Here is a 57,041-nt window from a genome sequence, read left to right on the forward strand (position 1 = left end):
TACTATTCCCAACTCGTGACCGGTAGACCGGCCGGATCACAGAAACCTGAGGGTGCATGAAACCCGGGACGGTTCACTCACCTGTCTCTGCTGCTGATTGGTGAAGGAAGCATGCAGCCCGACGCTTGGCAGATTCTTGGCTTGCCCCCCCACGGGGCAGCCGAACACGACCCGGCACCGGTCCGGTCCCCGGGTCGGTTCGGCGCCTGCGGCTAAACCAGTTCCGGCACCCGCAGGTGAGCGAAGGCCACGTCGAACTCGGCCTCGTCCAGCTCGGCCGCACCGGTTTCCTTCATGCGCATCTGCTTCATCGTGCGCGCGCCATCCCGGTTGCGCTCCATGGCTTCTCGGCTGTCGAACGTCGTGCAGGCCACGCCGCGTCCGGTGTTCCGATTGACCAGCAGGCTGGTGCTGCAGAAGCCCTCGAGCGCCTCACTGTCGGGGACGATGTTCATCTTGAAATGCTCGATGGCGGCGTCGGCGTGGGCCGGGTCGACATGTCCCCACGTAACCCGCGCGCACGCGCCCTCGGGCATCTGGCGAGCGCGGTGCAATATCGCGATGTCCCACTCGTCAACGGTCGGGGCGCCGCCACTGAACATCTGGGTCGCCTTTTCGCGAATCGGCCGAACCTGCTCGGCGACGGCGTTCATCGCGTCCTGGGACTCCCACGCGGTCACCACGATGCACCGGCCGGACTCCCGGTCGGTGAGCAGCGACATGCCGACGAACCCGTCGAGACCTTGGAGTTGGGGCATCACTTCATCGCGGAGGTGAGCCACTCCCGAGTCGATAGCCGAGGGTTGTGCGTTGATAGTGGTAGAGCGTGCGTACACGGCCCACCCCCTCTATATCGGGGCAGCGCCCCAGCGGCGCCGCCGGTCCACCGATATACGTTCCTCCGATGTTCGGCGGGTGGCAATAGCCGATCGACACGGGTCTCGATATTGACGAGTGAGGACAAATTCCGTTCTGCGAGAACAGGAATTGACGACTAGCTTCGTTTTACGCCGGGAAGCCGGTCGACGAGCCAGCCCAGCCGGGCCACCGTGGTATCGAGCGGCTCCACGACTTCGGCGAGCCGCTTCAGGCTCGGCAGGGTCGCCGCGATGGAGTTGGCACCGTGGGCGATCTTCTCGGCAGACGTGTCGATGCCGGCCGCGGCCTCGGTCAACGTGGTGATCTGGCTGGCGATCAGTTCCGCATGCCGGTCGATGCCCGCTGCGCTCTCGCTCAGGGCGGCGATGTTGTCGGCGATGAACTGCGCGGACTTCCGGAGTTCGGCGACATCGTCCATCAATGCGAACACCGCTTGGACGAGGGTCTTCGGCCCGCGCTTGCGTTTGCCGGAGGAAGCCTCAGCTCCGTCTGCCTGCGCCATGACTCACGCCTTCCGTTCGACAGGAGCCCCCTTGTCCTTGGCCTCCTGCTGGTACTGCCGCAGCTCGGCTCGCACCGCTTCATCTAACGCGCGGTCAAGGCTAGCGTGGGCAGAACGGCGGGATACACGGCGCATGGCATCGATCAGGTCGGCGGCCCAGGCAAGTTCGACGTCGTTGCTGGGGTACCAGCCCGTCCCCCGCTGCCGGACCACCTCGGTGTGCCCGGCCCGGGTCATGGCCCGGGCCGCTTCGTCGAGCTTCTTGTCGACCGCGGTGGTGGTCTTGAGGATCGCCGCCAACGGCATCCCGCGGGAGATGAGCCTGGCGAAGTCGTCGATAACCCGCCGGTCAGGTACCAGGTAGGCATCCTTGTCGTCCGTCGGCTCGATGATCCGGCCGGCGACGAGCCGTCGCAGCGTCGCGCCGTCGAGCCGGCCCAGCGCCATCTCCAGCTCTTGGCGCGTCATGGTCTGCGCCTCGGGGTTCGACCACGGCGAGATCACCAACTCCTCGAGCTCGGCGAGGTCCAGCACCTCGACGAGCCCCTCACCGCGCTGCAGGCCGGTGAGGAACTTCAGGATGTGCTTGACGGTGAAGCCCTCGCTGAGCAGCCGGACGATCGCCTGCAACTGGCTCAGGTGCCGATCGGTATAGATCGCGACCCGGCCCCGGCGCTGGGGCCGGGGCAGCAGGCCGTTCTCCTGGTAGACGCGGACGTTCCGGGTTGTCGTCCCCGCTTCGCGCGCGAGGTCGTCGATCCGGTACTCAGCCACCAGCGGATTCTATGCGGTCAGGACCGACGCACCGCTGGTCTGTTCAGCAGTGATCTTGAAGTCGTGCAGATTGACCGCCTTCAACTGGTTGACGTACTGGGTGGCGAACCCCGGGAACATCGTCGCGTTGAAGCCGTCCTCGGTGAGGTACCAGCTCTGGCAGCCTGAGTTCCACGTGGTGGACTGCAGCCGCTGCTGGATGTCCTCGTTGTAGCGTGCCTGCACCTCGGGACGCACGTCGAGCGACTTCCACCCGAACTGCAGCAGCTTGGATATCGCCTCGACGATGTAGTCGATCTGCGCCTCCATGTACACCAGCGCGGAGCTGTGTCCGGGGCCGGAGTTGGGTCCGAAGGTGAAATACAGGTTGGGGTAACCGGATACCGCGACGCTGCGGTAGGCGTACGCGCCCCGGCTCCATTCCGTGGCGAGCTCCCGGCCGTCGATGCCGATGACGGGGAACGGGGTGCCGGCCTTGGACACCTCGAAACCGGTGGCGAACACGATGGCGTCGAACTGGTGCTCGATGCCTTCGACGGTCCGGATTCCCTTGGGCGACAACCGGGCAATGGGCCAGGTGACGAGCTTGCAGTTGTCGGCCTGCAGCGCCGGGTAGTAGTCGGCGGTCATCAGCAGTCGCTTGCAGCCGGCTGAGAAGTCCGGGGTCAGCTGGCGGCGCAGCCACGGGTCCTTCACCTGCCGGCGCAGGTTCGCCAGGCTCAGGGCTTCGACCACCCGGGTGAACGGGCTGTCCCACACCACACCGAGCGCCACCGACTCATGGCCCCAGAACCACGCCGAACGCATCAGCTTCTCGGCGAGCGGCACGTCCTTGTAGATCCGCTTCATCCAGCCGCTGGTGGCTCCGTTTATCCGCGGGATCACCCAGCCCGGCGTGCGCTGGAACACCTTGACCGACTTGGCGACCTTGATAAGTTCCGGGACGATCTGCACGCCGCTGGCGCCGGTACCGATGACGGCGACCTTCTTGCCGGTGAAGTCGTAGTCGTGATCCCAACGGGCGCTGTGGATCTTGTGGCCTTCGTAGGTTTCGATGCCCTCGATCTTCGGGAAGCTGGCGTTCGCCAGCGGCCCCGAGGCGACGATGACGGTGCGTGCCTGCACCGGTTCACGACCCTCGAAGTTGACGGTCCACTCCCCCGCCACCTCGTCGTACTCCACACCGGTGACGTTGTGGCCGAACCGGATATGCGGTGCGATACCGAACGACTCGACCATGCTGTCGATGTACCCGAGGATCTCGTCGCTACCGGAGTAGGTGTGCGACCAGTCCGGGTTCGGCGCGAAGCTGTAGGAGTACAGGCGCGACGGAATGTCGCACGCCGCACCGGGATACGTGTTGTCACGCCAGGTGCCGCCGACGCGGGTGCCGCGTTCGAAGATCTCGAAATCGGTGATGCCCTGGTCTTTGAGCCGGATGGCGGCGCCGATGCCAGCGAAGCCGGCGCCGATGATGGCTGTTGAGATAGTCACGGTGATAGTTCCTCTTGCTTACGCGACCGGCTCATAGGTCAGCTCGTCCGACCACGTCGGCGTGTACTTCACCAGCGGCATCGGGATGGCGCCGGTGACCACCACCAGCGAATCGGCGAGCCAGTGGTACTTCGAGGTCCGGTCGATCACCTTCTTGGCATGCCACGAGATGAACCGGTACATGGGTACCCGGCGCACGAAAGCGCTTCGCTCACCGACACTTTGGAACCGGCGCATCGCCTGGTACAGACGTTCCTCGTTGACGCCCATGGCCACGATGTTGTCGCGCATCTTGTTGAGCAGGGGGAAGTAGCTCAGCGTGCCGACGATCAGCGCCGGGTTCATCCAGCTGCCGACGAAGTCGACGACCAGCTTGCGCATGTCGGCGTGGCCGAGGATGTCCATGACCTCGAAGTCGACCGCGAGGTGCCGGGATTCGTCGGAGTTGATGCGCTTGAAAACCTCCTGCGCCACCGGATCTTTGACCTCATCGGTGATGAATTTGATGAGTGCCCCGTCGAGCGCCACCTCCAGCATGGGGATGACGGTGCCAAGGATCGACAGCGACATGCCGTCGGAGAACTTGTCGAGCCAGGTGATCACCAGCTGCACATTGACGCTCGGCGGCGGGACCTCGTCGTTCTCGAGCATGCCCCAGCGCCGCATCAGGGCCAGCTCGGCATTGGCGTGCTTCTGCTCCTCGGCGTGGAAGTGCTCATAGATGCTCTTGAGCGTCGGGGTCGGGGCCTTCCGCGCCAGCGCGGCGAAGCCACGGGCGCCGACGTTCTCGATCCACATCAGATCGGTCATGAACGGCTTGAGCTTGGCCCACAGCTCGGGCTCGATCAGCTCGGCACCCGGTGCGTCCCAGTCGATGTCGGCCAGGGCCCACTGCTTGTCCTTGATGCGCTGCAGCATCTCGTCGAGATCCATTGCCATGATGGGTTCCTTTCAGTCCTTGGGAAGTACGCGTCCGAGTAGTCCGGCGCCGCGGACGTACAGGGCGGGGAAGTGTCGCTTGAGGTGCCAGATGACGGTGGCGTCGATCTGCGGCACCACGTAGAGCCGGCCGCCGTCGTGCGCGTCCAGGGTGCGGGCGGCGACGTTGTCGGCGGACAGGCCGGTCCAGCGAGCCAGCTGCTGGCTCAGGCTCATCGAGCTCGGGGTGATGCGGCCGTCGGTGAAGACGTTGGTCTTCACGAAGGTCGGGCACAGCACGGTGACGGCGATGTCGGTGCCGTCGAGTTCGGCGGCGAGGGTTTCCGACAGTGACATCACGCCGGCCTTGGACACGTTGTAAGCCGCCATCGACGGTGCGGCGGCGAACCCGGCGGCCGAGGCCACGTTGATGATGCCGCCCCGGCCGGCTTCGCGCAGCAGCGGCGTGAAGACCTCACAGCCGTACACCACGCCCCACAGGTTGATGCCGAGCGCCCAGTCCCAGTCTTCGAAACCGATGTCGCCCACGGGCTTTCCGCCGATGCCGACGCCCGCGTTGTTGATCACCAACGTCGGCGCGCCACCGAAGATCTCCTGCGCCTGCTTGGCCAGCAGCTCGATGGCGGTGCGATCGGCGACGTCGCACTGCACGGCGTGCCCTTTGCCGGTCGGCAGCTGGTCGATCAGCGCGACGGTCTCCTTCGCGCGCTCCAGGCTGATGTCCGCGCAGATGATCTCGCCGCCCCGGCGCGCGAGCTCGAGCGCGAACGACCGCCCGATGCCGCTGCCGGCGCCGGTGACCACCGCCTTCGCCTTGTCCGAGCGGCGCTGACCGCGAAAGACATTCAGGATCGTGTCAAGGCCGATCATCAGCACACCTCTTCGAGCTCGTTGGATCGCTTGTAGGCATCGGCGACGAAGGCCGCGGCACGGCGCAGTGCCGGGCCGGCCTCGGGTGCCAGATGCGGCAGGGCCTGGAAGACGTGCACCATGCCGGGCCAGACCTCGAGCGTGCTGGTGCCGCCGGCGCGGCGCAGTTCGGCGTCGAGGTAGCGGGCGTCGGCGCGCAGCATCTCGAATCCGCCGACCTGAATCAGTATGGGCGGCAATTGGTCTGCCTTGGCGAAGTCGAGGCGCAGCCGCGGATCGGCCAGGTTCTGCCCTTGGGTGTACAGCCCGACCATGCGCGCGGCCGCGGTGGCCGACATCGCGGGATCGCGGTACGTCGCCTTCTCCTGCTCGAGTGCGAGACCGAGCGTCACGTCGATCAGCGGCGAGAACAGCACCACGCCCGCGGGCCGGAAGTCCGCGTCACCGGCGTGCGCCAGCAGCATGTCGCAGGTCAGGTGACCGCCGGCGGAGTCGGCGCCCATCACGATGTCCGAGGCCGCATAGCCTTCCGACAACAGCCACCGGTACCCGGCTTCGACGTCCTCGGCCGCCGTCGGGAAGCGGTGCTCGGGTGCCAGCCGGTAGTCCACGACGAACATCGGCAGTCCGGTCGCCTCCGACAACCGGGCCACCAGCTTGCGGTGGGTGCGTGCCGAGCAGATGACGTAGGCGCTGCCGTGCACGTAGTAGCCGGCGCGGCGGCCGAACTCGACACCCGGGCCGAGAACCCACTCGCCCCGCAGGTGCGGCGTGCGGACCGGGACGATCCTGGTGCCGTCGGGCATCGAACCGAAGGTCTCCATGATGGTGGCGATCAGCCCGCGGCCGAACCAGACACCTGGGGTGTTCATCGGGATGACACTGGTCAGATTGCCCAGGGTCCAGCGGGTCACCGTGGCCGAGAGCGCGGCGCGCAACGTTGCGCGCGTGGGTACTTCGGGCAACGTTGCCCGATCAGTTTCCGTCACGGCAACTAGGTCATCATTAACTGTGCCATTTGTCAATGGCACAGTTAACGACGACAATCTGACCTGGTTCCACGACGGAAGGCATTTCCCCATGACCGCATCGACAGCGTCCAGGTCACACGAGTTGACCGTGGTCGAGGTGATCACCGAGACCCCCGACGCCGTATCGCTGGTCCTGACGGCCGCGCACGACGCGCGTGACCAGTTCACCTACCAGGCCGGCCAGTTCCTGACCCTGCGCATCCCGGCACACGGCGGCGCGGTCTCGCGGTGCTATTCCCTGTCGAGCAGTCCGGCCGCCGACGAGCACCTGAAGGTGACCGTGAAGCGCACCTCGGGCGGCCTCGCATCCAACTGGCTGTGCGACCATGTCGAGGCCGGAATGACGCTGGAATCTCTCACGCCCGCAGGCGCTTTCACGGTCCGCCCGGCAGACAGCGAGCTGATCTTCGTGGCCGCCGGCAGTGGCATCACCCCGGTCATCTCGATGATCCGCGCCGAACTGCTGCAGTCCGGCCGCCGGGTGACACTCGTCTACGCCAACCGCGACCGCGAGTCGGTCATCTTCGACGCCGAGTTGGCGGAACTGCTTGCGGCACATGCCGACCGGCTGACGGTCGCGCATTGGCTCGAGTCGGAATCCGGCCTGCCCACTCCGGCCGGCCTGCGCTCCTTGCTGCCCGCGACACCCTCAGCCGATACCGCCGCCTACCTGTGCGGCCCAGCGGCATTCATGGACGTGGCCGCGGCCGCCCTGCACGACGCCGGCGTCGCCCGTGAGCACGTGCACCGCGAGGTATTGGTGTCACTGACCACGGATGCTTTCGCCGCGCCGGAGCCGGTGACCGGTTCGGCCGCAACCTCCGACGCCGTGACCGCGACCGTCGAGATCGACGGCGACACCCATGAGATCAGCTGGCCCAAGAGCGAGGTGCTGCTCGACACCCTGCTGAGCCGAGGTATCGACGCACCCTACGCCTGCCGCGAAGGCAACTGCGGCGCCTGCGCGTACACGCTGCGCGAAGGCCAGGTGAGCATGCGGATCAACGACACCCTCGACGACTACGAACTCGGCATCGGCGTCCGGCTGGCGTGCCAGTCGATACCCGAATCCGACCATCTGACAGCGGTTTTCGACCGCTGACCGGCCGTCACGCCGCGTTGTCGGCGCCGGGCTCGGTGGCGTACGTACCGGGGTTGAACATCGACGCCACCGCACCCAGCAGCATCATGACCGCCGCCGCGCCAAACACCACGACGAGGCCGGAGTGGAACGGCTCGGTGATGAGCTGCGGGAAGAAGCTCTGACCCGTCAGGGTGGCGGCATCGACGCCCGGCTGTTGCAGCGTGTGGAACGGAGCCAGGAGCTCGCCCATCGGGTTGTAGCCGAGGAAGGCCGCGAACAGGCTCCCCACCGGCGGCAGTTCGGCCACCTGCTGCGCGACGTCGGCCGAAACCCCTTGCTGCTGCAGACCACTGGACAACGCGGTCGGCAAGGTGCCGGCCAGCCCGACGACCATGAGCGAGAAGAAGATACCGATCGACAGCGAGCTGCCGGCGTTGAAGAACGTCGACCGCACACCCGACGCCGCGCCGCGCTGCGCCGCCGGCACGCTCGACATGATGGCCGCGGTGTTCGGCGCGGTGAAGATGCCGCCGCCGACGCCGTTGAGGAACACCAGCAGGGCGAATTCCCAGTACGCGAAATTGACCGGAATCAGCAGCAGCGCAACGAAGGTCACCGCCATCAGCAGCATGCCGCCGACCGCCAGTGGCCGCGCGCCGAAGCGGTCGGACAGGCTGCCGGCGACGGGTGCCGCCACCAGGAAGCCGATGGTCGCCGGCAGCAGGTAGATGCCCGCCCACAGCGGCGTCGATTCGAAGTCGTAGCCGTGCAGCGGCAACCAGATGCCCTGCAGCCAGATGATGAGCATGAATTGGAGGCCACCGCGGCCCACCGACGACAGCAGCCCGGCCAGGTTGCCCATGCCGAAGGTCGCCGACTTGAACAGCCGCATGTCGACCATCGGCGACTCGACCTTGAGCTCGATGATGCAGAACACCACCAACAGCAGCAGACCCACACCGATGGAGCCGAGGACGGCGGGACTGCCCCAGCCCGTCGGCGAATTGCCGTACGGCTGAATGCCATACGTGATGCCGAGCAGCAGCACCGTCAGGCCCAAGCCGAATGTCACGGTGCCGGCCCAGTCCAGCTTGCCGGGCGACCGGGTACCCAGCTCACGCAGCGAGCGGTAGCTCCAGATGGCGCCGATCACGCCGATCGGGATGCCGACCCAGAACACGGCCTTCCACTCCCATTCCGAGAGGAACCCGCCGATCAGCAGACCGAGGAACGATCCGGCCACCGCGGCCACCATGTTCACGCCGAGTGCCATGCCGCGCTGGTTGGCCGGGAAGGCGTCGGTCAGGATCGCCGACGACGACGCCATCAGCATCGCGCCGCCGATGCCCTGGATCACCCGCCAGGCGATGAGCCAGATCGCACCGCCACCGAGGTGGAACGGATCGAACGACAGCGCGACGGCCGCCAGCGTGAAGATGACGAAACCCAGGTTGTAGATGCGGACCCGGCCGTACATGTCCCCGAGCCGGCCGAACGGCACCACGAGCACGGCCGTCACAACGAGGTAGCCCATCAGCATCCACAGCAGGTAGCTGACGTTGCTCGGCGCCAGCGGGTTCAGCCCGATACCCCGGAAGATCGCCGGCAGTGAGATCAGCACGATCGAGGCGTTGATCGTGGCCAGCAGTGTGCCCAGCGTGGTGTTGGCCAGCACGACCCACTTGTAGCGCGGGTGGTCGTGGTCCATCTGGACGCGTCGGCGCGCGGTTGCCGCGAGCGCGGTGTCGCGCTGCCCGGTGAGCTCGGTGTCAGTCGTCATCAGTCGGTCTTCGCTCCAATTTCAGAAAAACATATGTTAGCTATACAAACGACCTCATGACAATTCGATTCCCGGTCACCGAACGCCCGAAACGGGATCGCACGCACCCTTGCCTTCCCACGACGATCGACTACGGTGAACAACGTCCGCGCGGGAGCGCACACCCTGGTGCGCTGAGAGGACGGCTGAATGGCGCCGTCGACCGTATGAACCTGACCGGGTAATGCCGGCGTAGGGAGTAAGCAGATGACTGCAATTGCTGTATTCAACGACCTTTCCTGCGGCCCGATCCAGGGCAGCACCAAGGTTTACCGGGAGCTTCCCGACGGTGGAAAGGTCCCGTTCCGGCGGGTCAACCTGACCACCGGCGACCACCTCGACCTGTACGACACCTCGGGTCCGTACGCCGACGAGAACGCCACCATCGACCTGGAGAAGGGCCTGCCCGCCCGTCCCGGCGTCGTCAAGGACCGCGGCACCCAGCTGCAGCGCGCCCGGGGCGGCGAGATCACCGCCGAGATGGCGTTCATCGCCGAGCGCGAGGGCCTGTCCGCCGAGCTGGTGCGCGACGAGGTCGCCCGCGGCCGCGCCATCATCCCGGCCAACCACAACCACCCCGAGCTCGAGCCGATGATCATCGGCAAGGCCTTCGCCGTGAAGGTCAACGCCAACATCGGCAACTCGGCTGTCACGTCGTCCATCTCCGAAGAGGTCGACAAGATGGTGTGGGCCACCCGCTGGGGTGCCGACACCATCATGGATCTGTCCACCGGCAAGGACATCCACCAGACCCGCGAGTGGATCCTGCGCAACTCCCCCGTCCCCGTCGGCACCGTGCCGATCTACCAGGCGCTGGAGAAGGTCAACGGCGATCCCACCAAGCTGACCTGGGAGCTGTACCGCGACACCGTCATCGAGCAGTGCGAGCAGGGCGTCGACTACATGACGGTGCACGCCGGCGTGCTGCTGCGCTACATCCCGCTGACGGTCAAGCGCGTCACGGGCATCGTGTCGCGCGGCGGCTCGATCATGGCGGCGTGGTGCCTGGCGCACCACCAGGAGTCGTTCCTGTACACGCACTTCGAGGAGCTCTGCGAAATCCTGCAGCGCTACGACGTCACGTTCTCGCTCGGTGACGGCCTGCGTCCCGGCTCGATCGCCGACGCCAACGACGAAGCCCAGTTCGCCGAGCTGCGCACCCTGGGCGAGCTCACCAAGATCGCCAAATCCCATGGCGTGCAGGTGATGATCGAAGGCCCGGGCCACGTCCCGATGCACAAGATCGTCGAGAACGTCCGCCTGGAAGAAGAGCTGTGCGAAGAGGCGCCGTTCTACACCCTCGGCCCGCTGGCCACCGACATCGCACCGGCGTACGACCACATCACCTCGGCCATCGGCGCGGCGATCATCGCGCAGGCCGGTACCGCGATGCTGTGCTACGTCACCCCCAAGGAGCACCTGGGCTTGCCCAACCGCAAGGACGTCAAGGACGGGGTGATCGCCTACAAGATCGCCGCGCACGCCGCTGACCTGGCCAAGGGTCACCCCGGTGCGCAGGACCGCGACAACGCGCTGTCGCAGGCCCGCTTCGAGTTCCGCTGGCACGACCAGTTCGCGCTGTCGCTCGACCCGGACACGGCCCGCGAGTACCACGACGAGACGCTGCCCGCCGAGCCGGCCAAGACGGCACACTTCTGCTCGATGTGCGGCCCGAAGTTCTGCTCGATGCGCATCACGCAGGACATCCGCGACGCCTACCCGGACGGGGTCGCTCCCGATTACGCGGACGAGATCGCTCAGGGCATGGCGGAGAAATCCCAGGAGTTCGCCGACCACGGTAACCGGGTGTATCTACCCTTGGCTCCGTGAACTTCTTGCCCTTGACCCCGCCGGGCGAAACGCCGCTGCGGGTGATGACCATCGCCGGCTCGGATTCCGGCGGCGGCGCCGGAATCCAGGCCGACCTGCGTACCTTCGCGATGCTCGGCGTGCACGGGTGCGTCGCCGTCGCCGCGGTGACGGTGCAGAACTCGGTGGGGGTCAAGGGTTTTCACGAGCTGCCGCTCGACATCATCAGCGGGCAGATCACCGCGGTGGCCGACGACATCGGCATCCAGGCCGCCAAGACCGGCATGCTGGCCTCGGCCGAGATCATCGGTGCCGTCGCCGAGACGTGGCAGAGCCTCGACGGTGACATCCCGCTGGTCGTCGACCCGGTGTGTGCGTCGATGCACGGCGACCCGCTGCTGCACCCCAGCGCGCTGAATTCGGTTCGCACCCAGCTGTTTCCGATTGCCACGCTGGTTACCCCGAACCTCGATGAGGTCCGGCTGATCACCGGCATCGACGTGGTGGACGCCGCGACTCAACGTGATGCCGCCAAGGCCCTGCACGACCTGGGCCCGAAGTGGGCCCTGGTCAAGGGCGGCCACCTGCGGTCCAGCGATCACAGCCCGGACCTGCTGTACGACGGCAACGAGTTCCACGAATTCACCACCGAGCGCATCGACACCGGCCATGACCACGGCGCCGGCGACACCCTCGCCGCGTCCACGGCCTGCGCACTGGCGCATGGCTTTTCGGTGCCTGACGCGGTCGCGTTCGGCAAGAGGTGGGTCACCGAATGTCTGCGGGCGGCCTACCCGTTGGGCCACGGCCACGGTCCGGTCAACGCACTCTTCCGGTTGGCGGATGAGCGTTCGCGCGAAGACGATCGGACCTGAGCGTGAGCCTCGAGGACATCGCGGGTATCGCGCACGAACCCGACGGCACTCCGACGGGCGTCGTGCTGCTGACGCACGGCGCGGGCGGTAACCGCGACGCCCCACTGATCATCCGCATCTGCGACGAATGGGCCCGCCACGGCTGGCTCGCGATCCGCTACAACCTGCCCTACCGGCGGCGCCGCCCGAAGGGGCCGCCGTCCAATTCGGCGGCCTCGGACCAGCAGGGCATCGTCGAGGCGATCGAGCTGGCGCACACCCTGACCGACGGCCCGGTGATCGCCGGCGGCCATTCCTACGGTGGCCGGATGACGTCGATGGTGGCCGCCCAGGGCGCCGACCTGGCGGCCCTGACGCTGTTCTCCTATCCCCTGCACCCGCCCGGCAAGCCCGAGCGGGCCCGTACCGAGCACCTCGGCCAGATCGAGGTCCCGACGGTCTTCACCCACGGCACGGCCGACCCGTTCGGCAGCATCGCCGAGCTCACGGCCGCCGCCCAGCTGATCCCGGCACCCACTGAGCTCATCGAGATCACCGGGGCCCGCCATGACCTGGGATCCAAGACCCTGGACGTGCCCGCGCTGGCCGTCGCCGCGGCCCTTGTGTTCGTGGCCCGAAGCGGTACCTGAGGTACCGTCTGAATATGACGACGCAGCAGTTCGACGCGGTCATCGTCGGCGCGGGATTCGCCGGTATCGGTGCGGCCATCCAGCTCAAACGCCTCGGGATCGAGAACTTCACCATCCTGGAGCGCGAGGACGACCTCGGCGGCACCTGGTACGTCAACCACTATCCGGGGCTCGCGGTCGACGTGCCGACCACCACCTACTCGTACTTCTTCGAGCCCAACCCGAACTGGTCGCGCCTGTTCACCCCGGGCCCGGAGATCAAGCGGTACGCCGACGATGTCGCGGCCAAGTACGACGTGCGGCGGCACATCCGGTTCAATGTCGTCGTCAACGGCGCCCGCTGGGACGAGGAAGCCGCGCTGTGGCGCATCAACATCGCCGACGGTGACACCCTCAGCGCCCGCTACCTGATCACCGCCACCGGCTTCCTGTCGCAGCCGAACATCCCGGCGATTCCGGGTATCGAGACCTTCGCCGGCCGCGTCATCCACACCACCGACTGGGATGACGACTACGACCCGGCGGGCAAGCGCATCGCGGTCATCGGCACCGGTGCCACCGCGGTGCAGTTGATCCCCGAGCTGGCCAAGACCGCCGCCGACCTGACGGTGTTCCAGCGCACGCCCATCTGGGTGGTGCCCAAGATCGACCCGCGTTTCGGCGCCCGGGCGAAGAAGATGTTCGCCCGGTTCCCGTTGACGCAGCGCGTGCTTCGCTGGCTCACCGACTCGATCTACGAGGTCATGGTGTCCGTCGGCGTGCGGCACTACGGTACGTTCCGCGGCCGCTTCAACATCTCGGCCTCCGACCTGTCGAAGATGCACCGCTTCTTCGTCATCCGCGACAAGGAGCTACGGCGCCGGCTCACCCCGGACTACGACTTCGGTTGCAAGCGGCCGACTTTCAGCAACGGCTACTACCAGGCCTTCAACCGGCCCAACGTGCACCTGCAGGACGCCGGCATCGACCGGATCGAGGCCGACGGCATCGTCGGCAACGACGGGGCCAAGGTCGAGATCGACACCCTCGTGCTCGCAACGGGTTTCGATCTGTGGGAGGCCAACTTCCCGGCCATCGAGGTGATCGGCCGCGAGGGCCGCGATCTCGGAAAGTGGTGGCGCGAAACGCGTTTCCAGGCCTACCAGGGCGTGTCGATGCCGTACTTCCCGAACTACCTGAGCCTGGCCAGCCCGTACGCGTTCCTGGGATTGAACTTCTTCAACACCATGGAATACCAGATGCGGTTGATGGACCGGCTTTTCACCGAGGTCAAGAAGCGCGGTGCGACGACGTTCGAGGTCACCGAGGAAGCCAACACGGCGTTCCTCGACCGGATGACCGAACTGCTCGGCGACTCGCTGTTCACCCTCGGCAACTGCGCCAGCGCCCATTCGTACTATTTCAATCCCGCGGGTGAGCCCACGCTGCTGCGCCCGTCGTCGACCGAGACGGCGATCCGGGAAGCATCCGAATTTCCGTTGAGCGACTACAAGATTTCGTGATCAGAGAGGACCACAGGTGACCGACGCCGCTGAGAACACCGCTGGAAAGAAGGGCCTGCTGGCCGGGATCGGCCTGGCACTGGCCGGACTGGCGCACTTCGTCAAGCCCGACCTGTTCAAGGGCATCACCGCCACGGCGTTCCCGGACGACATCGACAAGCACCTCAAGGTCAACGGATCGATCGAGACGGCGCTCGGCGTCGGCCTCATCGTGCCGCAGACCCGCAAGCTCGCGACCGTCGGCGTGATCGGGTACGTCCTCTACCTGGCCGCCAACGTCGCCCGCAACCGCTAGGCGCGGGCCGGCAGGTGCTTGGACCAGCCGGCCGCACAGATCACCGTGCACACTGCCGCCAGTAGGCCGACCACGGTGAGCATCGCCGGGTAGCTGACGTAGTGGGCCAGCGCGGCGAGCACCGCCGGCAGCAGGAAGCCGACGTACGCCAGCGAGTAGTACACGCCGGACACCCCGGCCAGCTCGTGCGGTTTGGCGATGCGCTGAATCTCCAGCAGCCCGGACACGATGGCGATGCCGTACGCACTGCCCAGCAGCATGGCCACCAGCACCGCGACGGCCGGTGAGCGCGTGACGGCGGTGGCGACCGCGGCGAACACGCCCGCCGACATCAGCACCATCGACACCACCACGGCACGGGCGCTGGAGTGGTCGTCCAGCCGCCTGGCGATCGGCTGCACCAGCACGCCACAGGCCAGCGTCAGCACCGTCAGGCCGGCGGTGTACAGCAGCGCCCAGGAGCCCAGCCGGTCGGCGACCAGCGCCGGCACGATGGCGTACGCGATGGCCGCCGAGCCGAACACCCACGGCGCCATCGGAGCCACCACGCGGACGAAACGGCGGTGCGTCGCGGCGGGAACCCGCAACTGCGACAACAGGTCTCCGCTGACGCGAGCGCTCCGGGTCTCCACCGTCCGATACAGGACCAGCCACAGTGCGGGCGCACACAGCGCCGCCTGCACCAGGTACGTCAGGGTCAGCGGCAGCGGCGCGAACTGCGCCAACAGGCCCGAGCACAACGGGCCGATCGCCAGGCCCAGAGACAGCCAGATCGAGGCCCGGCGAGCGCCGGCGCCGGTCGCGGCCGAGTCATACGGCGGCGCGGACAGCTCCGCGATCCAGGTCGAGCCGACAGCCATCGCGACGCCCACACTGAGCCCACAGAGCAGCCGGCCCACGAAAAGTGCTGGGAATCCGCCCAATTCGCCGGTCGCGAGAATGAGGCTGCCCACCGCCGAACTGATCAGCCCGGCGATCATCAGCGGGCGCCGGCCGTAGCGGTTCGACATGGCCGCAGCGACCAGCAGCCCGGGGATCAGGCCGAGCACGTACGCGCCCAGCAGGACGTCGACGTCCACCCGGGAGTAGCCGGCGCGGTGCACGTACTCGATCAGCATCGGGGTGAACTGGTTTCCGCCCCAACCGATACAGAACACCCCGGCAGCGACGGCGAGCCACGGCTTCACACGGGTGCGGCTCATCGCAGCACCACCTCGTACGTCGACTCGAGGTGCGCCAGCAGGCGGGCGTCGAACGCCGTCGCATCACGCGTCCCGACGGCGTGCGCCAGTTCGGCGTGCTCGGCGATGAGCCGGTCGACGAGGGTCTGGTCGGCCTGCACAGCGTCGGCCATCATCCGGCGCTGGCGGTCCCCCAGCGAGCCGTAGAACCGTTGCGCGATGCAGTTCCCGGCAGCGTCGACGATGTGCCGGTGGAAGGCATCATCGAGTTCGGCGAAGCGCACCAGGTCGGCCGCCGCGCCGCGCTGCTGATCGATCAGACGGGCGAGCTCGGCCGCCGCCACCTGCGCGGTGGCCTCGGAGCGGCAGAGCCGGCGCACGGCGCTGCCCTCCAGCGCCAGGCGCATCTCGAGCAGGTCGGTGGCTTCACGCGGCGGGATCGGGACGACGACGGCGCCGCGCCGGGGCAGCAGGTCGAGCAGGTCCTCGGCGGCCAGACGCAGGAAGGCCTCGTGCACCGGGGTCCGGCTGACGCCGAGCTCCGCCGCGACTTCGACCTCGCTCAGCAGCTGCCCGCCCTTGACCGCGCCCACCAAAATCTTGGTCTTGGTGTCCCGGTAGGCGCGCTCGCTGGCAGGGGTCTGATCGATGGCCACCTCACGACGGTAGCAACTTGCATGCAAGCTTGCATACAAGCAGTGACGGACCTAACTCGACGCCTCGTCAGTGCTGCTGCGGCCCGAAGTTGTTGAAGCCGCCGCGCTCGCGCGGCTGCGGCTGGTAGACCGTGGAGGTCTGCACCGACGTGGACGTTTCCGTCGAGGTCTGCACCGACGTCGACGTCTCGGTCTGGGTCTCGGTCTGGGTGGCCGTCTCGGTGTTGGTCACCGTCTCCGGTGCAGGTGCCGGCGCCTGCTGACCACCGCCGTTGCCGCCGCCTCCGCTGTGGTGCGCCTTGGCCGCCGTCGTGGTGGTCGTGGTGCTCGACGGGGTGACCGTGACGGTGGCCGGGGCGTTGTTGCCCTGCGAGCCGCAGGCGACGGTCAGCCCGCCCATGGCCACGACAGTCACGATGCCGGCAGCGGCCGACCAACGGCGAGTAGTGCTTTTCATGGGCACCATTACTAACGCGGCAACCTGGCAACCGGACTCACAGAAAGGGCGATTCCGGTTATGCAGTAGCTGTGAAACCTGGCTACTTGCCTGCTTGCCGGTGTCGTTCGTCGCGCAACGGGACGCCGTTGGGACCGGTGAGCGACTGGGCGTACGTGCCGACCGCAAACGCGACGGCCGGCCCGGTCACGGCGAGTGCGGCCCGGTTCAGTTGCTCGACGGTATCGCCCTTCGGCCCGTAACCGGGATCGAAGGCGGCGCCCACCTGCCCGCCCCACAAGCGCGCCTGGATCGGCGACTTCCGCTGCGACGTCCCCGTCGAGATGCCGCCGACCGGAATCCCGGCGGTGAGGAACGGGCCGTAGCCACTGCCCAGATCCATGGTCATGTCGGCAGGCCGTTTCCCGGCCAGGTACAGATATCCGGCCAGGGTGCGCTCGAGACCGGCCGACCCGGCCGGCACCGCGTCGAGTGGAATCTCGGGGTTCGCCTGACCGGACTGGTCGCCGTCGAACGTGAAGAACCCGGCGTTGGGCGAACCCAGGATGTCGAAATCCAGATACAGCGCAATGTCATTCAGCGGTTCGGCAGCCAACCCGCGCACGTACTTGGTGGCGCCTTCCTGGCCCACCGCGCCCGAGCCCCAGAAGGTGAACCGCACCGCGTTCTCGATCTTCGGTGAGCCGCCCAGCGCGGCAGCGGTCTCCAGCAGTGCCGACACCCCGGTTGCCGCGTCGTTGATGCCCGCGCTCGTCGGCGCGCTGTCGAGGTGCGCGCCCGCCAGCACGACGCTGTGCTGGTCACCGGTCTTGGTTTGGGCCAAGACGTTTCGCGATTTCACACCGGTGTTCTTGGCGTCGAGGGTGAGCTTCACCGGGGTGTTGGTTTTCAGCAGCACGGCATCGGCGTCCTTGCCGATGATGCCGACCGGCGTGTTGAGGTGTTCGTAGTAGCCGGGGCTGAACAGCCCGCGCGGGGCACCGTTCGCGCTTGGCGGGCTGACCACCAGCACCGCGACCGCGCCGCGGGCCACCGCCGCGTTCTGCTTGTCGACCACCGAACACACCGCGTCGTCGACCACCGCGATGGCGCCGCGCAGGTTCAGCGTGCCGTAATCGTCCGGCGCACAGCCGGCCGGCTTGACCGGATGCAACGTCGGCGCCGTCAGGCCGCCGGGCGCCGTGGACGTCAGCAGCGAGGCCTGCACGACCCCCCACCGGCGGCCGCCGACGTCGAGTACCGGATTGCCGGGCGCACCGCGTTCGACGCGCACATACTCGGGGGTCTGAACGTCGAACCCTTTGTCCCGCAGCAGGTTCGCCACGTAGTCGACGCTGGCCTGGTAGCCGGGCGTGCCGTCGGCGCGGGTGCCATTGTTCGCCGCCGCGATGGCCGCGAACTTGTTCAGATGGGTGTAGATGCCGTCGGTGCCCACCCTGCCTGCCAGATCGCGCGCGAGGTCCGGGGCAGGCGGTGGCGGCGGGGCCGGTGCCTGCGGCGGTGGTGCGCACGACGCGAGGACCGCGGCCAGCAGACCGGCGGCCAGTACCCGTCTCATGATGCCGAGACCACGTGCCGGGTCCGGTCATCGCGGACCGGAACGCCGTTGCGGCCACCCAAATCCTGGGCGTACCGACCCACCCCGAAAGCCACTCCACGGCCCATGATGTCCATTGCCGTGCGGTTGATGTGCGCCAAGTCGTCCGTCTTCTTGTGGTAGTTGGAGTCGAAAGGTTTTCCGGCGGTACCGCCCCAGAGCCGAGCCTGCTCTTCGTTCATGTTTTCCTCGTCGCCGGTGCCCAGCCCGCCCGCCGGGATACCGGCCTTGGTGAAGGCGGCGTAGTCCGACCGTCCGTTGAAGGGGTAGTCCTGCGGCTTCTTCCCCGCATCGGACAGATACGCCGTGAAGGTGCGATCGATACCGGCCGAGCCCTCGGGGATGCGCGGCACCAAGTCGTCGGACAGCGGCGGGCCGGACAGGTTGCCGTCATAGCTGAAGTAACCGGCGTTCTCCGAGGCGATCATGTCGAAATTCAGATACAGCGCAATGTCTTTGAGCGCCTCGACGCCGAGGGATTCGATGTACCGATCGGAGCCGATCGTGCCCTCCTCCTCGGCACCCCAGAACGCGAACCGCACCGCGTTCGCGATGTTCGGGGCACTGCCCAACTGCAGTGCCGTCTCCAGGACCGCGGCCACGCCCGACCCGTTGTCGTTGATCCCGGGCCCATCCTTGACGCTGTCCAGATGCGCGCCGACCATCACCACGTCATGTCCGGAACCCGTCTTCGTCTGGGCCATCACGTTGCGGGTGTGCTCAACCCGCACACCGGCATCGAGCTTCAGGGTCACCGGCCCCGGGACGGCCCGCAGTCGAGCCCCGGCCGCCTTCGGGATCAGCACCACGGGAATCTTCACCGTGGCCTTGGCGCCCAGCGTGCCGCCGCGTGCGGGGACGCCCGTGTCGTCGACATCGTCCTTGTTGTCGGCTACCACGAGTGCGACCGCGCCGTGGATCGCCGCGGTCGCTTCCTTCATCGCGAAGGGGCACGTGCCACGGTCCACCAGCGCGATCGCACCCTTGATCGGCAGGCCGTCGTAATCGGCGCTGTTGCAGCCTGATCCGGGACCAGCCTTGACCGGCACCAGCGGTGCGGTGAGACCGGGGGTGCCGACCGAATACTCCAGCGCCCGCGCCGGTATCCGGGTGCCGGCGACCGTCAGTTCGGGCGTGTTGTTGTACGCCACCTTGACTTCCATATCTGGAGTGATGACTTCGAAACCCTTGTCGCGCAACGCATTCGCGACGTAGTCCACGCTCGCGTCGTAACCAGGTGTGCCGAACGCCCGGTTCCCACCGTGAGCGTCGGCGATGGCCTGCAGCTTGGCCAGGTGACCGGTCGTCGCTTCGACGGTCACGCTCTTGGAGAGCTCTCCGGCGAAGTCGCCGGCCGCGGGCTCCGTTCGCCCGCACCCCGAGATCCCGACCGCCAATACGAGCGCGAGCGCGACAGAGGTACGGGCCATGGGCACCACCGTAGCGTGAAGGCTCACCGAAAACGGCGCGCCTGGCCAGACGGCCGAGTTGGTGGCCGTTCCCGAACGCCCGCAGTGGATGAGCTGAACCGTTTCGGTGGAAGCGCAGCAAACATCAGCCGAAATCGGGTATACGGATTCAGTGGACAATCCACCGGGGCCGACCATCTGCCTCAACATGATCGTGCGCAACGAAGCACACATCGTCACCGAGGTGCTCGATGCGGTCGCGCCCTATATCAGCTACTGGGTGATCGTGGATACCGGCTCCACCGATGGCACCCAGGAGACGATCCGAAATCACATGGTGCATCTCGGAGTCCCCGGGGAGGTCCACAAACGCAGATGGCGCAATTTCGGCGAAAACCGTTCCGAAGCACTGCAGCTCGCCCGAGGCCACTGTGACTACATCTGGGTCATGGACGCCGACGACACCGTCCGCGGCCGGCCCGACTTCACGCACCTCTCCGCCGATGTCTACTCCATGCGGATCAGTGACGGGCTGCTGTACTGGCGACGCCAGCTATTTCGCGATGGACTCCCGTGGCGATACGTCGGCGTGGTGCACGAATACGCCGACTGCACTGAGCCATTCCACGAGGAGCGACTCGAGGGCGACTACTTCATCGAGTCCCGCCGTCTCGGTGCCCGCAACAACGATCCGAAAAAGTACGAACGGGACCGCGACCTGTTGTTGGCGGAGGTACAGCACGACCCGACCAACGAACGTTCGGCGTTCTACCTCGCCGAAAGCTATTTCAACCTGGGCGATTTCGCCAACGCCCGGATCTGGGCGGCTCGGCGCGCCGAGATGGGCGGCTGGGACGAGGAAGTCTATTACGCGCTGTCTCAAGTGGCCCGGTCGATGTTTCATCTGGGCGAGCCATGGCCGATGGTGCTGGACGCGTACCTGAAGGCCTGGGAGTTCCGACCGACCCGCGCCGAGACGCTGCATGCCATCGCCGCCGAGTACCGCGCCCGGGGCAAGTACCAACTCGGCCACCTGTTTTCGCAACGCGCAGCGGCGATACCGCTTCCCGAGGAAGACATCCTGTTCGTCGACGCATCCGTCTACCAGTGGCGCGCCCGCGACGAACAGTCAGTGTGCGCATCATGGATCGGCCGACACGAAGAAGCGTTCAAATTGTGCCGCGAACTTCTGAATCGCTCCGATATCCCCGACAACGACCGCCGCAGAATTGCCGCCAACCGCGACCAGTCGGTCCCGGCCTTGATAGAGGCCGCGTCGTCATATCCAGAATCGTTGGTGCGCAATATCATCGGCCACGATACGAAGGCTGAGGTCAGCGTCAGCCTGGTTACCGGGACGCACGGCAGCATCGTGGAAACGGCAGTGGATTCATTCTTGAACTGCTGTCTCGACGTCGGGCGGGTCGGCCGGTTCGTGGCGCTCGACACCGGACTTCCGGTGGCGGATCGGCGGGCGTTGGAACGCAGGTACCCGTTCCTGGAATTCGTCGCCGGACCTCGGGACGAGGGCGTCGCCCAACTGCAGTACATCCAGGACCGGCTACACAGCCGGTACTGGTTGCACCTCGGTCAGGGCTGGCGGTTCTTCTCGCCGGAGGCCCTCATCGGCCGGTTGCAAGCAGTACTGACCGCGGAACCGCGTGTCGTCCAGGTCGGCGTCAACGTCGACGATGCCCACGTATTGGCGGGCGCATGCGCGGTCGCCGGCGCCGTCCGTAGCGCGGGCGACGGTACTCGGTACGTGCTCGTCGACACACCCGCCACAGGCCCGGCGATGTTCGACGTCGAGCGGCTCAATCAAGTCCTGGACGCCGGACCCATCACCGCTCAACTCGACGGGGTGTTCAGCGTCCAGCGCCTATAGCGCGTCAGGCCAGAATTCGCGAAAGACCACCCCTGGCAGAGTATTTCGCCGCCAGGGGTGGTCGACCGTCATTTGTCGGTTGGCGGCTACGCGCCGCCGCCGGCACCACCTGCGCCGCCGGCACCACCACCGCCACCTGCGCCACCTGCGCCGCCGGCACCGCCGCCGGTCACGGCACCGAACGGACCAGCAACACCGATGGAGCCGTTGGTCCCCTTGCTGCCGGTACTGCCGGCCGAACCGGTGTGCCCTGCGCTACCGGTGTGGCCTGCAGTACCACCGGCGCCAGTCGCACCCGTGCTTCCCGTTGCACCCGTCTTTCCCGCAGTTCCGCTGGCCCCGGTGCCACCGGTCGCTCCAGTCGCGCCGGTAGCGCCCTTTGCGCCGGTAGCTCCTGTGCTGCCGGATGTACCGCCTGAGCCAATTCCCAAGCCGCCCAACAAACCGCCGCCGCCGCCGGCACCACCTTGGCCGCCGCCGCCACCAGCACCGGCCACGCCGCCGGTTCCACCGGTAGCGCCCGCTCCACCGGCGCCACCAGCGCCGGCTGCACCGCCGGTGCCACCCGTGCCACCGGTTCCACCGGTACCACCCGTGCCACCGGTGCCACCGTTACCGCCCTTGTACGGACTGAATGGAGGAACGATTGCATTGCCGCCGTTGCCACCCACGCCGCCGGTGCCGCCAGTTCCACCCGTTCCACCCGTTCCGCCGGTGCCACCAGTGCCGCCGGTACCGCCCGCGCCGCCGTTGCCACCGGCACCGCCGTCGCCGCCATTGCCACCTGTTCCACCCGTGCCACCTGAACCACCGGTGCCACCCGTGCCACCCGTGCCGCCAATGCCGCCGTCGCCACCCTGGCCGCCACCACCGAACAACGTCAGTAGGCCGGCGCTACCACCGCTACCGCCGGCTCCGGCCGCAGTGCCCTGCAGGCCCGTACCGCCGGCACCACCGCCGCCGCCGGACCCGCCCGGCGTACCCGCGCCACCGGTACCACCGGTGCCGCCCGTACCGCCGGTACCGCCGGTACCACCCGTGCCACCGACACCGCCGACACCACCGGCATTACCGGCACCACCGGCGCCACCGGCACTGCCATTCGCGCCTATAAAGGGCAGGCTTGTTCCGTTGGAGCCGGTAGCGCCAACGGTCCCTGCGGTGCCCGCGGTGCCCGCGGTGCCCGCGGTACCGGCCACGCCCGCAGCGCCCGTAGCACCTGTCGCTCCTGCCGTACCGGTCGCGCCGTTGGTACCCGCAACGCCGTCGCCACCCGCGCCACCGGTTACACCTGTGGCACCAACGCCGCCTGCGCCGCCATTACCGCCCTTACCGCCGGTACCGAACAGCCCGAGCAGACCCATGTTTCCGCCCTTGCCGCCGTTGCTGCCGGCCAGGACGTCGGTGCCGTCAGCACCGTTGCCGCCACGGCCACCGCTGCCGAACAGTAGGCCCGCAGCGCCACCGTCACCGCCGTCTACTCCGGCCTCGGTGCTGTCCCAACCTGCGCCGCCGTCGCCGAACAAGATGCCGCCAGCTTGCCCGTTCGGGTGCGCGGCTGTGCCTGCCGCGCCGTTACAGACCAGGCCGCATGGACTATCGAGCGGATCCGGCGCCGGCTGCATCAGCGGCATGATCATCTGTGGCGGGTTGTTCCCACCATTGCCGAACAATCCGGTCACCCACCACAGCGGGTTGTTCGGATCCGGAACTGGGGCCAGCGGGAAACTGAAATCCGTCAATTCAACGGCACGCACCGGTGGCGGCGATGCCGTAAGGGCGTCCATCGCCCCCGGCGGAACCGCCATCGCGATGCCGGCACTCGCGGCCGCGACACCCAAGGTGCCAGTCGCGAGATAATTGACGGATTTCAAGGTCCTGGGCGACTTTTGCTTGCGATGCTTGGACACGATCGAATCCTCCTTTGGATTCAAAGTGCTTTGTCGGCCCCGCGCACGACTGAAATGGAAATTACCACGTTTGCCTTATGACCAATAGATTCTGCGAAAAGTTTCCATCTTCGCTAGTCATTGGCCCACATTCTTCCACATTCGTTAATATTTCGAGTTTGCAGATAATGCAATATTTACAATTCAGACATAATATCGACGGTCCGCGACATTCAGCACAGAGAACCGGAATTACCAGACTGAACTGGCATTGATCCAATTACGTGGACTCCCTCTTTCTTGGGCGGAATGTGAGCTACCGCGGGCGACATCGGGCCGGCGATGACCAGCGCTCCTCACCTGCGGTCGTCCTCAGCGTGCGTTCAGGTCGTGGTCGATACCGTCTGGCAGTGTGACTGACAGTGCTGGAGAGATGCTCTTTCTCGATGATGTGTTGGTCCAGCATGCTGGTCGGCTACGGCAAAGCACTCGGTTGTCGATCCGAACCGACATGCGGCCGACCTACGTGGTGGGTGACGCTGCGACGCTGAACCGGGCGGTCGCTGCACTGGTCGACCATGCACGTTGCAATGCCGTATCGGCGATCGAGCTTGAGGTGTATCGCCGAGATGCCCAGGCAGTCATCATCATCCGCGACGACGGCCCCCAGATCTCGGTCGCCGACACCGGCCGGATGTCGTCAAAGTGCGACTCCGGTCTGGAGTTGGCCGCCCGGATCATTGCCACCCACGGCGGGACACTCACTGTCGCCGAAAGCCGTACGTGCGCAAATGCGGTGAGCGTGCGGTTGCCGTCCACGCGGCAATCTCTGCGCAATTCGCCTGCACCGATCTGGATTTCGGATGGGCGCTGACATCGTGCGCCACCGAGGGGACGCGCTGTGACAGCACTGTCGCCGGCGACAGTGAATGATGGTGCGATGTGGGTCGGTCGTGGCTGGGTCTCGCTGATGGGCCTGCAACGCCAGGGCGCCGAGTGAGCCGCCACGTGGCGCGGAGGGATTTCGCAGGCCGGTGGCGTGGCTGGTTCGGTGGCATTGCGGTCCGCTCAGCGCTGGTGGCTGCGGCGGTGGTGCTGGCCGGCCTCGTGATCGTGGGCTCTGCCTCGACGCTATTGCTGTACCGGATGATGTGCGCCGATGTGGACAACGCCGCGGAGGCCCGCGCCCAGGCGGTGGCCGATGTGCTGCGCAAGGAACCACCCGATGAGGTGGAATCGGTGTTGATGCACACCGATCACCGGATCGTGGCCGTGCAGATCGCCGACGCGGCCGGCACCGTGGTGGAGCGATCCGACAGCGCACCGCAGACCCCGCTGATTCCTGTGCCGCACGAAGGTGCCCAGGTCGGGGTGCTGGCAACCGATGATGACGACGTGCGCGTCAGCACAATCACGGTGACATCCCGTAAGGGGCGGCAGTACACGGTACTTGTGGGCGGGGGCATCGAGCCGATCGAGCAGATGATCGGCACCGCCGGGCAGATGCTGGCGATCACGGCGCCGGTTGTGGCTGTGGTGGCCGGAGTCGTCACATACCTGCTGGTGCGCCGGTCGTTGCGGTCGGTGGAGGCGATCCGGTCCCGAGTGTCGGCGATCAGTGCCTTCGATCTGGGCGAGCGGGTCCCCGTCGGTCGCAGGTCGGATGAGATTTCCGCGCTGGCGGTGACCATGAACGACATGCTGGCCCGCATCGAGGCCGGCCATGCCGCGCAACGACGGTTTGTCGGGGACGCGTCCCACGAGCTGCGGAGCCCGTTGGCAACGGTGGTGTCCGCATTGGAGATCGGAGCCACCCACCCCGACCTCCTCGACAGGACGCTGCTGACCAACGCATTGTTGCCGGAAGCGCGCCGGATGCAGACCCTGGTGGAGAACCTGCTCCTACTGGCGCGCGCCGACGAACGCGGCTTGCCGCTGCGTCGTGTCGAGACCGATCTCGATGATCTGGCGGCTGCGGAGGCGGCTCGACTCAAACGGGAAACGACCTTGCGGATAGTCTCCGATCTTTCGGCGGTCAAGGCCGCCGTCGATCCGGACGGGTTCGTGCGATTGTTGCGCAACCTGGCCGATAACGCGGCCCGCCATGCCACCAGCGAGGTGACCATCGTCGTGCGCGCCGAGGGTGACAACGCCGTCGTGCAGGTGATCGATGACGGCCCGGGAATCCCTGCCGCCGCACGGGACAAGGTTTTTGAGCGGTTCTTCCGGCTGGACGCCGACCGATCGCGGCGCGGTGGTGGTACCGGGTTGGGGTTGGCGATCGTCGCCGAGATTGTGGCCGCCCACGATGGCTCGGTCACCATCGATGAGCGCGATGCCGGCGGGGGAACCGTGGTGACGGTTCAGTTGCCGCTTGCCGGTTCGCCGGATTCGAGCCGGTAACCCGCGCCACGCAGCGTGGTGATCGCCTCCGAGCCAATCTTGCGTCTCAGATAGCCGACATAGACTTCCACCACGTTGTCGGGGCCGTCGTAGTGACTGTCCCAGACGTTGTGCAAGATCTGAGTCTTTGTGAGGACAGTGTCCTTGTGGCGCAACAGATATGCCAGCAGCGCGAATTCTCGCGGTGTCAGCGAGACCCCCTCGCCACCCCGGTGCACGGTCCGGCGCGCGGGGTCCAGTGAAATGTCGCCGGCAGTCAGCACGACGGGACGTTGTGGTGCGCCGCGGCGGATCAAGGCCCGCAAGCGCGCGGTGAGCACCATGAACGAAAAGGGTTTGGTCAGATAGTCGTCAGCGCCCAGATCGAAGGCGTCGGTCTGGTCGTAGTCGCCGTCCTTGGCCGTCAGCATCAGCACCGGCGTCCAACTGTTTGCGGCGCGCATCTTGCGCAAGACCTCGTAACCGTTGAGACCCGGCAGCATGATGTCGAGCACGACGACGTCGAACTGCTCCTGGGTGGCCTGCCAGAGACCCTCGGCACCATCGGCCACCGCGACCACGACGAACCCTTCGGCGCGCAGCCCAGCGGTGATCGTCTCGGCCAGCATGGGCTCGTCTTCGACAAGCAGCAGTCTCACCTGAGTAGCCTGGCACAGACTGAGGCGGCGGCCATCAATTGGCCGGCCACATACCCTCGACGAGTGCGCTGTCGTACTGCCCGCCGTTCGACAGAGCCGGTGCGTTCTGGGCGCGCTCCTGGGCCTCATGGACCGACATGGTCGCCGCCACCAGCATCAGGGCTCCGACCATCAGGTTGATCGCTTCTCGCCGGGCTGTCATGTCCATCAACACCTTTCACTGGTTTCCAGCTGATCGAAGCCGAGCAGCTGTCGGGTATGCCATCAGACTGACAGCGGGTTGCTGTGAGGACGCTGAGCCCGAACAGGGCACCTGGCTCGGCGGCGGTGATGAGCGGGCGCAGCCAAGTCTTGGCTCCGCCGACCACCAGCCGGCTCAGCCCCGGCCGGGCGAGGAGGTATCCGCAAACGCTCAAGGTCGCGCCCAGAGCGAGACCGGCAAGGACGTCCTGGGGATAATGCGCACCGACATAGACGCGAGCCAATGCCATGGCCACTGCCGCGATGGCGGCGATGACGCCGAGTCGTCGATTCACCAGCCAGACCCCGGCAGCGACGGCCCCGGCCATCATCGCGTGGTCACTGGGGAAGCCACCGTCGGTGTTGCAATGCAAGACCACGATGTGGGGCAGCGCATTACAGGGACGGGTGGCATTGATGGTATCGGCGATCGGCTGGTTGATGGCCACCGCGGCCAGCACACCCAAAGGCGCCCATACCGCCGCTGCCATCGCACGGGGGTTGTTGGATCTGCGGGCGATCCACCATCCAGCGAGGAGAAAGCCGGCGAACAGTACGACACCGTCTTCGGCGTATCCGGCCACGACCGGGTGCAGCCACGGGGTGTCCCGGGCGAAATTGTTGATGTAGTAGAAGATTCGGGTATCGAGGTCCATCGCGGCCTTGTCGTTCTGAGTTGCGAATGGCTGAAGAAATCAGCGCAGGCTGTTCAAAAGCGTTGTCAGAGATTGCTTTTCGTCGTCTACGCTTGGGCTGCTGGATCGGACGGACTTGAGTGCGGCGTCGATCTCCCGGTCCAGCGCCGTCCAGGTGCTGGAGTCGATGGCCTGTAGCCGCTCCTGGTCGTGGTCCCATGCGGTTTCGAGGTCGGTGATCCGCGCTCGGGCGCCGGATTGGTCTCCGGCATCCACCTTCGCCAGCGTGTCTTGAGTGACATTGCGGAAGTGCGCGATATCGGTCGCCGGGAAGGCCCCGACCTTGCCGGGCACCAGAGGCGCAGCCGCCGCGGTCGGCGCGGCCCCTTCCTCAATGTCGGTGCCGGGGCCATGCGGCTGCATCGAGGCCCATTGCAGCAGGGCGCCGGCTGCCAGGACCACGACGGCGTAGTAACCGACGGTGTTCACCACCGCTAGCGTGCGCTTCGGCGCGGGGGCCGCCGCCCGATCGTCGACCTCGATCACATCGATGCGGGTCCAGGTCAGGTAGCCGACAGCGGCGGCGATCGCGGCGAGGAAGATTCCACTGGTCAGGCCGTATCCGAGGCCGAGACCGTGTGCGCTCCGCGGTGTGGCAAGCCAGTCGCCGAGGTTCGCGCCCAGCGGACGGGTCAGGATGTAGGCCAGCCAGAACGACAGCACGGAGTTGATCCCGACGCGCCAGCCGATGGTGACCGCGGCGATTAGGGTGACCGGCAGCAGTACCGATACGCCGGCACTCCACCCGGTCAAGGCCAAGGTCCAGTCGCCGGCGGCGGTGCCGAGCGCGAAGGTGACCAGGACAGCAAGCCAGTAGAACAGCTCCCGCGGTCGCGTTGTGATGCTGTGGATCGACAGTGTCCGCTCCCGGGCGAACCACACCGCGAACACCACAGCCAGAGTGACGGTGAAGACGGCTGTGCTCGTGGCCAGCGGAACGGCAAGGGCGTCGGTGAGCAGGTCGGTGTAGAGGGTGCCGGTGACGCTGAGCACCACGACCGCCAGCCAGTAGACGACAGGGACGTAGTGCGGCAATCGCAGCTGGGCCCCCATGACCAGGGCCAGCACGGCGGTGAACAGCACCGTGGTGGCACCGAGACCCACACCGAGACCTTCGTTGATCCAGTCGGCGAAGCTTTCTCCGACCGTGGTGCACAGCACCTTGATCAGCCAGAACCAGATGGTGACTTCGGGAACCTTGCTCGCAGTCACGCGCTCTACGGTCGTCGATGGGCGGGCGGCACCGGTCATGCCTTGCGAAGGTAGTCACCGCTTGCTGAACTGACGCTGAGAACGAAGGGGCCTGTTGTCGGTCCTACAGGTGGACCGGCTGAGCTCACTTGCAGAGGCCGGCAATCTTCATGCTGACGGCTTCGCCGGCTTTCAGGCGACCGGCCTGCGCCGGATCGGCCCCGCCGATTCCGGCCTGTCCATACATCGAAATATCCTGCAGGTCAATGGCAAACTCGCGAATTGCGGCCGCGAGGTCCGCAGGCGTGGCCGGGTCCAGATGCGTCTGCAAGTACTGCGCGCCACTGCTCATGGCCAAACGCGAGACTGCTGTGACCGCCGTAACCGCAACCGGCTCAGGGCCGAGCTCGGTGTGCGTCTGCAGCGCCACCGCCGTGCGCACGGTGGTGAAGGCGGCACACGCGCGAGCCTTCGCATCATTAACTTGTTGCTCGGTGGGTTCTGGGACCGATGGCGACGACTGATGTGGTGGCGACACCAGCGCCCAGACCGCGACCCCTAGCGCGATGACCGCGATTCCGAGCGATGCGGGCGCCAACCACTTCGGTTGCAGATCTACCGCAACGGGCTGACGCGAGATTGACGGCGCTTCAGGGTCAGTCTCCGGCATACGCGCGATGGTAGAGCAACAACTGTCCGAATATCGGCGGTTGGACGAAGCCCAGGCAGGAACCGGTTCATTCGAGTCGAGGCCAGCATTCAGCTACCAGAGGGTGGCCGCAGTGACTGCGATCCATGCGGGCGGCGACTTGGTCGGAGTACAAGCCCGACCCAATCGCGGCGAAGTTGGAGCCATCGAAGTACCGAGCCATCTCCAGCAGAATCTCGCAACTCCGCCGGGAAGGCCCAGTGCGCCAAACCAATTCGGCCGTTGAGAGCAGACACCCATGCCCTACGGGTCGCGGCGGGTGACCACCACGAGCGCCAGCATGAACACCGCCGCCGCAACTGCGGCGAAGTAGAGGGCCGCGCCGGCCGGTCCCCACCACAACGAGAACGTCTGGAACCAGGGGGTCCTGGTGAAGGTGTACGCGTTCCCGAAGGGCAGCCACGGCCCCACTTGTGCGCCGACCTGAGGCAGCGCGCCGAGCACGGGCTCGATGACGAACGGCATCAACAACACCACCGCGACCACGGCCGCGGCATGCCGCAGCAAGCCACCGAGACCGATCGCCAGAACCGCTCCGAGCACGGCATACAGCGACATCGCCCCGATCGCGCGCCATACCTCGGCGCTCGTGAAGGACAACTCCGCGCTCTGTTCGGCGGTCACCAACGACGCCGCGAACGCGATCGAACCCGCCACCATGACGGCGGTGACGACGGCGGAAACCGCGCCCATCACAATCGCTTTCGCCGCCAAAGCCCACGCCCGGTTGGGGGTGGCCAGGAACGTCGTGCGGATCATGCCGGAGCGGTATTCACCGGTGACCGACATCGCGGACAGGATCATCAGCACCGGCACCCCGAAGACGCTGACGCCGATGGCGGCCCGCTCCGGCTTGAGCACCCCGTGGGGACCGAGCGCGGCTGCCTGTATCGCGGCGAAACCCAGTCCCAGCACCACCACCGCCAGGACGAGCCAGATGGGCGATCGCGTGGTCTGCAGCTTGATCCGTTCGGCGTTGATGGTCACGGCGCACCCACCGCCCGGTAGTCGACGGCGTCGTCGGTCAGTCGCATGTACGCCTCCTCCAACGAGGCCTGTTGAGCGGCCAGTTCGTGCAGCACGATGCCGTGGCCGGCAGCCAACTCCCCGACCTGCTCCGTCGAAATTCCGCGAACGAGCAGCACGCCGCTGGACAGTTGCGCAGCGGCGCCCTGCGCCGTCAACAGCTCCTGGAGACGCTCCAGCTGCGGGCTGCGCACGCGGATGGTGTCGCTCCCGGAGCTGGTCAGGAAGTCCGCCATGGTGCTCGAGCTGATCAACTGCCCTCGCCCGATCACCAGCAGCCGGTCCGCCGTGTTCGCCATCTCTGCCAGCAGGTGACTGGACACCAATACCGTCCGGCCCTCAGCTGCCAAGTCGCGCATGAGCGTCCGAATCCACCTGATGCCCTCGGGGTCCAGCCCGTTCACCGGTTCGTCGAACAGCAGCACCTCGGGATCCCCCAACAGCGCCACCGCAATGCCCAGCCGCTGCGACATCCCGAGCGAGAATGTGCCGGCCTGTTTACCCGCGACATCGGTCAATCCGACGATGTTCAGCACTTCGTCGACGCGGGACTTCGGCAGCTTGTCGCTGGCGGCCAGCCACCGCAGGTGGGCGCGGGCCGTGCGGTTGGGATGCACCTGACGGGCATCGAGCAGGGCGCCGACGCTGCGCAGGGGATGCTTGAGTTCGTGATAGGTCTTGCCGAGCACCGTCGCGGTGCCGGCGGTCGGTCTGTCCAGCCCGACGATCATGCGCATCGTGGTGGACTTGCCGGCGCCGTTCGGCCCGAGGAAACCGGTGACGAAACCGGGCTCGACGGAACAGGTCAAATCATCGACGGCACGCTTGCGCCCGAAAACCTTTGTCAATCCGGTCAGCTGGATCATCGCCGGACAACCCCCTTGCCTGATGGCATCGCCATCAGGCGCACGATACGCGTTCGATCACCATCTGCGCGACGGCGCGCATACCCGCGGCATTGGGATGTAGCGGCGCTACCCGGCCCGGCAGGGGTAGGTGAAACACCGTGGTCCAGGGATCGGCGGACCACGCATGGTGCTCACGGCTGGCGGCGGCGACCGGCACGAGTTCACATCCCGTGTCCGCGGCGGCCACAGCCGTCAACTCGGCCAGCCGAGCGGCGACGTGCCGGCCCAGATCGGCATCGGCCGCACCGATGGGTGACGCCGGCACACCGGCCGGCGGCAGCAGCGTCAGGTAATCGACGAACAGCACCCGGGCCCGGGGCGCACGTCGACGTACTTCTCGCCCAACAGTTTTCAGTGACTCACCCACGACGTCGAGAGCCTGGTCCCGCGCCGCGGCATCGAGCAGCCCGCGCAGCAGCCCACCGAAGATGGGCACCGACCGCAGGAACCGGGGCAGGCAGGCGGCCCCGAGCATCGGCACATAGCCGGCGTCGTTGCCGCCGATGGTGATGGTGACCAGCGACTCCGATCCGTCGAGCGCGTCCACCTGCGGCGGCTCGCCGAACTGCCGTTCGGTGAGCACGTGGGCGGTGGTGGCTCCCGAAAACGTCACGTCGACAAGGTCGTAACCGAGGCGGTCGGCGACCAGGTGCGGATAGTTGACCGCCGACCTGCCGGATCGCTTCGGCGCACCGGGAGCGCCCGGTGCGATGCCGGGCCCGGCAGCCATCGAGCTACCGAGTGCGACGTACCGTGCGGTCATAGCGCCGGGCTGGACGCCTGGGCCCAGAACCGCTTGGGCACGCGACCGGCCCGTGACGCCAGCCGGCCCGCGGTGACCGCGGCGGCCATGGCGGCGGCCATCATCGGCGGGTCCGCGGCCCGGGTCACCGCGGTCGCGAGAAGCACTGCGTCGCAACCCAGTTCCATGGCCAGAGCGGCATCGCTCGCCGTGCCGATGCCGGCGTCGAGGACCACCGGCACCCCGGCGGCCGCGACGATCATCTCGATGTTGTGCGGGTTGGAGATGCCCAGCCCGGTGCCGATCGGTGCGCCCAACGGCATCACCGCCGCGCAGCCGGTGTCCTCCAAACGCCGCGCCAGTACCGGGTCGTCGTTGGTGTAGGGCAGGACGACGAAGCCGTCGTCCACCAATTGCTCTGCGGCGCGGACCAATTCGATCGCGTCGGGCAGCAGAGTGCGCTCGTCGGCGATCACTTCGAGTTTCACCCAGTTGGTCTGCAACGCCTCGCGCGCCAGCTGCGCCGTCAGCACTGCTTCGGCCGCACCACGACAGCCGGCGGTGTTGGGCAATGCCGCGATGCCGAGTTTGTTCAGCAGATCGAGTACGCCGGTGCCGGTTTCGGCGTCGACGCGCCGCATCGCGACCGTGGTCAGCTCGGTGCCCGAGGCGACGAGCGCCTCCTCCAGGATCGACAGATTCGCCGCACCGCCGGTACCCATGATGAGCCGGGAACCGAATTCCCGGTCGGCGATGCGCAGGGCGTCGGCCGACGTACAGACCTCAGCCACCTTGCACCGCCGTCACGACCTCGATCTTGGCGCCCTCGGCCACGACGTCGTCCCACTCCGACCGCGGCAGCACCGTCCAGTCGACGGCGACGGCGATGCCCTTGTCCGGAAAGCCCAGTGTGCCAATCAATTCGGCTACCGTGGTGCCTTCGCGAATCTCCACGCTCTCGTTGTTGACCGTGATCAGCACAGTGCCACCTTCTCTCTCGCATCGCCGGCCAGCAGTTCCGAAACCCGTTGCGCGGTCCACGCGGACAGCAGAAAACCGTTGCGACCGTGACCGGTGGCCGCCAGGGTCCGGTCATCGAGCCAGCCCACGATCGGCAGCCCGTCCGGAGTCATCGGCCGCAGTCCCGCAGCGCATTCGGCCAGTTCGTATTCACCGAGCGCGGGTATCACCGCGCAGGCGTCATCAAGAATGTCCCGCACGCCGGTGACCGAAGGCGCGGTGTCGCGGCCGTGCTCGTACTGCGTGGCACCCGCGACCACACCGTCCGCACGAGGCACCAGATACACCTGCCGGCCGTGCACCCGGGCGCGAATCACCCGCTGCGGCACCGGCATACAGCCCTTGCGCCACCGCAGCCGCAGAATCTCGCCCTTCACCGGACGCACCGGCAACCCGGGCCATAGCGCCGGGGCGTCGATGCCGTTGGCCAGCACGGTGATGTCGGCGTCGCGCGTCTCGTCCAGTGACTCCACCGGGCCGGCCCACTGCACACCCAGGCGGTCGCAGTGCGCGATCAGACCCTCGACGACCAGCCGGTTGTCGACGGCCAGTTCGGTCTCCGCCCGGAAGCCGTGCCGAATCCCCTGCGCCAGCAACGGTTCGACGTCGCGCGCGGCGGTGGTCACCGTGACGGGATGCCCCTGCGCCGCCAGCCATTCGGCGACGGTACGCACGTCGGCGGCATCTGCCCGGTCGACCGCCACCACCAGCGAGTCGCGGGCCGTCACCACGTCGTCGGGCAGGCCGTCGAGGAAGCCGTCGTGCCACAACGCCAAGGAGTCCAGACCCAGCTGCAACTGGTCCTGCTCCCCCGGCCAGCCCTCGGAGTGCGGCGCGAGCATGCCGCCGGCCACCCACGACGCACCGGGGTCGTCGGTCCGGTGCACGCGCACCGACCAGCCGTCCAGCGCGGCGCGGCGCGCCACGGCCAGACCGATGACGCCGCCGCCGACGACAGCAAGCATGTCCCTTCCTCCCTTCGCCGGCATGATCCGGATCAGGTGTGACGGTAAGGGCAGGCGACCCCACTCTCAGCCCCCGGTCCCGGGACTCCCGTGTTGCGGCGTCCACGGTAGTCGTTACCGTCGCGCTGTGTCTAAAGCCACCCAGCGTCTGCAGTCCGCGTCCCTCTATCTGTGCACCGACGCCCGCCGGGAGCGCGGTGACCTGGCCGAGTTCGCCGACGCGGCACTCGCCGGCGGCGTGGACATCATCCAGTTGCGCGACAAGGGCTCGGCCGGTGAGGCGCGGTTCGGCCCGCTCGAGGCCAAGCAGGAACTGGAAGCGCTCGAGGTGCTCGCCGACGCCGCCCGCCGGCACGGCGCGCTGTTCGCGGTGAACGACCGCGCCGACATCGCCCGCGGCGCGCACGCCGACGTGCTGCACCTGGGCCAGGACGATCTGCCGCTGCAGCTGGCCCGCGACATCGTCGGGCCCGATCCGTTGTTCGGCCGCTCGACGCACGACGAGCAGCAGCTGGCCGTCTCGGTGACCGAGGACGTCGACTACTTCTGCGTCGGCCCGTGTTGGCCGACGCCGACCAAGCCGGGCCGCACCGCGCCGGGGCTGGATCTGGTCCGGGCTGCGGCCGCGACCGGGACCGAGAAACCCTGGTTCGCCATCGGCGGCATCGACCTGGCGCGGGTCCCCGAGGTGGTGGCCGCCGGTGCGCGGCGCATCGTGGTGGTCCGGGCGATCACCGCGGCCGAGGACCCGGCCGCGGCGGCCCGGGCACTCAAGCAGGCGCTGCCGCTCACGAACTGAGCGGGATACCCGCCGTCACACTGCGCAGCTGTTCCCAGCTGGCGGCGAATCCGGGATGCAGCGGCAACGACGCGACGTCGTCCTCGGAGACCCACCGCAGTTCGACGCTCTCGCGGTTGGGCACCGTCTCGAGTTGTTCGGGCGCGTCGGCGATCACCGTGGTGTAGGTCCACACCTCGCCGAGCGCGATCGCGGTGACGACCGTGGTCCGGACCGTCAGCTGCTCGGCCCGCAGGCCGGCCTCTTCATAGGCCTCGCGGACCGCGGCCTCCTCGACGGTCTCGTGGCTGTCGCGCGCGCCACCCGGCAGTGCCCAGGTGCCGCCCTGATGGCTCCACGGCGCGCGGTACTGCAGCAGCACCGCCGCTCCGCCACCCGGCTGCGGCGCCCGCAGCAGAAGTCCGGCCGCGCCGTGGCGACCCCAGAAGTGGGAGCCGTCAGCCGCGAGCACCCATCCGTCACCGTCGCCCTGCACGAATCCCACAATAAGGACTCCGCGGAAGATTTGGGCACCGGGCCGACCGGGAATCCACCCCCTACACGCCGCAAGCTCTTAGACTTCTATTAAACGAGTTCGGCAGGGTCAACGGCTCAGGAAAGTTGAGGTCGGCGCACACGTGACGGTGGAGTTGGCGCACCCTTCAACCGAGCCCGTGGTGTCTCGGACTCCCGGGACCCCCACGCCCACCCGATGGTGGTTCATGTGGACCACGCCCGGCCGCATCCTGCTGATCGGATTGATGCTCGCCAGCCTGGTCCTCGCCTGCGCGTTCGCCACCTCGACCACGATCCACGCCCGCCAGCAGGCCCTGACCACGGTGCTCGACCACACCGAGCCGCTGGCGTTCGCGGCCGGCCAGCTCTACACCACACTGTCGATCGCCGACGCCGCCGCCGCCACGGCCTTCATCGCGGGCTCGGAGCCGGTGGATCTCCGGCAGCGCTACGAGCAGGCGATCACCGACGCCGCGGTCGCGGTCACCGCCGCGTCCAGCGGCCTGACCGACGAGCCCATGGTGAAGGTGCTCGGCCACATCAATGCCGAGCTGGCGGTCTACACCGGCCTCGTGGAGACGGCCCGGACCAACAACCGCGCAGGCAACCCGGTGGGTTCGTCGTACCTGTCGGAAGCGTCGTGGCTGATGCAGACGCAGATCCTGCCCGATGCCCAGCGGCTCTACGAGAACACGTCGGCGCGCGTGAACTCAGAGACCAGCGGCTCGTCGCAGGTGCCCGCGCCGGTGATCCTGGTGGTCGCCGCGACGCTGATGTTCGGCTTCTTCTCGAACCGCTGGCTGGCCCAGCACACCCGCCGGCGCGTCAACATCGGGTTCGTCGCCGGCGGCATGGCGGTGCTGATCATGATCATCTGGATCGGCGCGACCCTCATCATCTCGACCACGGACACCCGCCACGCCCGCAACGCGGCGGCATCGCTGCAAACCGTGACGAGCATGGCCATCACGGCGCAGCAGGCACGGGCGGACGAGACGCTGTCGCTGATCCGTCGCGGTGACGAGAGCGTCCGCAAGCAGTCCTACTACCGCCGCATCGACGGCCTCCAGCAGCAGCTGGCGGATTACCTGCGCCGCCCTGATGCGATCGGTAAGAAGGACCTGGAGGGCGCCGATCAGCTGATCCGCCGCTGGCGCGCCGCCGACGACCGGATCAACGCCTACATCTCCACCGGCAATTACCAGTCCGCCACCCAGGTGGCCCTGGGAACCAGCGAAGATGATTCGACACCGGCCTTCGACAAGCTCGACGAGGCGCTCTCCAAGGCCATCGACGAAAGCCGCAAGCAGCTGCGCAGCGACATCCTGAACGGACGCCAGGCCCTGTCCGGCGCGACGGTCGGCGCGGCGGCATTGAGCTTCGCCGCGGCACTCGCGGTGGCGCTCGGGCTGTGGCCGAGGTTGAGTGAATACCGATGAGTTTCACGATGCGTTCCCGGTTGGTCCCGGCGATGGTCGCGGTGTTGGTGGCGGCCGGCTGCGGCGAGGCCCCGCCCCCTGTCGCGCCGCAGAGCATCACCATCGCGCCGCCGACACCCGCGGGCATGCAGGTGCAGACGGCCGTTCCGGACCTCGGCCCGGAGGACAAGTCCGACTGCACCGCGAGCCTGCGGCCGTTCCCGACGCCCGAGGCCGCGGCGGCTGCCGTCACCAACATCAAGGACCGCGGCCGGCTGATAGTCGGGCTCGACATCGGCAGCAACCTGTTCGCGTTCCGCGATCCGATCACGGGGCAGATCACCGGATTCGACGTCGACATCGCCGGGGAGGTGGCACGCGACATCTTCGGCACGCCGTCACAGGTCGAGTACCGCATCCTGTCGGACAACGACCGCATCTCGGCACTGCAGCACAACCTCGTCGACATCGTCGTCAAGACCATGAGCATCACCTGCGAGCGCCGCAAGCTCGTCAACTTCTCGGCCGAGTACTTCTCCGCCAAGCAACGCATCCTCGCCACCCGCGGCTCCGACGTCCGCCGGCCCGCGGACCTGTCGGGCAAGCGGGTGTGCGTCGTGAAGGCCACCACCTCGAAGGCACGCCTGGAGCGCCTCACTCCGCCGCCGATCCTCGTGGAAGCGGTCACGTGGGCGGACTGCCTGGTGGCGTTGCAGCAGCGGCAGGCCGATGCCGTGTCGACCGATGACGCGATCCTGGCCGGTCTCGTGGCGCAGGATCCCTACCTGCACATCGTCGGCCCCAACATGGCCGAGGAGCCGTACGGCATCGGCATCAATCTCAACAACACCGGGCTGGTGCGGTTCGTCAACGGGACGTTGGAGCGCATTCGCCGCGACGGCACGTGGAACACGTTGTACCGCAAGTGGTTGACCGTGCTGGGCTCGACGCCGAATCCGCCCGTACCGAGGTACAGCGACTGATGTCCGACAGCGAAGCGACGACAGGCCCCGTCGATGAGGGCCCGGTGGACGCGGGCCCCGACACCGACCCCGGCACCCAGGCCGTCGAGGTGACGTGGGATTCGCTGGCCACGATGCGCCCCATGGGTACCCAGGCGGTTTTCCGGCCACTGTTCGACGACTCGACGAGCATCCCGGTGCCTGCTCCGCCCGAACGGGATTCGGCGCCGGCCAATGTCGCCACCGCGACCACCCGGGTCTCCCCCGTCCGGCGCCTGGGTGGCGGCCTGGTCGAGGTGCCGCGCGTGGTGGACCAGGACCCGCTCGCCGCGTTGATGACCGATCCCGTGGTGGCCGAGGCCAAACGGTTCTGCTGGTCCTGCGGCAAGCCGGTCGGCCGCTCCGAGAACGGCGAACCCGGCAAGTCGGAAGGCTCGTGCCCGCACTGCGGCGCCGCGTATTCGTTTCTGCCGCAACTGACCCCGGGCACCATGGTGGCCGACCAGTACGAGGTCAAGGGCTGCATCGCCCACGGCGGACTGGGCTGGATCTACCTGGCGCTCGACACCAACGTCAACAACCGGCCGGTGGTGCTCAAAGGCCTGGTGCACTCCGGCGATGCCGAGGCGCAGGCCATCGCCATGGCCGAGCGGCAGTTCCTGGCCGAGGTCACCCATCCGGCGATCGTGAAGATCTTCAACTTCGTCGAACACGCCGACAAGCACGGTGACCCGGTGGGTTACATCGTGATGGAGTACGTCGGCGGCACCTCGCTGAAGCAGGCCAAAGGCGCCAAACTGCCGGTGGCCCAGGCCATTGCGTACATGCTCGAGATCCTGCCGGCACTGGGCTACCTGCATTCGATCGGACTCGTCTACAACGACCTCAAACCCGAGAACATCATGCTGACCGAGGAGCAGCTCAAGCTCATCGACCTCGGTGCGGTGTCGCGCATCAACTCGTTCGGATTCCTCTACGGCACACCGGGTTACCAGGCGCCGGAGATCGTCCGCACCGGCCCGACGGTCGTCACCGACATCTACACCGTCGGCCGCACCCTCGCGGCCCTGACGCTGAACCTCAAGACCGAAAAGGGCCGCTACGTCGACGGGCTGCCCGAGGACGATCCGCTTCTTCTCCAATACGATTCGTTCGCCCGGTTGCTGCGCCGCGCGATCGACCCGGACCCACGCCGCCGGTTCGGCAGTGCCGAGGAGATGTCGGGGCAGCTGCTCGGCGTGCTGCGCGAGGTCGTCGCCCAGGACACCGGGACGCCGCGGCCGGGTCTGTCGTCGGTGTTCAGCCCGTCGCGCTCGACGTTCGGGGTCAACATGCTGGTGGCCCACACCGACGTCTACATCGACGGACAAGCGCATACCGAAAAGATCACGGCACCGGAGATTGTCCGGGCGCTGCAGGTGCCCCTCGTCGACCCGGCGGACGTCGGTGCCGCCGTGCTGTCGGCCAGCCTGCTGAGTCAGCCGGTGCAGACCCTGGATTCGCTGCGCGCGGCGCGCGAGGGCTCCCTCGACTCGGAGGGTGTGGACCTGTCCACGTCCGTCGAGCTGCCCCTGATGGAGGTGCGCGCACTGCTCGACCTCGGCGATGTGGCCAAGGCCAACCGGAAGCTGGAGAACCTGGCCGACCGGATCGGCTGGCACTGGCGGCTGGTGTGGTTCCGCGCGGTGGGCGAACTGCTGTCCGGCAACTACGAAGCCGCGACAAAGGATTTCACCGAGGTACTCAACACGTTGCCGGGCGAACTGGCCCCGAAAGTGGCATTGGCCGCCACCGCCGAACTGTCCGGACAGGAGGCCGAGCGGCCTTTCTATCGGACGGTGTGGAACACCGACAACGGCATCATCTCAGCCGGTTTCGGTCAGGCCCGGGCACAGGCGCTGGCCGGCGACCGGGAGGCCGCGGTGCACACTCTCGATGAAGTTCCGGCCACTTCAAGGCATTTCACGACGGCGCGACTGACCAGCGCCGTCACCCTGCTGTCGGCGCCGACCACCGCCGAGATCACCGAACGCCAAATCCGTGACGCCGCACGGCGAGTGGAGGCGTTGCCGGAAACCGAACCGCGTGTGCTGCAGATCCGGACACTGGTCCTCGGCACGGCTCTGGACTGGCTGGCCGACCACACCGCCAGTACCAATCACATCCTGGGTTTCCCGTTCACCGAACACGGTCTCCGTCTGGGTGTGGAGGCCTCCCTGCGCGGGCTGGCCCGCGTGGCGCCGACCAAGGCGCACCGCTACGCGCTGGTGGATCTGGCCAACAACGTGCGGCCGATCAGTACGTTCTAGGTTGGCGTTGCACAGCAGCGTGATCGGGCGCCGGGTCAGCGGTAACGGTCACGCAGCTGCGGATCGTTCTGCCACCAGAGTCCGCTCGACGGCGCCTCGAGTTCTGGCTCGGGAGCGTCCAATTCGGCATCGACCTCAGCCGCCTTGCGTCGTTCGTCAGAGCCCAGGGCGCGCATCAGCAGCAGGATGAACGGCACGCCGACGACGTCGCCCAGAATCCACAGGATTCCGGCACCGTAGCTCTGGTCCTGGCGGATGGTCGGTCCGAAGTCGCGGTGCAGGCCGGCGTAGTAGTCGTGGGCGATCACCGGGCCCAGCCACAACACCAGTCCGAGAATGCCGTCACCGAGCCCTTCGGCCACGCTGATCCCGATGGACAGCAGCGGCGGGTAGCGCCGCGGCACCGGGTCGACCTGCAGGCGGGCGTAGAAGTAGCCGAACCCGATGCCCAGCAGGACAATTCGCGTCAGCGACGCGAGCGGACCGGTCATCGAGGCGACGTACCACGGCGTCAGATACAGCAGCCACGGCGTCACCAGCATCAGCACCGAGGTCACCGGCGGTGACAGGAGTACGCGCGCGACAACGGAATTCAGCACCGGGTCGAGTACTGCGCCCACCGTCGACACCGGCCGGCTCAGCGCCAGGAAGAACGGCACCACGTACAGCAGGAGCAGGACCTGCAGCGCGCGTACCCAGAACAGCAACGGCGCATAGACCGCGACGGCGCCGAGGGTCGCCACCGCCCAGACCGCGATGGCGATGCCGAAGCACCACCGCTGGGCCCGCGACATGCGTCGGCGCAGCCGCACCAGCGCACCGACGCCGAGCAGCATCAGCACCACGGCTACGGGGTCGAACGTCCCGGTCAGTAAGGGCACGAGCGCAAGCTACGCCCCCACCCTGGCAGGTTCCTTCAGTCCACCTGGCAGACGTCGGCGCAGGCCCGAGCGATGGCCAGTTCTTCATTGGTGGGAATGACCAGCACACTCACCGGCGAGGTGTCGGAGGAGATCCGCCGGGCGCCGCGGTTCGGGGAGAGGTTGCGCTCCTCGTCGACCTCGATACCGAGTGCCAACAACCCGGCCAGCGCATCGCGGCGGACCGCGGCGTCGTTCTCCCCCACCCCGGCGGTGAAGGTGATGACGTCGGCTCCACCCAGCAGCGCCAGGTATCCGCCGATGTACTTGCGCAGCCGGTGGATGTAGACGTCGTACGCCAGCTGGGCCGCACCGTCACCCGCATCCATCCGCTTGTGCAGCTCGCGGAAATCGGTGGCGCCACCCAACCCCGATACGCCCGAGTGGCGGTTCAGCAAGACGTCGATGTCCTCGACCGACATCCCGGCGGTGCGGGACAGGTACATGATGATGCCGGGGTCGACGTCGCCGGAGCGCGTCCCCATCACCAGACCCTCCATCGGCGTCATCCCCATCGAGGTGTCGATCGGCCGGCCACCGGCGATCGCCGACGCCGACGCGCCGTTACCCAGGTGCAGGACAATCTGATTCACCGATTCGAGGGGCAGGCCCAGGAACTGCGCGGCCTGCTCACTGACGTACTGATGCGACGTGCCGTGGAAGCCGTACCGGCGGATGTGCCACTTCTCGGCCACCTCCCGGTCGATCGCGTACTCGGCGGCGGCCGCGGGCAGGTCGTGGAAGAACGCCGTGTCGAACACCGCGACGTGCGGGACGTCGGGCAGCAGCTTGCGGGCCGCGTTGATGCCCAGCAGCCCCGGCGGATTGTGCAGCGGCGCCAGCGGGGCCAGCTCTTCGAGTTCGGCGACCAGCTCGTCGCCGATCAGGGTCGGCCGGTAGAACCGCCGGCCACCATGCACAACGCGGTGTCCGACGGCTGCGACCTCGTCAACCGAAACCCCGGCCGCGCTCACCGCATCGAAGACCTCCTGCAAGGCCTTCGGGTAGTCGTCCACCCGCTCGATCACGCCGTCGGCCAGCGACTCACCCGAAGCCGGTTGCACCAACCGGTATTTCACCGACGACGAGCCGCAGTTGAGTACCAGTACCGGCCCGCTCATTTCGCTCCTTGAGCCTGAATCGCCGTGATGGCAACGGTATTGACGATGTCCTCGACCAGCGCACCACGGGACAGGTCGTTCACCGGCTTGTTGAGCCCCTGCAGCACGGGGCCGATCGCGATGGCCCCGGCGCTGCGCTGCACGGCCTTGTAGGTGTTGTTGCCGGTGTTCAGGTCCGGGAAGATCAGCACCGTGGCACGGCCGGCGACCGGTGAATCCGGCATCTTGGTCGCGGCCACCGACGGCTCGACGGCGGCGTCGTACTGGATCGGCCCTTCGACCAACAGCTCCGGCGCCCGCGTGCGGACCAATTCCGTTGCCGCCCTGACCTTGTCGACGTCGGCGCCGGTCCCCGAATCGCCGGTCGAGTAGGACAGCATGGCCACACGCGGCTCGATGCCGAACTGCGCGGCGGTCTGCGCCGAGCTGATCGCGATGTCGGCCAGCTGCTCGGACGTCGGGTCCGGCACGATCGCGCAGTCGCCGTAGGCCAGCACCCGGTCGGCCAGGCACATCAGGAAGATGCTCGACACCGTCGAGATGTCCGGCGCGGTACGGATGATCTCGAATGCCGGCCGGACGGTGTGTGCGGTGGTGTGCGCCGCCCCGGACACCATGCCGTCGACCATGTTGTTGTGCACCAGCATGGTGCCGAAATACGAGACGTCGTGGATGATTTCGCGAGCCTGCTCGAGGGTCACGCCCTTCTTCTTGCGCAGCTCGGCGTACTGGGCCGCGAACTGGTCGCACAGCTCGCTGGTACGCGGATCGAGCACCACGGCGGCCGAGAGGTCCAGGCCCAGCTCGGCAGCCCGCGCCCGCACCGTCGGCTCGTCGCCGAGGATGGTCAGGTCGGCGACCGAGCGCGCGAGCAGCCGGCTCGCCGCCCGCAGAATCCGGTCGTCGTCGCCTTCGGGCAGCACGATGCGCCTGCGGTCCGCCCGGGCCCGATCCTGCAGCTGGTGCGTGAACATCTGCGGCGTGACGACCGACGGGATCGGGACCGCAAGCTGAGCAAGCAGATCCGCCACGTCGACATGCTCGTCCATGAGGGCCAGCGCGGTGTCGACCTTGCGCAGCGACGTGGCCGTCACCCGGCCCTTCGCCGTCGACGCGGCGCGGGCGGTGTCATACGTGCCCAGCTCGGTGGCCACGATGGGCAACCGCAGCCCCAGGCCCGCAACCAGTTTGGCGATCGATGGGTGCAACGGCAGGCCGCCGTTGAGGATGAGGCACGAGATCGACGGAAAGCCTTCCGCGGCATGGGCACTGGCGATGGCCAGCACCACATCGGAGCGGTCGCCCGGGGTGATGACGGCCATGGACTCGCGCAGCCGCTCCAGGCAGTGTTCGGCCGTCATGCCGGCGACCATCATTCCCATGACCTCGCGCGTCAGCAGCTCCTCGTCGCCGCTGATCAACGTGCCACCCACCGCGTCCCGCAGCTCCGCCACCGTCGGCGCCGCCAGCAGCGGCTCCTCGGGCAGCACATAGCTTTTCGGTGTGAACCGCTGCAGTGCGGTGGCCACGTCGGCGAGTTCGTCAGGGGCGCACCGGTTCGCGACGACCGCGGCGGTGTGCGCGTGCTGGGCCGCGAGCTCGGCCAGGCACAGCTCGACCACATGGGCCACCTCGCCGGGTGTGCGATCAGCGGCGCGTACCGAGAGCAACACGGGCGCACCGAGATTCACCGCGATGCGGGCATTCATCGACAACTCGCTGGGCGAGGCGACATCGGTGTAGTCGCTACCGACGATCACCACCGCACCGCACTTGTCCGCGACGCGGTGATAGCGATCGACGATGTCGGCGATCGCCGCATCGGGATCGTCGTGCAACTGCTGATAGGTGACCCCGGCGCAGTCGTCGTAGTCCAGGCCCGCGGTGCTGTGCGCGAGCAACAAATCGAGGATGTAGTCGCGGCCGGTCCCCGCACGCACGATCGGGCGGAACACCCCGACATTGGCGACCGTGGCCGCCAGCCGGTGCAACAGCCCCAGCGCAATGGTCGACTTGCCGGTGTCGCCTTCAGGTGAGGCGATGTAGATCGCGGTGGCGTCGGGCACGGCGATAAGCCTACCGAGCCCGGCCTTCCGTCACGCCAGCTTGCGCAGGCGAGGCTCAAGGTCGGTCTTGAACAGCTCCAGGAAGCGGCACTGGTCCTGCCGGGGGTCGTGGAACACCAGGTGGTTCAGGCCCCAGTCGACGTACTGCTTGACCTTCTCGACGGCCTCGTCCGGGTCGGACGCCACGATCCAGCGCTTGGCGACCTGCTCGATGGGCAGCGCGTCGGCGGCCGCTTCCATCTCGATCGGGTCGTCGATGGAGTGCTTCTGCTCGGCCGTCAGCGACAACGGCGCCCAGAACCGGGTGTTCTCCAGAGCCAGTTCGGGATCCGGGTCGTACGAGATCTTGATCTCGATCATCCGGTCGACGTCGTCGGGGTTCTTGCCCGCGGCCTCGGCGCCCTCGCGCATGGCGGGGATGAGCTTGTCCTTGTACAGCTCCTCGCCCTTGCCCGAGGTGCAGATGAACCCGTCGCCGGCACGGCCGGCGTACTTGGCCACCTGCGGCCCGCCCGCGGCGATGTAGATCGGGATACCACCCTCGGGCACGTCGTAGATCGAGGCACCCTTGGTCTTGTAGTACTCGCCCTCGAAGTCGACGCGGTCGCCGAGCCACAGCTCACGCATCAGGCGCACCGACTCACGCAGGCGCGCGTAGCGCTCCTTGAACTCGGGCCATTCGCCTTCATAGCCGGTGGCGATCTCGTTGAGCGCCTCACCGGTGCCGATGCCCAGGAAGATGCGGTCGGGGTACAGGCAGCCCATCGTGGCGAACGCCTGCGCGATGACGGCCGGGTTGTAACGGAACGTCGGGGTCAGCACCGAGGTGCCCAGGACCAGCCGCTCGGTGCGCTCGCCCACCGCGGTCATCCAGGCCAGGGAGAACGGTGCGTGGCCGCCGGTATGGCGCCACGGCTGGAAGTGATCACTGACGGTGGCGCTGTCCATGCCCGCCGCCTCGGCGGCCACCGCCAGCTCGACGAGTTCACGCGGCGCGAACTGCTCCGCCGACGCCTTGTATCCCAGCCTGAGTTCAGCCATGAGTCCCGTTCCTGTTCGTCGCCTCTGCAGTTCCTTTTCTACTCTGCCTACACTCGCCACATGGCGGCAGCCCTGAGCGCGATCACCGAAAATATTCACTTCGCCCAAACCGACCTGGTGAACTGGACCCTGGTCAGCGACGACAGCGGGGTGATCCTGATCGACGCGGGTTTTCCCGGCCAGCGCGATGACGTCCTGCGTTCACTGCGCGACCTGGGCTTCGAGGCCGGCGACGTACGGGCGATTCTGCTCACCCACGCGCACGTCGACCACCTCGGCGCAGCCATCTGGTTCGCCAAAACCCATGACACACCGGTGTTCTGCCACGGCGCCGAGGTCGGTCACGCCAAACGCGAATACCTGGAACAGGTTTCACCGGCCGACCTCCTGACGCGGGCCTGGAACCCGCGGTACCTGGCCTGGTCGATGCACATCGTCGGCAAGGGCGGGCTGGTGCGCGAGGGCATTCCGACCGCGCAGGCCCTCACCGAGGACGTCGCGGCGACGCTGCCGGGCAGTCCGCAGCTGATTCCCAGTCCAGGGCACACCGGCGGACACTGCTCCTACGTCTTCGGCGACGTGCTGGTGGCCGGCGACGCCGTCGTCACCGGTCACCCCCTCCTCACCAAGGGCGGCCCGCAGCTACTGCCTCACATCTTCAACCACGACGAGGCGGCGTGTGAACGCAGCCTGTCGGCGCTCGGTCTGCTGGACACCCAGGTGCTGCTGCCCGGCCACGGGCCCGCGTGGCGCGGCCCGGTGCGGGAGGCCGCTGAACTCGCTTTGCAGCGACGCTGACGCCGGTCGCCGTCACCCGCCGTGTTTGACCAGCTCCAGGAACAGCACGAACAACCCGGCCAGGAGCAGTCCGCCGGCCACGACGACCGCCGGCAGGAAGAGCATGTGATCGAGCTCTTCGTCGTCAAAAGTGTTGTTGCCCTGGGCGTCACGGTTGATCGGGCCGTAGAACACCTTGCCGAAAGTGGACCAGCGCACCGCGCGTGCGCGCCGACGATGCGGGTGATCCTGGGGCGTCCCGCCGATGTACGTGCGCGCCGCCATGCCGGCCCCCAACACCAGCACGGCGGCGACCAGCAGCAGACACCCGACGGCCCAACCGGTAAGCACAAATCAAGCGTATCCACCTGATCGGCGGAGCAACCCGGATTCCGCAGCGCTCGGTTGGGCAGCCGGCCCGATCCTGTCCCGCTCGGTACCAGGAAGATCGCGGCCTCCCACATGCCAATCCACCGAGGCAGGGTCGAGTGTGGACCGCCACCCGGCGGCCGCCGTCTTCAAAGGAGCACGCCATGTCCCTGCTGCACGAAGTCATCTCCGCATCCGGCGGCCAGGAGCGCTGGGAGCAGGTCAACCGCATCAAGATCCATCAGCTCATCGGCGGCGGACTGTGGGGACTCAAGGGCGTCGACGGCATTCTCGATGATTCGCGGGTGGAGATCAGTCCCAAGGACCAGCTCGCCTGGCACCACCCGCTGCCCGAGCCCGGGCTGCATTCCGCGTACAGCCCCGGCCGCGTCGTCATCGAAACCGATGGCGACTCGCCAAAGACTTTGGAAACATTGGATTCTCCTCGTGATTCCTTCGCCGGACACACCCTCGAGACGCCGTGGTCCACGCTGCAGCTGGCCTACTTCGCGGGCTACGCGATGTGGACGTACCTGTCCGAGCCGTCTTCGCTGACACTGCCCGGTGTCCACACCGAAGAGCTCGGCACGTGGCACGAGAACGGCCAGACGTGGCGCCGGCTCGGTGTGAAGTACCCCGATTCCATCGCCACCCACAGCACCCAGCAGACCCTCTACATCGATTCGGACGGCCTGATCCGGCGGCGCGACTACGACGTCGACATCGCCGGCGACTCCCCGGCCGCGCACTACTCGGACAACCACACCGAGTTCGACGGCATCGTGCTCCCGACCAAGCGCGTCGTCTACGTCCGCGACGCCGACGGGCAGCCCGTGCGCGACATGGTCACGGTGACCATCGACATCGACGACGTCACCGTCAGCTGACAGCGTCCGTCATGCCGAGTGGACGTCCGGGGTCCGCACGTGTTCGGGACGGAAACCGCGGCCGACGAGCAGCGGCGGAATGTATTGCAGCGGGCCCTTTCCCACGAATGACGGCACCTTGATCGGTGACAGGTCGCCGGCCAGGTTGGGTTCGATGAACTGGTTCTGCGCCAGCACCTGGCCGGCCTGGATGATGCGGGTCGGCAACTCGCGGCGGCGTTGCACCTTGGCCAGATCCGAGTCGGCGAGCAGGCCGTTACGCAGCGGACCGCACAGGATGTTGGCGGCGGCGACCGCGTCGGCCACCGCCAGGTTGATACCGACGCCGCCGGCCGGTGACATCGCGTGCGCGGCGTCGCCGATGCACAGCAGCCCCGACCGCCACCAGGTCTTGAGCCGGTCCACCCGCACATCGAGATGGCTGGTGTCGTCCCACGATTTGAGGTCCTCGACGTGCTCGCGCAGCTGCGGCCGTACAGACACGAGCCGGGCCTTGAAGTCGTCGAGTGAGCCGCCCTGCGGATTGGCGCCCTTCGGCATGAGGTACGCGACCTGCCAGTAGTCGCCGCGATAGATCATCGCCATCAACAGACCCTTGCGGATGATCCCGAACAGCTCCTGCGGATCGCCGGGGCGCCAGCCCAGCCGGAACCACAGCACATCCATGGGGCTGTGCGCGCTCGCCATGGGGAGCCCGGACGCGGCGCGCACCGCCGACTTACGGCCGTCGGCGGCCACCACCAGATCGGCGCGCACCTCCAGCTCGGGCGTGCGCACGCCGACGACGCGGCCGCCCTCGATGATCAGGTCGGTCACCTCCGCGTTGCGGATCAACCTGAATTCCGGGTAGGCGGAAGCCTTTTCCGCGAGGAAGTCCAGGAAGTCCCACTGTGGCATCAGCGCGATGTAGGGCTCGGGGAACCGCAGCGCCTTCAGGGCGCCGAAACTGCCGAACGTCCGCAGGGTGCCGTCGGCGTCCATGCAGACCCGGTTGATCTTGGTGTGCGGCAACTTCAGGAACTCGTCGATGAACCCCAGCTCGTGCATGATGCGCAACGTGGTGGGGTGGACGGTGTCGCCGCGAAAGTCGCGGAGGAAGTCGTTGTGCTTCTCCAGTACGACGACTTCGATGCCGGCGCGCGCCAGCAGCAGTGCATGCACCAGACCCGCAGGTCCACCACCGGCTACACAAACCTGAGTCCGCAGCGCGCGCGTCATGCCCCCGACAGTAGCCCGCCGGGTTGGCCAAATCAGGGCTTCATTTCAAAACTTGACACGTGTAAAGTTTGCGGCCATGGACAACATCCGCGGCAAGACCATCGCCATCACCGGAGCCGCACGAGGCATCGGTTACGCCACCGCCAAGGCCCTTCTCGCCCGCGGCGCGCGCGTCGTCATCGGCGACCGGGACGTCGCAGTACTCGAGTCGGCCGTCTCTGAGCTGGTCAAACTCGGTCCGGCCACCGGGTACCCGCTCGACGTCACCGACCGCGAGTCCTTCGAAGTGTTCCTGGACAAGGCCCGCAGCGACGGCGCCGGCCACCTCGACGTCCTGATCAACAACGCCGGCGTGATGCCGGTCGGCCCGTTCCTGAAGGAGACGGAACAGTCGATCCGGTCTTCCCTCGAAGTCAACGTCTACGGCGTCCTGACCGGCTGTCAGCTCGCGCTTCCCGAGATGGTCAGCCGCCGTAGCGGTCACATCATCAACATCGCCTCGCTCTCGGGCCTCATCCCGCTGCCCGGTCAGGTGGTTTACGTCGGGGCGAAGTACGCCGTCGTCGGCCTGTCCACGGCCCTGGCGGACGAGATGGCTCCCCACGGCGTCAACGTCTCGGTGATCATGCCGCCGTTCACCAACACAGAGCTGATCTCGGGCACCAAGTCCGGTGGCGCCATCAAGCCGGTGGAACCCGAGGACATCGCCGCCGCCATCATCAAGACCCTGGACAAGCCCAAGACCCACGTGTCGGTCCCGCCGCCGCTGCGCTTCACCGCGCAGCTGGCACAGCTGCTTCCGCCCAAGGGCCGCCGCGGGATGAACAAGGCGCTCGGGCTGGACACGGTCTTCCTGGAGTTCGACGCTGCCAAGCGCAAGAGCTACGAGGACCGGGCCCGGACCGCGCAGGGTGTCATCGAGAAGGACTGATCCGGCGTAGACCCGAGTTTCTCGCCCTGCTTCAGGGTGCGAAAACTTGTCGGACCCTTCTGCTTTGATGGTGTTATGTCCAGCACGGCAACGGCTTTCGAGGTTGAGGCGCCGTCGCCGTGTGAGCGTATGGATGCGTACTTCGCGGAGATCGGTGAGCTGACCGGTCAGCGCAACGCAATTGACGGCCGTCTGGTCGAGATCGTGGCCGAGATCGACCGCGACGGGCTGTGGGGCGCGACGGGCGCCCGGTCATTGCCGTCGTTGGTGGCGTGGAAAACCGGTGTGTCGCCGCGTAACGCGGAAGTGATGGTGGCGGTGGCGCACCGGATCGAGGAGTTCCCGCGGTGCGCTGAGGCGATGCGGGCGGGCCGGTTGTCGTTGGATCAGGTTGGGGTGGTCGCCGAGCATGCCGCCGACGGTTCGGATGAGCATTACGCCCAGTTTGCCGAGAGCGCCACGGTCACCCAGTTGCGGACTGCGGTGAAGTTGGAGCCGCGCCCCGAGCCCGAGCCGGAATCGGCGCCGGAGCCGGAGCGGTCGATCCGCAAGACCAGCCATGAGGACGGGTCGGCCACGTACAAGATCCGGCTGCCGAAGTTGGAGGCGGCGAAGTTCGATGCCGCGGTGGCGTCGCATCAGGATGCGTTGGTGGCGGACTGGAAACGCGACCACGAGAATTCAGAAACCGGTGACCCGGTGTCGGATGTGGTGCCGCCGTTCCCGAACCAGGTGGATGCGTTCATGAGCCTGATTGAGGCCGGCTGGGACAGCGATGTGGAACGTCGTCCGCATGGGCAGCACACCGCCGTGGTGGTGCACTTTGACCTCGAAAAGCGCGCGGCTGCATTGCATGTGGGGTCGGTGCTCACCGACGAGGAACGCCGGCTGTTGTTGTGCGATGCGACGTGCGAGGTGTGGCTGGAGCGCCATGGTCAGCCGATTGGCGCCGGGCGCAGCACCCGCACCATCAGCCGGCGGCTGCGCCGCGCGCTGGAACACCGCGACCGGTGCTGCCGGGTACCGGGGTGCGAGGCGACCCGCGGCTTGCACGCGCATCACATCATTCATTGGGAGAACGGCGGGGAAACCGAGCTGCACAACCTGGTGCTGGTGTGCCCGTATCACCACCGGTTGCATCACCAGCGGGTCATCACCATCACCGGCCCGGCTGATCGGCTGGTCGTCACCGATGCCGCGGGCCGCCAACTCGACGGCGGATCCCTGGCAAGGCCACCGACGACGCCCTTTCCTGATGTGCCGCCGTGCCCCGGACCGACCGGGGAACGCGCCCAATGGTGGTGGTACCAACCCTTCGAACCACCACCAACACCGCCGACCAACTGAGTGGTGCATCGAATTAACCTGGGCGCGAGTATCTTCCGTGTTTCCGCTGGCGACTATCGCCCCGGCAACCGCGTGGTGATCTCCTGCAGCACCCAACCGTTGCCGTCGGGATCCTCGAACGAGGCGTACGACGCGTAGCTGCGTCGCTCCGGGTCTGGACCGTCGACCCGGCCGGCCGTCCCGGCGCGGTGGAAGACACCACCCTCGTCGTGAAACACCTCGCTGACTGTGATGCCACGGCCAACGAGCTCAGCACGCGCCGCCACAACATCGTCGACCACCAGGTGCAGCCCGCCCACCGAGCCCGGCACCGCGTCAGAGACGCCGGTACCGAAGATGACCGAAGCACCGGAACCTGGTGGAGTCAATTGGATCACCCGGAAGTCCGCAGCGGTCTCGAAGTCGGCGTCCAGCCGCCAGCCCAACTTCTCGTAGAAGTCCTTGGCCCGGTCGACATCCGACACCGGCAGGACGGCGATCTCGAATTTCATATCCATGCCGGATCAAAGCACCCACCACCTCAGGAGAATTCCCGCCCACCCTGGGGCCACGGGGGCCAGGGTCGCCGGAATGAATACTGCGAACGTGGTGCTCACGTCAGCAGAACCCTGCGACAGGAGCAGTCATGCCAGAAACCACGACGCCCGGACCCACACTCAGTCTCGCCGAGCTCAACAACGGCAGCCCGTTCCTCACCGCGGCCGGGCTGCAAGTCACGGAGGCGACGGGCCGACTCGTCGTCGGCACCATCGAACTGGGCCCCGAGCACCACACGCCGTGGGGCGTCGTGCACGGCGGCGTCTACACGACCGCGGTGGAATCCGCGGCGAGCATCGGCGCCAGTGCGGCAGTGGCCGATCGCGGACAGTTCGCAGTCGGGGTACACAACAGCACAGACTTCGTGCGTTCCACCACCGGCGGGACGGCAACCGTCCGAGCCGTCCCGGTGCAGCAGGGCCGCACCCAGCAACTGTGGGACGTGACGATCACCGACGCGAACGGCAGCCTCCTCGCGCGCGGCAGCCTGCGCCTGCACAACCTCGACCTGCGGCGCTGACGCCTACAGATCCCGCAGCGCCTCAAGGGCTTTCGCGGAGTCGCTACCGGGGTCGGCACGGAATGTGATGACGTGCTGCCCACCCGAGTGCGGCAGGTTCAGTCGATTGCGATGCAAAAAGAGGTCACCGACCACCGGGTGGCGCATGTGGGTGACACCCGGCCGGTAACCGACGTCGGCCCGCCCCCAGAGCTCCCGGAATCGTGTACTGGCAGCAGACAATTCACCGACCATCCGCTGGAGATAGGGATCGTCGGGGTGATCACCCGTCACCTCGCGCAGACCACCTACCGCGATCTCCGTCGCCTCGTCCCAGTCGACGAAGAAATCCTGGGCCGCGGGATCCAGGAGCCGCCAGGCCAGGATGTTCTGTCCCGGCCGGAAACCGGGCGCCAGCGCACAGGCGAGATGGTTGGCGGCGAGCACCACCTGGTAGCGGTTGGCCACGAAAGCAGGCATCGGGAACTGATCGATCAGCTCGTCCAGCCCGTCGGCGGCCTGCTCCAATCCCGATTTCTCCCAACGGATTCCGGTGGGATTCGCCAGGCGGTACAGATATTCCGTGCCGTTGATGTCCAGCTGCAGCGCCCGCGCCAAGGCCTCGAGCACCTGCGGTGACGGATTCGTGTCGCGGCCCTGCTCGAGTCGCAGGTAGTAATCGGAGCTGATCCCGGCAAGCAGAGCCAGCTCTTCACGGCGCAGGCCGGCCACCCGGCGGCGGGAGCCGGCGATCAATCCGACATCCTCGGGGCGGATCTGTTCACGGCGAGACCGCAGGTAGTCGCCGAGCGCATTCCCCTTCACCATCGTCTGAGCCTAAACCTGGCCCTGCCAATACCAGGATCACCGCGGCGTTCCCACGGACCACGTTCCGGGCTGATCGTGGACATCAGCAGACGAGGAGCGTGGACCATGGAGCGACAGGACGTCGAATTCACCGCAGCCGACGGAGTGACGCTCCGCGGCTGGCTGTTCATTCCGGACGGCGCGGGACCGCACCCGGCGATCACGATGGCCCACGGCTTCGCCGGGGTGAAGGAACACGGGCTGACGCGGTTCGCCGAACTGTTCGCCGGCGCCGGGTTCGTCGTCCTGGTGCACGACCACCGCAGTTTCGGCGCCAGCGACGGGATGCCGCGCGGTGACGTCGACCCGTGGACGCAGGTCGCGGACTGGCGGCGCGCCATCTCGTTCCTGGAGAGCCACCCGTCGGTCGACCCGACGCGAATCGGCCTGTGGGGCACCAGTTATGCTGGTGGGCACGCCATCGTGCTGGGCGCCACCGACCGGCGGCTGCGGGCCGTCGTCGCGCAGGTCCCGACCATCAGCGGCTATCAGCAGAGCCTGCGGCGCGTCGCTCCCGAACACGTGGCGGCGCTGGAAGCCGCATTCATCGACGACGAGCGCCGCCAGTTCCGCGGCGAACCACCGGCTGTGCAGGCCGTCGTCGGTGCCGACCCGGCGGTGCCGGCCGCCTACCGGTCCGCGGAGGCCATCTCCTTCTACACCCAGCCGGTGCCGGACGGCGTGTGGGACAACACGATGACGGTGCGCTCGTCACGTGCGGCGCGCATGTACGAGCCGGGCACCTGGATCGCGCGCGTCTCGCCCACGCCGCTGCTCATGATCGTCGGACTGCGCGACACCGTCACCATGACCGATCTGGAACTCCACGCCTACGAGCAGGCGCTCGAACCCAAGAAGCTCGTCACCGTCGACGGCGGGCACTTCGCCGCCTACCTCGACCAGTTCCCGAAGGCCGGCGGCGCCGCCCGCGACTGGTTCACCGAACACCTCGCCTGAAAGGACCGCGTCATGACCACCCTGAATTACGACGTTCTGGTGCACGACGGACTGCGCCGCTACCGCGACCAGCGACTGCCCGACGGCAGCCCCATCGTGTCCTCCCCGGTGTCGTCCACGCTCATCTTCGGCGACCACGACGCCGTCCTCGTCGACCCGCCGTTCACCCACGAGCAGATCAGCCGCGTCGGCGACTGGATCGAGAACTCCGGCAGGCGGCTGACGGCGATCTACGCCACGCATGGCCACGGCGACCACTGGTTCGGCACCGATGTTCTGCTGCAACGCTTTCCCGGTGCCGTCGCCTACGCGACCGCCGGCACCATCGGCAAGATGCACGAGCAGGCCGTGGCGGGCCGCGCCCAGATGTGGGACGTCGACTTTCCCGGCATGATCCCACCGAGCCCCGTTGTCTACCAACAGGTTCCCCCCGACGGGTTCGAGTTGGAAGGTCAGCGCCTGGTGCCGATCGAGGTGGGCCACACCGATACCGACGACACCACCGTGCTGCACGTGCCGTCGATCGGCCTGGTCGTCGCCGGCGACGTCGCCTACAACGGCGTGCACCAGTACCTGCTGGAAAGCGATCACGGTGGCATCCGGTCGTGGTTGCAGGCCCTCAACCAGGTCGCCGCACTCCGGCCCCGCGCCGTGGTCGCAGGACACAAGAACAAGGACCTCCCCGACGATCCGGCGATCATCGACCAGACCCGCGACTACCTGCTCGACGCCCAGCGGCTGCTGGCCGGAAAGCCCAGTCCCCATGAGTTTTTCGACTACATGATCCGGCTGTATCCGGACCGGCTGAACATCGGGCCCGTCTGGTACAGCGCCCTGGCCCTCCTGTCCTGAAAGGCATTCCGTCATGGTCATCGACCCCACCGATCTCGATCCCACCTCGAGCTACAAACTGCTGATCGGCAGCGTCCTACCCCGGCCCATCGCCTGGGTCAGCACCGCCTCGACCGCAGGCGTCGGCAACATCGCGCCCATCTCGTTCTTCACCGTTGTCGGCCGCATGCCACCGATGCTGTCCATCAGCCTGCAGCCGCGGTCCGACGGCGTCACGCTGAAAGACACCTTCGTCAACATCCGCGACACAGGCGAGTTCGTCGTGAACATCGCGACGATCGACAATGCGGACACCGTGCATCGCTCGGCATTCGAATTCGACCATGACGTCGACGAATTCGAGGCGCTCGGTCTCCACAAGGCCGCGTCGGAGACCATCTCGGCACCGCGTATCGCCGAGGCCCCGATCTCGTTCGAGTGCGAGGTGAACCGCATCTTCGAGATGCCACCGCTGCCCGATCACGTCGTGTGGGGGCTGGTGAAGAAGATTCACATCCGCGACGAGCTCTACCTGCCGAACGGACGCATCGACGTCGGCGCGCTGGGCGCGTTCGGGCGCCTGGCCGCCGAATACTCGCTGATCGACAACATCTTCACGACGCCACTGCCCGACGACGTCGTCAAGACGCTCGGCACCCGGCGGGCCGGCCGCCTCGACGGCAGGCCGACCGACTTCTCCCCCATCGACACCGCCGCCTGGTCCGCCTCCGGAGCGACGAAATGAGCGGCTGGCAGGACGGTTTCGCACAGCTATCCCGGACCACGTTCGCCGCGGAATTCGCCGACGACATCGTGCTGGATGCCACCGCCCTGATGGCGCCCATCCGGGGCCGAGAACTCGTCGCCACGGTGATGGCCACTGCGAGTTCGATCTATGAGACGTTGGAGTTCACGGACTCCGCGCACGCCGGGTCGACCAGCTACCTGCAGTGGCGAGCAACGGCTTTCGGTGGCATGGAGATCCGCGGCGTCACCATCCTCGACCGCGATGGCGACGGGAAGGTGACCGGTGCGGCGATCCACCACCGGCCACTGCCGATGGTTTTGCGGTTCTCGGCCGAGCTGAGAGACCGGCTATCCGGTGTCCTCTCCGGCGAGCACTTCGTCGCGCCATGAGTCGCGTGTGAGGCAATTCCTCACAGCTGCAAGGAGACAGGTCGTGGCGGGTGACGCCGCCGCCCACGCACCATGAGGCATGCCCAAGTCCGCCTGGCTCTCGATCGCCCGCGCCGCGGCAGCCCTGGCCGCGGCGATGGGCATCGGCCGCTTCGCCTACACGCCGATCCTGCCGCTGATGACGGCCGACGCCGGCCTCACCGCGCAGACCGCAGGGCAGCTGGCCACCGCCAACTACGTCGGCTACCTGATCGGCGCGGTGGGCGCCGCGGCCTCGCCACGGCTGGCCCGCTCCGTGCTCGCGTGCCGGGTGTCGTTGGCGATCCTGGTCGCGACGCTCGCGGCAATGGCGCTCAGCACCAACGTCATCGAGTGGGGCGCCCTACGGCTGGTTGCCGGCATCGCCAGCGCACTGGTCTTCGTGATCGCCGTCAACACCCTGATGGATCACGGTCATCCGGCCCACCACGCCGGCTGGGCGTTCAGCGGCGTCGGTATCGGCATCGCGTTGTCCGCGGCCCTGCCCGCCACGAAAGACTGGCAGGTCGCCTGGTGGGCGGCGACGGCCTTGGCCGCACTGCTCAGCGCGTTCGCCTGGCACATGCGCCCCGGGACCTCCGGCGACACACCGAAAGTCCGTGCAGACCAACAGCGCAGCGCCCGTGGTCCGCTGGTGCTGCTGATGGCGAGCTACACACTCGAAGGCGTCGGCTACATCATCGCCGGCACGTTCCTGGTCGCCGCGGTTGCGCAGCAGTCACCGGGCGGGCTCGGCAGTGCGGTGTGGCTGTTGGTCGGCCTGGCCGCCGCACCGTCGGCTGCGTTGTGGGCGCGGTTCACCGGTCGCTTCCCCTATCCGGCGCTGCTCGTCGCGGCGTTGTTGCTGCAAGCTGCCGGAATCGCCTGGGCGGGAACGGGGAACAGCGTTGCCGCACTCGCCGGGGCGGTGCTGTTCGGCGGCACGTTCATCGGCATCAGCACCCTGGCGCTCGCCGCCGGCCGCGCGTTGCAGTTCCCGGGCGCCGTCGCACTGTTGACGACGGGATACTCCGTCGGCCAGATCGTCGGGCCCGTCGCGGTGGCACCCCTGCTGCACAACGGTTTTCAGCAGGCGTTGCTCGCCGGTGCCGCCGTCGTGCTACTGGCGGCCCTCGCCGCGCTGTTGATGTGGATCAGTGGGCGGCAACCACGCCGCGTCGTCGATCCCGACGGCGGCGTCCCGCGTGAGCGCGTCGACGACAGCGTGCACGGCAGGGTTGTCTTCTCCCCGCCGCCACACCAGTGACCAGGTCCACAGCGGAGTCGGTTGAATCACCGGACGGCGCACCAGGTCTCGCGGCAGGGCGTCGGTCTGCCCCCTGGGGTTGTTGAGCACCGGACGGCCCAGCTGGCGGACATGCTCGAAGAACGTCGGGCCTGTGACGCCGCCGTCGTCGGTGC

At 67.4% G+C, this 57,041-nt stretch carries 56 protein-coding genes, 1 pseudogene and 2 riboswitches (1 of these 59 running past the window's edge); of the genes and pseudogenes, 23 read left to right on the plus strand and 34 right to left on the minus strand.

From position 1 onward, the window contains the following. Positions 1–212: 212 nt before the first annotated feature. From ACJH6J_RS22895 to ACJH6J_RS22925, 7 genes are all read right to left on the minus strand, one after another. Positions 213–836 carry a hypothetical protein gene (locus tag ACJH6J_RS22895; RefSeq protein ID WP_061004476.1) on the minus strand — a complete coding sequence of 208 codons (624 nt, stop codon included), beginning with the start codon at positions 834–836 and terminating at the stop codon, positions 213–215. A gap of 158 nt (positions 837–994) precedes the next feature. Continuing rightward, positions 995–1,381, minus strand: coding sequence for a hypothetical protein (locus ACJH6J_RS22900; RefSeq protein ID WP_061004475.1), 387 nt, complete (start codon positions 1,379–1,381; stop codon positions 995–997). A gap of 3 nt (positions 1,382–1,384) precedes the next feature. After that, positions 1,385–2,155: a MerR family transcriptional regulator gene (locus tag ACJH6J_RS22905; RefSeq protein WP_061004473.1), complete on the minus strand. Its 771-nt coding sequence runs from the start codon at positions 2,153–2,155 to the stop codon at positions 1,385–1,387. 9 nt (positions 2,156–2,164) lie between these two features. Next, positions 2,165–3,649, minus strand: a complete 1,485-nt coding sequence (locus tag ACJH6J_RS22910; RefSeq protein ID WP_133427843.1) for an NAD(P)/FAD-dependent oxidoreductase — start codon at positions 3,647–3,649, stop codon at positions 2,165–2,167. 18 nt (positions 3,650–3,667) lie between these two features. After that, a complete protein-coding gene (locus tag ACJH6J_RS22915; protein ID WP_406803036.1) occupies positions 3,668–4,588 on the minus strand; it encodes a ferritin-like domain-containing protein in 921 nt (306 codons plus the stop codon). A 12-nt stretch (positions 4,589–4,600) separates the two neighbouring features. Continuing rightward, complete coding sequence (locus ACJH6J_RS22920) at positions 4,601–5,458, minus strand: SDR family NAD(P)-dependent oxidoreductase (RefSeq protein ID WP_110767803.1); 858 nt, start codon at positions 5,456–5,458, stop codon at positions 4,601–4,603. Continuing rightward, positions 5,458–6,447, minus strand: coding sequence for an alpha/beta hydrolase (locus tag ACJH6J_RS22925; RefSeq protein ID WP_406803035.1), 990 nt, complete (start codon positions 6,445–6,447; stop codon positions 5,458–5,460). The genes ACJH6J_RS22920 and ACJH6J_RS22925 overlap by 1 nt, the downstream gene beginning before the upstream one ends. A 91-nt stretch (positions 6,448–6,538) precedes the next feature. On the opposite strand from ACJH6J_RS22925, the gene ACJH6J_RS22930 reads away from it, so the two are divergent. Further along, positions 6,539–7,591: a 2Fe-2S iron-sulfur cluster-binding protein gene (locus tag ACJH6J_RS22930; RefSeq protein WP_406803034.1), complete on the plus strand. Its 1,053-nt coding sequence runs from the start codon at positions 6,539–6,541 to the stop codon at positions 7,589–7,591. A gap of 7 nt (positions 7,592–7,598) precedes the next feature. On the opposite strand, the gene ACJH6J_RS22935 is transcribed toward ACJH6J_RS22930, so the two are convergent. Then, positions 7,599–9,353, minus strand: a complete 1,755-nt coding sequence (locus ACJH6J_RS22935) for an MFS transporter (protein ID WP_135356069.1) — start codon at positions 9,351–9,353, stop codon at positions 7,599–7,601. Between the two features lie 140 nt (positions 9,354–9,493). Continuing rightward, positions 9,494–9,609: riboswitch (TPP riboswitch) on the plus strand. Between ACJH6J_RS22935 and thiC the strand changes: the two genes are divergently transcribed. From thiC to ACJH6J_RS22960, 5 genes are all read left to right on the plus strand, one after another. Beyond that, positions 9,600–11,222, plus strand: a complete 1,623-nt coding sequence (thiC, locus tag ACJH6J_RS22940) for a phosphomethylpyrimidine synthase ThiC (RefSeq protein ID WP_406804561.1) — start codon at positions 9,600–9,602, stop codon at positions 11,220–11,222. (Overlaps the previous riboswitch by 10 nt.) After that, positions 11,219–12,076 (plus strand): bifunctional hydroxymethylpyrimidine kinase/phosphomethylpyrimidine kinase, encoded by an 858-nt coding sequence (gene thiD, locus ACJH6J_RS22945; RefSeq protein ID WP_135356067.1) that lies wholly within the window; start codon positions 11,219–11,221, stop codon positions 12,074–12,076. The genes thiC and thiD overlap by 4 nt, the downstream gene beginning before the upstream one ends. A 2-nt stretch (positions 12,077–12,078) precedes the next feature. Continuing rightward, positions 12,079–12,705, plus strand: coding sequence for an alpha/beta family hydrolase (locus ACJH6J_RS22950; RefSeq protein WP_406804562.1), 627 nt, complete (start codon positions 12,079–12,081; stop codon positions 12,703–12,705). Positions 12,706–12,719: 14 nt separating this feature from the next. Then, positions 12,720–14,207, plus strand: a complete 1,488-nt coding sequence (locus tag ACJH6J_RS22955) for an NAD(P)/FAD-dependent oxidoreductase (RefSeq protein ID WP_318986994.1) — start codon at positions 12,720–12,722, stop codon at positions 14,205–14,207. A gap of 16 nt (positions 14,208–14,223) precedes the next feature. After that, positions 14,224–14,502, plus strand: a complete 279-nt coding sequence (locus ACJH6J_RS22960; protein ID WP_082934923.1) for a hypothetical protein — start codon at positions 14,224–14,226, stop codon at positions 14,500–14,502. On the opposite strand, the gene ACJH6J_RS22965 is transcribed toward ACJH6J_RS22960, so the two are convergent. The 5 genes from ACJH6J_RS22965 to ACJH6J_RS22985 all read right to left on the minus strand — a co-directional run bounded on the left by ACJH6J_RS22965 (position 14,499) and on the right by ACJH6J_RS22985 (position 19,823). After that, positions 14,499–15,704, minus strand: coding sequence for an MFS transporter (locus tag ACJH6J_RS22965; protein ID WP_318986993.1), 1,206 nt, complete (start codon positions 15,702–15,704; stop codon positions 14,499–14,501). The two genes, ACJH6J_RS22960 and ACJH6J_RS22965, sit on opposite strands and share 4 nt — an antisense overlap. Then, entirely contained in the window at positions 15,701–16,339 is a 639-nt protein-coding gene (locus tag ACJH6J_RS22970) for a GntR family transcriptional regulator (protein WP_318986992.1), read from the minus strand. The genes ACJH6J_RS22965 and ACJH6J_RS22970 overlap by 4 nt, the downstream gene beginning before the upstream one ends. A 67-nt stretch (positions 16,340–16,406) precedes the next feature. Beyond that, positions 16,407–16,796: a hypothetical protein gene (locus ACJH6J_RS22975; protein ID WP_318986991.1), complete on the minus strand. Its 390-nt coding sequence runs from the start codon at positions 16,794–16,796 to the stop codon at positions 16,407–16,409. Between the two features lie 82 nt (positions 16,797–16,878). After that, entirely contained in the window at positions 16,879–18,354 is a 1,476-nt protein-coding gene (locus tag ACJH6J_RS22980) for a M28 family peptidase (protein WP_318986990.1), read from the minus strand. Further along, a complete protein-coding gene (locus ACJH6J_RS22985; protein ID WP_318986989.1) occupies positions 18,351–19,823 on the minus strand; it encodes a M20/M25/M40 family metallo-hydrolase in 1,473 nt (490 codons plus the stop codon). The genes ACJH6J_RS22980 and ACJH6J_RS22985 overlap by 4 nt, the downstream gene beginning before the upstream one ends. Positions 19,824–19,974: 151 nt before the next feature. Between ACJH6J_RS22985 and ACJH6J_RS22990 the strand changes: the two genes are divergently transcribed. After that, positions 19,975–21,687, plus strand: a complete 1,713-nt coding sequence (locus ACJH6J_RS22990; RefSeq protein ID WP_318986988.1) for a glycosyltransferase — start codon at positions 19,975–19,977, stop codon at positions 21,685–21,687. A gap of 86 nt (positions 21,688–21,773) precedes the next feature. On the opposite strand, the gene ACJH6J_RS22995 is transcribed toward ACJH6J_RS22990, so the two are convergent. Further along, entirely contained in the window at positions 21,774–23,321 is a 1,548-nt protein-coding gene (locus ACJH6J_RS22995; RefSeq protein WP_406804573.1) for a PGRS repeat-containing protein, read from the minus strand. Between the two features lie 667 nt (positions 23,322–23,988). Here ACJH6J_RS22995 and ACJH6J_RS23000 point away from each other — a divergent pair. After that, positions 23,989–24,450, plus strand: a complete 462-nt coding sequence (locus tag ACJH6J_RS23000; RefSeq protein WP_318986986.1) for an ATP-binding protein — start codon at positions 23,989–23,991, stop codon at positions 24,448–24,450. Positions 24,451–24,584: 134 nt separating this feature from the next. Further along, complete coding sequence (locus tag ACJH6J_RS23005) at positions 24,585–25,979, plus strand: HAMP domain-containing sensor histidine kinase (RefSeq protein WP_318986985.1); 1,395 nt, start codon at positions 24,585–24,587, stop codon at positions 25,977–25,979. Here ACJH6J_RS23005 and ACJH6J_RS23010 read toward each other — a convergent pair. The 10 genes from ACJH6J_RS23010 to thiO form a co-directional block, all read right to left on the minus strand. Next, the gene (locus ACJH6J_RS23010; RefSeq protein ID WP_318986984.1) at positions 25,940–26,617 is read right to left on the minus strand and encodes a response regulator transcription factor; all 678 of its coding nucleotides are present in this window, start codon (positions 26,615–26,617) and stop codon (positions 25,940–25,942) included. The genes ACJH6J_RS23005 and ACJH6J_RS23010 overlap by 40 nt on opposite strands. A gap of 125 nt (positions 26,618–26,742) precedes the next feature. Then, the gene (locus ACJH6J_RS23015; protein ID WP_318986983.1) at positions 26,743–27,513 is read right to left on the minus strand and encodes a phosphatase PAP2 family protein; all 771 of its coding nucleotides are present in this window, start codon (positions 27,511–27,513) and stop codon (positions 26,743–26,745) included. A gap of 39 nt (positions 27,514–27,552) precedes the next feature. Continuing rightward, entirely contained in the window at positions 27,553–28,803 is a 1,251-nt protein-coding gene (locus tag ACJH6J_RS23020; RefSeq protein ID WP_318986982.1) for a hypothetical protein, read from the minus strand. A gap of 85 nt (positions 28,804–28,888) precedes the next feature. Beyond that, entirely contained in the window at positions 28,889–29,413 is a 525-nt protein-coding gene (locus ACJH6J_RS23025; RefSeq protein WP_406804563.1) for a hypothetical protein, read from the minus strand. 282 nt (positions 29,414–29,695) lie between these two features. Next, the gene (locus tag ACJH6J_RS23030) at positions 29,696–30,439 is read right to left on the minus strand and encodes an ABC transporter permease (protein ID WP_406804564.1); all 744 of its coding nucleotides are present in this window, start codon (positions 30,437–30,439) and stop codon (positions 29,696–29,698) included. Next, positions 30,436–31,344 carry an ATP-binding cassette domain-containing protein gene (locus tag ACJH6J_RS23035; protein ID WP_318986978.1) on the minus strand — a complete coding sequence of 303 codons (909 nt, stop codon included), beginning with the start codon at positions 31,342–31,344 and terminating at the stop codon, positions 30,436–30,438. Before ACJH6J_RS23035 ends, ACJH6J_RS23030 begins: the two co-directional genes overlap by 4 nt. Before the next feature lie 34 nt (positions 31,345–31,378). Then, positions 31,379–32,149 carry an SGNH/GDSL hydrolase family protein gene (locus ACJH6J_RS23040; RefSeq protein ID WP_318986977.1) on the minus strand — a complete coding sequence of 257 codons (771 nt, stop codon included), beginning with the start codon at positions 32,147–32,149 and terminating at the stop codon, positions 31,379–31,381. Then, the gene (locus tag ACJH6J_RS23045) at positions 32,146–32,889 is read right to left on the minus strand and encodes a thiazole synthase (RefSeq protein WP_406804574.1); all 744 of its coding nucleotides are present in this window, start codon (positions 32,887–32,889) and stop codon (positions 32,146–32,148) included. Before ACJH6J_RS23045 ends, ACJH6J_RS23040 begins: the two co-directional genes overlap by 4 nt. A 22-nt stretch (positions 32,890–32,911) precedes the next feature. Next, entirely contained in the window at positions 32,912–33,109 is a 198-nt protein-coding gene (gene thiS, locus ACJH6J_RS23050) for a sulfur carrier protein ThiS (protein WP_212807146.1), read from the minus strand. Continuing rightward, the gene (gene thiO / locus ACJH6J_RS23055) at positions 33,103–34,137 is read right to left on the minus strand and encodes a glycine oxidase ThiO (RefSeq protein WP_406804565.1); all 1,035 of its coding nucleotides are present in this window, start codon (positions 34,135–34,137) and stop codon (positions 33,103–33,105) included. The genes thiS and thiO overlap by 7 nt, the downstream gene beginning before the upstream one ends. Beyond that, positions 34,105–34,215: riboswitch (TPP riboswitch) on the minus strand. It overlaps the preceding gene by 33 nt. A 25-nt stretch (positions 34,216–34,240) precedes the next feature. Here thiO and thiE point away from each other — a divergent pair. Further along, positions 34,241–34,912 (plus strand): thiamine phosphate synthase, encoded by a 672-nt coding sequence (gene thiE, locus ACJH6J_RS23060; protein WP_318986974.1) that lies wholly within the window; start codon positions 34,241–34,243, stop codon positions 34,910–34,912. Here the strand turns inward: thiE and ACJH6J_RS23065 are convergent. Next, a complete protein-coding gene (locus ACJH6J_RS23065) occupies positions 34,902–35,387 on the minus strand; it encodes an NUDIX hydrolase (RefSeq protein ID WP_212807149.1) in 486 nt (161 codons plus the stop codon). The two genes, thiE and ACJH6J_RS23065, sit on opposite strands and share 11 nt — an antisense overlap. A gap of 142 nt (positions 35,388–35,529) precedes the next feature. Between ACJH6J_RS23065 and ACJH6J_RS23070 the strand changes: the two genes are divergently transcribed. From ACJH6J_RS23070 to ACJH6J_RS23080, 3 genes are read left to right on the plus strand one after another with little or no spacing between them, the layout of a single operon-like run. Then, entirely contained in the window at positions 35,530–36,846 is a 1,317-nt protein-coding gene (locus ACJH6J_RS23070) for a hypothetical protein (RefSeq protein WP_212807150.1), read from the plus strand. Positions 36,847–36,854: 8 nt separating this feature from the next. Continuing rightward, positions 36,855–37,808, plus strand: coding sequence for a transporter substrate-binding domain-containing protein (locus ACJH6J_RS23075; protein WP_371824490.1), 954 nt, complete (start codon positions 36,855–36,857; stop codon positions 37,806–37,808). Continuing rightward, complete coding sequence (locus ACJH6J_RS23080) at positions 37,808–40,096, plus strand: serine/threonine-protein kinase PknG (protein ID WP_212807152.1); 2,289 nt, start codon at positions 37,808–37,810, stop codon at positions 40,094–40,096. The genes ACJH6J_RS23075 and ACJH6J_RS23080 overlap by 1 nt, the downstream gene beginning before the upstream one ends. Before the next feature lie 35 nt (positions 40,097–40,131). Here the strand turns inward: ACJH6J_RS23080 and ACJH6J_RS23085 are convergent, their stop codons facing one another. From ACJH6J_RS23085 to fgd, 4 genes are all read right to left on the minus strand, one after another. Beyond that, positions 40,132–40,932 carry a cytochrome c oxidase assembly protein gene (locus tag ACJH6J_RS23085; protein ID WP_406804575.1) on the minus strand — a complete coding sequence of 267 codons (801 nt, stop codon included), beginning with the start codon at positions 40,930–40,932 and terminating at the stop codon, positions 40,132–40,134. 80 nt (positions 40,933–41,012) lie between these two features. Then, positions 41,013–42,137 carry an acetate kinase gene (locus ACJH6J_RS23090; RefSeq protein WP_346415985.1) on the minus strand — a complete coding sequence of 375 codons (1,125 nt, stop codon included), beginning with the start codon at positions 42,135–42,137 and terminating at the stop codon, positions 41,013–41,015. Further along, positions 42,134–44,203, minus strand: a complete 2,070-nt coding sequence (gene pta, locus ACJH6J_RS23095; protein WP_135356046.1) for a phosphate acetyltransferase — start codon at positions 44,201–44,203, stop codon at positions 42,134–42,136. Before pta ends, ACJH6J_RS23090 begins: the two co-directional genes overlap by 4 nt. A 30-nt stretch (positions 44,204–44,233) precedes the next feature. After that, positions 44,234–45,244 (minus strand): glucose-6-phosphate dehydrogenase (coenzyme-F420), encoded by a 1,011-nt coding sequence (gene fgd / locus ACJH6J_RS23100; protein ID WP_406804566.1) that lies wholly within the window; start codon positions 45,242–45,244, stop codon positions 44,234–44,236. Between the two features lie 60 nt (positions 45,245–45,304). On the opposite strand from fgd, the gene ACJH6J_RS23105 reads away from it, so the two are divergent. Beyond that, on the plus strand, positions 45,305–46,042 hold the full coding sequence (locus ACJH6J_RS23105; protein ID WP_406775271.1) for an MBL fold metallo-hydrolase: 738 nt from the start codon (positions 45,305–45,307) through the stop codon (positions 46,040–46,042). Positions 46,043–46,054: 12 nt separating this feature from the next. On the opposite strand, the gene ACJH6J_RS23110 is transcribed toward ACJH6J_RS23105, so the two are convergent. Continuing rightward, on the minus strand, positions 46,055–46,372 hold the full coding sequence (locus tag ACJH6J_RS23110) for a hypothetical protein (RefSeq protein ID WP_135356045.1): 318 nt from the start codon (positions 46,370–46,372) through the stop codon (positions 46,055–46,057). Positions 46,373–46,554: 182 nt separating this feature from the next. On the opposite strand from ACJH6J_RS23110, the gene ACJH6J_RS23115 reads away from it, so the two are divergent. Further along, a complete protein-coding gene (locus tag ACJH6J_RS23115; protein WP_226519744.1) occupies positions 46,555–47,277 on the plus strand; it encodes a hypothetical protein in 723 nt (240 codons plus the stop codon). Positions 47,278–47,286: 9 nt separating this feature from the next. Here the strand turns inward: ACJH6J_RS23115 and ACJH6J_RS23120 are convergent, their stop codons facing one another. Continuing rightward, a complete protein-coding gene (locus tag ACJH6J_RS23120; protein ID WP_082762307.1) occupies positions 47,287–48,495 on the minus strand; it encodes an FAD-dependent oxidoreductase in 1,209 nt (402 codons plus the stop codon). A gap of 76 nt (positions 48,496–48,571) precedes the next feature. Here ACJH6J_RS23120 and ACJH6J_RS23125 point away from each other — a divergent pair, with 76 nt between their 5' ends. Both ACJH6J_RS23125 and ACJH6J_RS23130 read left to right on the plus strand, forming a co-directional pair. Next, the gene (locus ACJH6J_RS23125) at positions 48,572–49,426 is read left to right on the plus strand and encodes an SDR family oxidoreductase (RefSeq protein ID WP_060998982.1); all 855 of its coding nucleotides are present in this window, start codon (positions 48,572–48,574) and stop codon (positions 49,424–49,426) included. A gap of 75 nt (positions 49,427–49,501) precedes the next feature. Continuing rightward, positions 49,502–50,773 (plus strand): HNH endonuclease signature motif containing protein, encoded by a 1,272-nt coding sequence (locus ACJH6J_RS23130; RefSeq protein ID WP_406804567.1) that lies wholly within the window; start codon positions 49,502–49,504, stop codon positions 50,771–50,773. A gap of 53 nt (positions 50,774–50,826) precedes the next feature. Here ACJH6J_RS23130 and ACJH6J_RS23135 read toward each other — a convergent pair whose 3' ends face one another. After that, positions 50,827–51,270 carry a VOC family protein gene (locus tag ACJH6J_RS23135; protein WP_133427863.1) on the minus strand — a complete coding sequence of 148 codons (444 nt, stop codon included), beginning with the start codon at positions 51,268–51,270 and terminating at the stop codon, positions 50,827–50,829. A gap of 128 nt (positions 51,271–51,398) precedes the next feature. Between ACJH6J_RS23135 and ACJH6J_RS23140 the strand changes: the two genes are divergently transcribed. Beyond that, a complete protein-coding gene (locus ACJH6J_RS23140; RefSeq protein ID WP_061004523.1) occupies positions 51,399–51,830 on the plus strand; it encodes a PaaI family thioesterase in 432 nt (143 codons plus the stop codon). Positions 51,831–51,833: 3 nt separating this feature from the next. On the opposite strand, the gene ACJH6J_RS23145 is transcribed toward ACJH6J_RS23140, so the two are convergent. Next, a complete protein-coding gene (locus ACJH6J_RS23145) occupies positions 51,834–52,637 on the minus strand; it encodes a helix-turn-helix domain-containing protein (protein ID WP_406804568.1) in 804 nt (267 codons plus the stop codon). A 105-nt stretch (positions 52,638–52,742) separates the two neighbouring features. Between ACJH6J_RS23145 and ACJH6J_RS23150 the strand changes: the two genes are divergently transcribed. The 5 genes and pseudogenes from ACJH6J_RS23150 to ACJH6J_RS23170 all read left to right on the plus strand — a co-directional run. Next, positions 52,743–53,633 (plus strand): alpha/beta hydrolase, encoded by an 891-nt coding sequence (locus ACJH6J_RS23150; RefSeq protein ID WP_061004527.1) that lies wholly within the window; start codon positions 52,743–52,745, stop codon positions 53,631–53,633. 12 nt (positions 53,634–53,645) lie between these two features. Then, positions 53,646–54,485 (plus strand): MBL fold metallo-hydrolase, encoded by an 840-nt coding sequence (locus ACJH6J_RS23155; protein WP_406804569.1) that lies wholly within the window; start codon positions 53,646–53,648, stop codon positions 54,483–54,485. A gap of 13 nt (positions 54,486–54,498) precedes the next feature. Beyond that, on the plus strand, positions 54,499–55,209 hold the full coding sequence (locus ACJH6J_RS23160) for a flavin reductase family protein (RefSeq protein WP_406804570.1): 711 nt from the start codon (positions 54,499–54,501) through the stop codon (positions 55,207–55,209). Beyond that, positions 55,206–55,601, plus strand: a complete 396-nt coding sequence (locus ACJH6J_RS23165) for a nuclear transport factor 2 family protein (protein ID WP_406804571.1) — start codon at positions 55,206–55,208, stop codon at positions 55,599–55,601. The genes ACJH6J_RS23160 and ACJH6J_RS23165 overlap by 4 nt, the downstream gene beginning before the upstream one ends. Positions 55,602–55,737: 136 nt before the next feature. Further along, positions 55,738–56,700, plus strand: a pseudogene (locus tag ACJH6J_RS23170) (YbfB/YjiJ family MFS transporter); the annotation flags it as partial. 39 nt (positions 56,701–56,739) lie between these two features. Here the strand turns inward: ACJH6J_RS23170 and ACJH6J_RS23175 are convergent. Beyond that, on the minus strand, positions 56,740–57,041 hold the 3' portion of the coding sequence (locus ACJH6J_RS23175; protein ID WP_406804572.1) for a LysR family transcriptional regulator. The gene runs 625 nt beyond the window's last position; 302 of the gene's 927 nt are visible here — the last part of the coding sequence; its start codon lies off the right edge, out of view; its stop codon occupies positions 56,740–56,742.

Source organism: Mycobacterium sp. SMC-18 (genome assembly GCF_045310895.1).
Lineage (GTDB): Bacteria > Actinomycetota > Actinomycetes > Mycobacteriales > Mycobacteriaceae > Mycobacterium.

Bases quoted from the DNA above. Each gene is read 5' to 3' on its own strand.
- ACJH6J_RS23150 (WP_061004527.1), top strand. From the start codon at position 52,743: ATGGAGCGACAGGACGTCGAATTCACCGCAGCCGACGGAGTGACGCTC.
- ACJH6J_RS23120 (WP_082762307.1), bottom strand. From the start codon at position 48,495: ATGACGCGCGCGCTGCGGACTCAGGTTTGTGTAGCCGGTGGTGGACCT.
- fgd (WP_406804566.1), bottom strand. From the start codon at position 45,244: ATGGCTGAACTCAGGCTGGGATACAAGGCGTCGGCGGAGCAGTTCGCG.
- ACJH6J_RS23020 (WP_318986982.1), bottom strand. From the start codon at position 28,803: ATGACCGGTGCCGCCCGCCCATCGACGACCGTAGAGCGCGTGACTGCG.
- ACJH6J_RS23090 (WP_346415985.1), bottom strand. From the start codon at position 42,137: ATGAGCGGGCCGGTACTGGTACTCAACTGCGGCTCGTCGTCGGTGAAA.
- ACJH6J_RS23135 (WP_133427863.1), bottom strand. From the start codon at position 51,270: ATGGATATGAAATTCGAGATCGCCGTCCTGCCGGTGTCGGATGTCGAC.
- ACJH6J_RS23155 (WP_406804569.1), top strand. From the start codon at position 53,646: ATGACCACCCTGAATTACGACGTTCTGGTGCACGACGGACTGCGCCGC.
- ACJH6J_RS23035 (WP_318986978.1), bottom strand. From the start codon at position 31,344: ATGATCCAGCTGACCGGATTGACAAAGGTTTTCGGGCGCAAGCGTGCC.
- ACJH6J_RS23125 (WP_060998982.1), top strand. From the start codon at position 48,572: ATGGACAACATCCGCGGCAAGACCATCGCCATCACCGGAGCCGCACGA.
- ACJH6J_RS22935 (WP_135356069.1), bottom strand. From the start codon at position 9,353: ATGACGACTGACACCGAGCTCACCGGGCAGCGCGACACCGCGCTCGCG.
- ACJH6J_RS23080 (WP_212807152.1), top strand. From the start codon at position 37,808: ATGTCCGACAGCGAAGCGACGACAGGCCCCGTCGATGAGGGCCCGGTG.
- ACJH6J_RS23105 (WP_406775271.1), top strand. From the start codon at position 45,305: ATGGCGGCAGCCCTGAGCGCGATCACCGAAAATATTCACTTCGCCCAA.
- ACJH6J_RS23165 (WP_406804571.1), top strand. From the start codon at position 55,206: ATGAGCGGCTGGCAGGACGGTTTCGCACAGCTATCCCGGACCACGTTC.
- ACJH6J_RS23145 (WP_406804568.1), bottom strand. From the start codon at position 52,637: ATGGTGAAGGGGAATGCGCTCGGCGACTACCTGCGGTCTCGCCGTGAA.
- ACJH6J_RS23160 (WP_406804570.1), top strand. From the start codon at position 54,499: ATGGTCATCGACCCCACCGATCTCGATCCCACCTCGAGCTACAAACTG.
- thiC (WP_406804561.1), top strand. From the start codon at position 9,600: ATGACTGCAATTGCTGTATTCAACGACCTTTCCTGCGGCCCGATCCAG.
- ACJH6J_RS22975 (WP_318986991.1), bottom strand. From the start codon at position 16,796: ATGAAAAGCACTACTCGCCGTTGGTCGGCCGCTGCCGGCATCGTGACT.
- ACJH6J_RS22900 (WP_061004475.1), bottom strand. From the start codon at position 1,381: ATGGCGCAGGCAGACGGAGCTGAGGCTTCCTCCGGCAAACGCAAGCGC.
- ACJH6J_RS22920 (WP_110767803.1), bottom strand. From the start codon at position 5,458: ATGATCGGCCTTGACACGATCCTGAATGTCTTTCGCGGTCAGCGCCGC.
- ACJH6J_RS23085 (WP_406804575.1), bottom strand. From the start codon at position 40,932: ATGCTGCTCGGCGTCGGTGCGCTGGTGCGGCTGCGCCGACGCATGTCG.
- ACJH6J_RS23015 (WP_318986983.1), bottom strand. From the start codon at position 27,513: ATGGACCTCGATACCCGAATCTTCTACTACATCAACAATTTCGCCCGG.
- ACJH6J_RS22995 (WP_406804573.1), bottom strand. From the start codon at position 23,321: ATGCCGCTGATGCAGCCGGCGCCGGATCCGCTCGATAGTCCATGCGGC.
- ACJH6J_RS23075 (WP_371824490.1), top strand. From the start codon at position 36,855: ATGCGTTCCCGGTTGGTCCCGGCGATGGTCGCGGTGTTGGTGGCGGCC.
- thiO (WP_406804565.1), bottom strand. From the start codon at position 34,137: ATGCCGGCGAAGGGAGGAAGGGACATGCTTGCTGTCGTCGGCGGCGGC.
- ACJH6J_RS22985 (WP_318986989.1), bottom strand. From the start codon at position 19,823: ATGGCCCGTACCTCTGTCGCGCTCGCGCTCGTATTGGCGGTCGGGATC.
- ACJH6J_RS22915 (WP_406803036.1), bottom strand. From the start codon at position 4,588: ATGGCAATGGATCTCGACGAGATGCTGCAGCGCATCAAGGACAAGCAG.
- ACJH6J_RS22980 (WP_318986990.1), bottom strand. From the start codon at position 18,354: ATGAGACGGGTACTGGCCGCCGGTCTGCTGGCCGCGGTCCTCGCGTCG.
- ACJH6J_RS22955 (WP_318986994.1), top strand. From the start codon at position 12,720: ATGACGACGCAGCAGTTCGACGCGGTCATCGTCGGCGCGGGATTCGCC.
- ACJH6J_RS22965 (WP_318986993.1), bottom strand. From the start codon at position 15,704: ATGAGCCGCACCCGTGTGAAGCCGTGGCTCGCCGTCGCTGCCGGGGTG.
- ACJH6J_RS23115 (WP_226519744.1), top strand. From the start codon at position 46,555: ATGTCCCTGCTGCACGAAGTCATCTCCGCATCCGGCGGCCAGGAGCGC.
- ACJH6J_RS23040 (WP_318986977.1), bottom strand. From the start codon at position 32,149: ATGACCGCACGGTACGTCGCACTCGGTAGCTCGATGGCTGCCGGGCCC.
- ACJH6J_RS23025 (WP_406804563.1), bottom strand. From the start codon at position 29,413: ATGCCGGAGACTGACCCTGAAGCGCCGTCAATCTCGCGTCAGCCCGTT.
- ACJH6J_RS23130 (WP_406804567.1), top strand. From the start codon at position 49,502: ATGTCCAGCACGGCAACGGCTTTCGAGGTTGAGGCGCCGTCGCCGTGT.
- ACJH6J_RS23140 (WP_061004523.1), top strand. From the start codon at position 51,399: ATGCCAGAAACCACGACGCCCGGACCCACACTCAGTCTCGCCGAGCTC.
- ACJH6J_RS22930 (WP_406803034.1), top strand. From the start codon at position 6,539: ATGACCGCATCGACAGCGTCCAGGTCACACGAGTTGACCGTGGTCGAG.